The sequence below is a fragment of the Burkholderia lata genome, assembly GCF_902499335.1.
GTDB classification, from domain to species: domain Bacteria; phylum Pseudomonadota; class Gammaproteobacteria; order Burkholderiales; family Burkholderiaceae; genus Burkholderia; species Burkholderia lata_B.
The window spans coordinates 288,358-346,028 of the sequence record NZ_CABVQK010000008.1; the positions used below are offsets into that span (position 1 = coordinate 288,358).

At 67.6% G+C, this 57,671-nt stretch carries 48 protein-coding genes (1 of these 48 running past the window's edge); 15 read left to right on the forward strand and 33 right to left on the reverse strand.

Annotated elements, in window-relative coordinates; genetic code table 11:
* Together glnH and BCO18175_RS21445 are read right to left on the reverse strand one after the other, a co-directional pair.
* A protein-coding gene (glnH, locus tag BCO18175_RS21440; protein ID WP_174983799.1) for a glutamine ABC transporter substrate-binding protein GlnH crosses the window boundary here: on the reverse strand, positions 1-69 show its 5' end (the start). The gene continues 684 nt to the left of window position 1, outside the view; the window shows 69 of its 753 coding nt (coding positions 1-69); it begins with the start codon at positions 67-69; the stop codon falls past the left edge of the window.
* 563 nt (positions 70-632) lie between these two features.
* Positions 633-4,172: an ABC transporter ATP-binding protein/permease gene (locus BCO18175_RS21445; RefSeq protein WP_174983801.1), complete on the reverse strand. Its 3,540-nt coding sequence runs from the start codon at positions 4,170-4,172 to the stop codon at positions 633-635.
* 119 nt (positions 4,173-4,291) lie between these two features.
* Here BCO18175_RS21445 and BCO18175_RS21450 point away from each other — a divergent pair, with 119 nt between their 5' ends.
* Positions 4,292-5,254 carry a LysR family transcriptional regulator gene (locus BCO18175_RS21450; protein WP_174983803.1) on the forward strand — a complete coding sequence of 321 codons (963 nt, stop codon included), beginning with the start codon at positions 4,292-4,294 and terminating at the stop codon, positions 5,252-5,254.
* A gap of 27 nt (positions 5,255-5,281) precedes the next feature.
* Here the strand turns inward: BCO18175_RS21450 and BCO18175_RS21455 are convergent, their stop codons facing one another.
* Entirely contained in the window at positions 5,282-5,653 is a 372-nt protein-coding gene (locus tag BCO18175_RS21455) for an MAPEG family protein (protein WP_011355561.1), read from the reverse strand.
* A 301-nt stretch (positions 5,654-5,954) separates the two neighbouring features.
* On the opposite strand from BCO18175_RS21455, the gene alr reads away from it, so the two are divergent.
* The gene (gene alr / locus BCO18175_RS21460) at positions 5,955-7,076 is read left to right on the forward strand and encodes an alanine racemase (RefSeq protein ID WP_174983805.1); all 1,122 of its coding nucleotides are present in this window, start codon (positions 5,955-5,957) and stop codon (positions 7,074-7,076) included.
* 134 nt (positions 7,077-7,210) lie between these two features.
* On the opposite strand, the gene BCO18175_RS21465 is transcribed toward alr, so the two are convergent.
* From BCO18175_RS21465 to BCO18175_RS21480, 4 genes are all read right to left on the reverse strand, one after another.
* Positions 7,211-8,005, reverse strand: a complete 795-nt coding sequence (locus tag BCO18175_RS21465; protein WP_174983807.1) for an enoyl-CoA hydratase — start codon at positions 8,003-8,005, stop codon at positions 7,211-7,213.
* Between the two features lie 144 nt (positions 8,006-8,149).
* Positions 8,150-8,602 (reverse strand): DUF3592 domain-containing protein, encoded by a 453-nt coding sequence (locus tag BCO18175_RS21470; RefSeq protein WP_174969310.1) that lies wholly within the window; start codon positions 8,600-8,602, stop codon positions 8,150-8,152.
* Between the two features lie 10 nt (positions 8,603-8,612).
* Positions 8,613-9,197, reverse strand: coding sequence for a hypothetical protein (locus BCO18175_RS21475; protein WP_174910812.1), 585 nt, complete (start codon positions 9,195-9,197; stop codon positions 8,613-8,615).
* A 140-nt stretch (positions 9,198-9,337) separates the two neighbouring features.
* Positions 9,338-10,243, reverse strand: coding sequence for a LysR family transcriptional regulator (locus BCO18175_RS21480; protein ID WP_174969308.1), 906 nt, complete (start codon positions 10,241-10,243; stop codon positions 9,338-9,340).
* Between the two features lie 90 nt (positions 10,244-10,333).
* Between BCO18175_RS21480 and BCO18175_RS21485 the strand changes: the two genes are divergently transcribed.
* A complete protein-coding gene (locus BCO18175_RS21485) occupies positions 10,334-10,864 on the forward strand; it encodes a DMT family transporter (RefSeq protein WP_174983809.1) in 531 nt (176 codons plus the stop codon).
* Positions 10,865-10,904: 40 nt separating this feature from the next.
* On the opposite strand, the gene BCO18175_RS21490 is transcribed toward BCO18175_RS21485, so the two are convergent.
* From BCO18175_RS21490 to BCO18175_RS21550, 13 genes are all read right to left on the reverse strand, one after another.
* On the reverse strand, positions 10,905-11,270 hold the full coding sequence (locus BCO18175_RS21490; RefSeq protein ID WP_174910821.1) for a response regulator: 366 nt from the start codon (positions 11,268-11,270) through the stop codon (positions 10,905-10,907).
* Between the two features lie 40 nt (positions 11,271-11,310).
* Complete coding sequence (locus tag BCO18175_RS21495) at positions 11,311-12,270, reverse strand: chemotaxis protein CheX (RefSeq protein ID WP_174983811.1); 960 nt, start codon at positions 12,268-12,270, stop codon at positions 11,311-11,313.
* A 42-nt stretch (positions 12,271-12,312) separates the two neighbouring features.
* A complete protein-coding gene (locus BCO18175_RS21500; protein ID WP_174983813.1) occupies positions 12,313-12,894 on the reverse strand; it encodes a hypothetical protein in 582 nt (193 codons plus the stop codon).
* Entirely contained in the window at positions 12,891-13,619 is a 729-nt protein-coding gene (locus BCO18175_RS21505) for a methyl-accepting chemotaxis protein (RefSeq protein ID WP_174984023.1), read from the reverse strand. Before BCO18175_RS21505 ends, BCO18175_RS21500 begins: the two co-directional genes overlap by 4 nt.
* A gap of 22 nt (positions 13,620-13,641) precedes the next feature.
* Positions 13,642-16,023, reverse strand: a complete 2,382-nt coding sequence (locus BCO18175_RS21510; RefSeq protein WP_174983814.1) for an MCP four helix bundle domain-containing protein — start codon at positions 16,021-16,023, stop codon at positions 13,642-13,644.
* Positions 16,024-16,478: 455 nt separating this feature from the next.
* Positions 16,479-18,209 (reverse strand): cation acetate symporter, encoded by a 1,731-nt coding sequence (locus tag BCO18175_RS21515; RefSeq protein ID WP_174983816.1) that lies wholly within the window; start codon positions 18,207-18,209, stop codon positions 16,479-16,481.
* A complete protein-coding gene (locus BCO18175_RS21520; protein ID WP_174910839.1) occupies positions 18,206-18,514 on the reverse strand; it encodes a DUF485 domain-containing protein in 309 nt (102 codons plus the stop codon). Before BCO18175_RS21520 ends, BCO18175_RS21515 begins: the two co-directional genes overlap by 4 nt.
* Before the next feature lie 282 nt (positions 18,515-18,796).
* The gene (locus BCO18175_RS21525; protein WP_174983817.1) at positions 18,797-19,807 is read right to left on the reverse strand and encodes a succinylglutamate desuccinylase/aspartoacylase domain-containing protein; all 1,011 of its coding nucleotides are present in this window, start codon (positions 19,805-19,807) and stop codon (positions 18,797-18,799) included.
* Between the two features lie 31 nt (positions 19,808-19,838).
* Entirely contained in the window at positions 19,839-21,032 is a 1,194-nt protein-coding gene (locus BCO18175_RS21530) for a pyridoxal phosphate-dependent aminotransferase (RefSeq protein WP_174983819.1), read from the reverse strand.
* A 52-nt stretch (positions 21,033-21,084) separates the two neighbouring features.
* Entirely contained in the window at positions 21,085-21,780 is a 696-nt protein-coding gene (locus BCO18175_RS21535; RefSeq protein ID WP_174983821.1) for an ABC transporter permease, read from the reverse strand.
* Between the two features lie 49 nt (positions 21,781-21,829).
* The gene (locus BCO18175_RS21540) at positions 21,830-22,546 is read right to left on the reverse strand and encodes an ABC transporter permease (RefSeq protein ID WP_174969299.1); all 717 of its coding nucleotides are present in this window, start codon (positions 22,544-22,546) and stop codon (positions 21,830-21,832) included.
* A 33-nt stretch (positions 22,547-22,579) separates the two neighbouring features.
* Positions 22,580-23,377, reverse strand: coding sequence for a transporter substrate-binding domain-containing protein (locus BCO18175_RS21545; RefSeq protein ID WP_174983823.1), 798 nt, complete (start codon positions 23,375-23,377; stop codon positions 22,580-22,582).
* Positions 23,378-23,451: 74 nt separating this feature from the next.
* Entirely contained in the window at positions 23,452-24,237 is a 786-nt protein-coding gene (locus BCO18175_RS21550) for an ABC transporter ATP-binding protein (protein ID WP_423752810.1), read from the reverse strand.
* A 259-nt stretch (positions 24,238-24,496) separates the two neighbouring features.
* Here BCO18175_RS21550 and BCO18175_RS21555 point away from each other — a divergent pair, with 259 nt between their 5' ends.
* Positions 24,497-25,153 (forward strand): TetR family transcriptional regulator C-terminal domain-containing protein, encoded by a 657-nt coding sequence (locus tag BCO18175_RS21555; protein WP_226212924.1) that lies wholly within the window; start codon positions 24,497-24,499, stop codon positions 25,151-25,153.
* A 93-nt stretch (positions 25,154-25,246) separates the two neighbouring features.
* On the opposite strand, the gene BCO18175_RS21560 is transcribed toward BCO18175_RS21555, so the two are convergent.
* On the reverse strand, positions 25,247-26,848 hold the full coding sequence (locus tag BCO18175_RS21560; protein ID WP_174983825.1) for a 5-guanidino-2-oxopentanoate decarboxylase: 1,602 nt from the start codon (positions 26,846-26,848) through the stop codon (positions 25,247-25,249).
* 119 nt (positions 26,849-26,967) lie between these two features.
* On the opposite strand from BCO18175_RS21560, the gene BCO18175_RS21565 reads away from it, so the two are divergent.
* Positions 26,968-28,026 carry an RNA-guided endonuclease InsQ/TnpB family protein gene (locus BCO18175_RS21565; protein WP_174983826.1) on the forward strand — a complete coding sequence of 353 codons (1,059 nt, stop codon included), beginning with the start codon at positions 26,968-26,970 and terminating at the stop codon, positions 28,024-28,026.
* A 59-nt stretch (positions 28,027-28,085) separates the two neighbouring features.
* On the opposite strand, the gene BCO18175_RS21570 is transcribed toward BCO18175_RS21565, so the two are convergent.
* From BCO18175_RS21570 to BCO18175_RS21595, 6 genes are all read right to left on the reverse strand, one after another.
* Positions 28,086-28,724: a MarC family protein gene (locus BCO18175_RS21570; RefSeq protein WP_174983827.1), complete on the reverse strand. Its 639-nt coding sequence runs from the start codon at positions 28,722-28,724 to the stop codon at positions 28,086-28,088.
* Positions 28,725-28,789: 65 nt separating this feature from the next.
* The gene (locus tag BCO18175_RS21575; protein WP_174983829.1) at positions 28,790-29,518 is read right to left on the reverse strand and encodes an NAD(P)H-dependent oxidoreductase; all 729 of its coding nucleotides are present in this window, start codon (positions 29,516-29,518) and stop codon (positions 28,790-28,792) included.
* Positions 29,519-29,559: 41 nt separating this feature from the next.
* The gene (locus tag BCO18175_RS21580; protein WP_174983831.1) at positions 29,560-30,354 is read right to left on the reverse strand and encodes an ABC transporter permease; all 795 of its coding nucleotides are present in this window, start codon (positions 30,352-30,354) and stop codon (positions 29,560-29,562) included.
* 19 nt (positions 30,355-30,373) lie between these two features.
* On the reverse strand, positions 30,374-31,249 hold the full coding sequence (locus BCO18175_RS21585; protein ID WP_174910866.1) for an ABC transporter permease: 876 nt from the start codon (positions 31,247-31,249) through the stop codon (positions 30,374-30,376).
* A gap of 25 nt (positions 31,250-31,274) precedes the next feature.
* Positions 31,275-32,384 carry an ABC transporter substrate-binding protein gene (locus tag BCO18175_RS21590; protein ID WP_174983837.1) on the reverse strand — a complete coding sequence of 370 codons (1,110 nt, stop codon included), beginning with the start codon at positions 32,382-32,384 and terminating at the stop codon, positions 31,275-31,277.
* 116 nt (positions 32,385-32,500) lie between these two features.
* Positions 32,501-33,667 carry an ABC transporter ATP-binding protein gene (locus tag BCO18175_RS21595; RefSeq protein WP_174983839.1) on the reverse strand — a complete coding sequence of 389 codons (1,167 nt, stop codon included), beginning with the start codon at positions 33,665-33,667 and terminating at the stop codon, positions 32,501-32,503.
* Positions 33,668-33,812: 145 nt separating this feature from the next.
* Here BCO18175_RS21595 and BCO18175_RS21600 point away from each other — a divergent pair, with 145 nt between their 5' ends.
* From BCO18175_RS21600 to BCO18175_RS21610, 3 genes are read left to right on the forward strand one after another with little or no spacing between them, the layout of a single operon-like run.
* Positions 33,813-34,601, forward strand: a complete 789-nt coding sequence (locus BCO18175_RS21600) for an enoyl-CoA hydratase/isomerase family protein (protein WP_174983841.1) — start codon at positions 33,813-33,815, stop codon at positions 34,599-34,601.
* A 3-nt stretch (positions 34,602-34,604) separates the two neighbouring features.
* Positions 34,605-35,762: an acyl-CoA dehydrogenase family protein gene (locus BCO18175_RS21605; RefSeq protein ID WP_122949358.1), complete on the forward strand. Its 1,158-nt coding sequence runs from the start codon at positions 34,605-34,607 to the stop codon at positions 35,760-35,762.
* A gap of 52 nt (positions 35,763-35,814) precedes the next feature.
* On the forward strand, positions 35,815-37,950 hold the full coding sequence (locus BCO18175_RS21610) for an acetate--CoA ligase family protein (RefSeq protein ID WP_174983843.1): 2,136 nt from the start codon (positions 35,815-35,817) through the stop codon (positions 37,948-37,950).
* A 208-nt stretch (positions 37,951-38,158) separates the two neighbouring features.
* Here BCO18175_RS21610 and BCO18175_RS21615 read toward each other — a convergent pair whose 3' ends face one another.
* Positions 38,159-39,289, reverse strand: coding sequence for a porin (locus BCO18175_RS21615; protein ID WP_174983845.1), 1,131 nt, complete (start codon positions 39,287-39,289; stop codon positions 38,159-38,161).
* A gap of 273 nt (positions 39,290-39,562) precedes the next feature.
* Between BCO18175_RS21615 and BCO18175_RS21620 the strand changes: the two genes are divergently transcribed.
* The 3 genes from BCO18175_RS21620 (at position 39,563) to BCO18175_RS21630 (ending at position 42,511) form a co-directional block, all read left to right on the forward strand.
* Positions 39,563-40,141 (forward strand): thioesterase family protein, encoded by a 579-nt coding sequence (locus tag BCO18175_RS21620; RefSeq protein ID WP_174910888.1) that lies wholly within the window; start codon positions 39,563-39,565, stop codon positions 40,139-40,141.
* A 28-nt stretch (positions 40,142-40,169) separates the two neighbouring features.
* Positions 40,170-41,657, forward strand: coding sequence for an aldehyde dehydrogenase (locus BCO18175_RS21625; RefSeq protein WP_174969286.1), 1,488 nt, complete (start codon positions 40,170-40,172; stop codon positions 41,655-41,657).
* A 170-nt stretch (positions 41,658-41,827) separates the two neighbouring features.
* The gene (locus BCO18175_RS21630) at positions 41,828-42,511 is read left to right on the forward strand and encodes an alpha/beta hydrolase (protein WP_174983847.1); all 684 of its coding nucleotides are present in this window, start codon (positions 41,828-41,830) and stop codon (positions 42,509-42,511) included.
* A gap of 61 nt (positions 42,512-42,572) precedes the next feature.
* Here the strand turns inward: BCO18175_RS21630 and BCO18175_RS21635 are convergent, their stop codons facing one another.
* Together BCO18175_RS21635 and BCO18175_RS21640 are read right to left on the reverse strand one after the other, a co-directional pair.
* Entirely contained in the window at positions 42,573-44,084 is a 1,512-nt protein-coding gene (locus BCO18175_RS21635; protein WP_174910897.1) for an amino acid permease, read from the reverse strand.
* 107 nt (positions 44,085-44,191) lie between these two features.
* Complete coding sequence (locus BCO18175_RS21640) at positions 44,192-45,598, reverse strand: aspartate ammonia-lyase (protein WP_174969282.1); 1,407 nt, start codon at positions 45,596-45,598, stop codon at positions 44,192-44,194.
* Between the two features lie 141 nt (positions 45,599-45,739).
* Here BCO18175_RS21640 and BCO18175_RS21645 point away from each other — a divergent pair, with 141 nt between their 5' ends.
* Entirely contained in the window at positions 45,740-46,714 is a 975-nt protein-coding gene (locus BCO18175_RS21645; protein ID WP_174983849.1) for a LysR family transcriptional regulator, read from the forward strand.
* 101 nt (positions 46,715-46,815) lie between these two features.
* Here BCO18175_RS21645 and BCO18175_RS21650 read toward each other — a convergent pair whose 3' ends face one another.
* Positions 46,816-47,880 carry an asparaginase gene (locus tag BCO18175_RS21650; RefSeq protein WP_174983851.1) on the reverse strand — a complete coding sequence of 355 codons (1,065 nt, stop codon included), beginning with the start codon at positions 47,878-47,880 and terminating at the stop codon, positions 46,816-46,818.
* A 323-nt stretch (positions 47,881-48,203) separates the two neighbouring features.
* On the opposite strand from BCO18175_RS21650, the gene BCO18175_RS21655 reads away from it, so the two are divergent.
* A complete protein-coding gene (locus tag BCO18175_RS21655) occupies positions 48,204-50,444 on the forward strand; it encodes a TonB-dependent receptor (RefSeq protein WP_174983853.1) in 2,241 nt (746 codons plus the stop codon).
* A gap of 45 nt (positions 50,445-50,489) precedes the next feature.
* Here BCO18175_RS21655 and phnY read toward each other — a convergent pair whose 3' ends face one another.
* Positions 50,490-51,944, reverse strand: a complete 1,455-nt coding sequence (gene phnY / locus BCO18175_RS21660; RefSeq protein ID WP_174983855.1) for a phosphonoacetaldehyde dehydrogenase — start codon at positions 51,942-51,944, stop codon at positions 50,490-50,492.
* A 44-nt stretch (positions 51,945-51,988) separates the two neighbouring features.
* Positions 51,989-52,330: a GNAT family N-acetyltransferase gene (locus tag BCO18175_RS21665; protein WP_174983857.1), complete on the reverse strand. Its 342-nt coding sequence runs from the start codon at positions 52,328-52,330 to the stop codon at positions 51,989-51,991.
* A 271-nt stretch (positions 52,331-52,601) separates the two neighbouring features.
* Between BCO18175_RS21665 and BCO18175_RS21670 the strand changes: the two genes are divergently transcribed.
* Positions 52,602-54,128, forward strand: coding sequence for a PLP-dependent aminotransferase family protein (locus BCO18175_RS21670; protein WP_174983858.1), 1,527 nt, complete (start codon positions 52,602-52,604; stop codon positions 54,126-54,128).
* Positions 54,129-54,598: 470 nt separating this feature from the next.
* Positions 54,599-57,484, forward strand: a complete 2,886-nt coding sequence (locus tag BCO18175_RS21675) for a GH92 family glycosyl hydrolase (RefSeq protein WP_254608142.1) — start codon at positions 54,599-54,601, stop codon at positions 57,482-57,484.
* The last annotated feature ends 187 nt before the right edge of the window (positions 57,485-57,671 follow it).

Here is a 57,671-nt window from a genome sequence, read left to right on the forward strand (position 1 = left end):
CGCGTGCGCGAGGCTTGCGCCGAGCGCGGCAACGACCGCGACGGCTTTCAGGAAGGAACGGCGACTCATGGTTTCTCTCCGCATGATTGAGCGATGTGACCGGCCAGGCGGCCGGCGGAACGACGACATCAAGCCGCACCGCAACATGCGATGTCGAATTAGACCTTAGTGCAACAAGTGTTGTCAATGGCGATACTACGACAACAAAAAAGTCCGCAACGGGTAAATGCATCGAGACAAACCCGGGGCGCGCGGGGCGGATAAATCGGAGGAAAGGGCGTGCGGCCCGGGGCGCAGCGGCCCGGGCCGGAAGGCGCCGCGGGTACCGATGGCGGCGTCTGAGAGCAGTTGGCGGTGGCTGGTCTGGACGGGGCTGGCTTGCCGTCCCGGGCATCACGCGCGAGAGGAGAATGGCCGCGCAACCGCTCGGCGCCGAACGCTGCCGCCCGCGCGCTTGCCAGCCGGTTTGTCAGCCCGTCTGTCAGCCCGTCTGTCAGCGTGGTTCGTCGGCGCTTCGACGCGCGGCGTCGTGCCGGGGCGGCTGCCCCCGCGATGCCGGCAACCGCCGGCGCGGTTCAACGCATGTTGCGGAATGCGCGCGGCCGGCCGGCCGCGCGCCGATGCAGCATCGCTTACGCTGCCACCCCGCTCGCCTGATGCGACACGAGCCGCGCATACGCGCCCTGCCGCGCGATCAGGTCCGCATGCCGCCCGGCCTCGATCACGCCGCCGTGCTCCATCACGAGGATCAGGTCCGCATTGCGCACGGTCGACAGCCGGTGCGCGATGATGATCGACGTGCGCTGCGTCATCAGGTCTTCCAGCGCCGCGCGGATCTGCTGCTCGCTGATCGTGTCCAGATGGGACGTCGCTTCGTCGAGGATCAGCACCGGCGCATCCTTCAGGAACGCGCGCGCAATCGCGACACGCTGGCGCTGGCCGCCCGACAGCTGCACGCCGCGCTCGCCGACGCGTGTCGCGAGCCCGTCCGGCAGCCGCGCGACGAAGTCGCCGAGCGCCGCATGGTCGATCGCGCGCCGCACGTCCGCGTCGGACGCATCGTTCGCGGCGAGCCGGATGTTCGCTTCGAGCGTGTCGTTGAACAGGTAGGTATCCTGCGCAACCAGCGCGATGTGCTGCCGCAGGTCGTCGAGGCGCAGGTCGCGCAGGTCGACGCCGCCGAGCGTCACGCGGCCCTGCTGCGGATCCCAGAAACGCAGCAGCAGGCTCGCGACCGTCGACTTGCCGGCACCCGACGCACCGACCAGCGCGACCGTGCTGCCGGGCGACACCTCGAAGCTCACGCGGTCGATCGCGGGCACGCTGCGGCCCGGATACGTGAAGGACGTGGCCTCGAAACGCACCGCCGGATCGGCAGGCATCGCGTGCGTGCCGTCCGTCACCGGCACCGGCTCCTTCTCCAGCGCGCGCAAGCGGCGCGTCGACGCGATCGTGTCGGCGAGCTGGCGCGCGACCTGGCCGATTTCGGCCACCGGCATGAAAGCGGCCACTGCCACCAGCACCAGCAGCGGCAACGACTCGCGCGGAAACCAGCCGCGCGCGCACAGCAGCGCGCCGAGCGCCGCGACCACCAACCCGCCGAGCCCGCTCGCGATTTCCAGCGCGGCGCTCTGCGCCGACAGGTCGTCGAGCAGCTTCGCGCGTTGCTTCCGGTACGCATCGACTTCGGCCACGAACGCTGCACGCCGGCGCGCGACGGCCTGGAACGCGGTCAGCTCCGCGAGCCCCTGGATCGTTTCGGTCAGATGTGCGCCGAGCTGGCCGAGCGCTTCGCGCGCGCCGGTGCCAAGCCGGTCGACATCGCGCCGCGCCAGCACCGGTGCGAGCCCGGCCCACAACAGGAACGGCAGCAGCACGAGCGCGAGCGGCCACGCGACCGATGCGAGCAGCACCAGCACGGCGGCCGGCACGAGCACCGCGACGAACGCGGGCGCCAGCGTGTGCGCATAGAAATACTCGACGGTCTCGACGTCCTGCGTCGCGAGCGACACGAGATCGCCGGAACGGCGGCGCAGCAGCCCGGCCGGCGCAAGGCGTTCGAGCGTCGCAAACAGCGCGATGCGCATTTCCGCGAGCAGCCGGTACGCCATGTCGTGCGCGAGCCACGATTCGAGCCAGTGCAGCACGGCCGCCACCGGCGCGATCACGAGCAGCGCGGTGACGAGCGTCGGGCTCACATGGCCGCCCGGTACCGCACCGACCACCAGCGCGCCGATCACGCCGACGCCGATGAACGCGAGCACGCGGCCGATCCCGAACAGCACCGTCAGCACGACCTTGCCCGTCCACGGACGCACGAAGCGCAGCAGCGTCTGCAGGGTTTCCGGCCAGCCGATCTCCGCCGCATCGTCGTTCAGCGGCCGCACCTGCGGGCCCGACGACGCGCGCGCGGTCGCGCCGGCCGTCGCTGCCGTGCCGACCGATTCGGCAACCGCTTCCAGTTGCGGCCCCATCAGCCGGCGATACGGGCCATCGCGCGCGATCAGCGCCGCGTGCGTGCCCTCGTCGACCACCTGCCCCTGGTCGAGCACCAGGATGCGGTCGGCGCCGATCACGCTGGACAGCCGGTGCGCGAGCACGAGCGTGGTCCGCCCGCGCGTGAGCCGGTCGAGCGCCTGCTGGATCAGCGCTTCGTTCTCCGCGTCGACCGACGACAACGCCTCGTCGAGCAGCAGGATCGGCGCATCGCGCAGCAGCGCGCGGGCAATCGCGAGGCGCTGGCGCTGGCCGCCCGACAGCATGAGCCCGCGTTCGCCGATGCGCGTCGCGTAGCCGTCGGGCAGCGCAGAGATGAAATCGTGCGCGTTGGCGGCGCGCGCGGCGGCGATCATGTCCGCGTCGCTCGCGTCGGGGCGGCCGAGCCGCAGGTTGTCGGCCACGCTGCCGTCGAACAGCGTCGCATCCTGCGCGACGACCGCGATCATCTCGCGCACCTGGCCGGCATCGAGCGTGCGCACGTCGTGGCCGCCGATGCGGATCGCGCCGCCCTGCGCATCGTGCTGGCGCAGCAGCAGGCGCACGATGGTCGACTTGCCCGCGCCGCTCGGCCCGACGATCGCCACCGTCTCGCCTTCGCGCACCGAGAAGCTCAGTGCCGCATGCGCGTCCGCACGGCGCCCCGGATACGCGAAGCTGACGGCGTCGAACGCGATCTCCGGCCGCAGACCCGTGACGCGCGACGCATCGGTGGAAGGCGCTTGGCCATCCGCGTCGAGCAGCGCGTGGATCGCATTCGCCGCCGACTGGCCGATCATCCCCTGATGCAAGACGGAACGCAGGTCGCGCAGCGGCCGGAAGATTTCGCTGCCGGCCATCAGCACGATCAGCAGCGCCTCGAGGCTCATGTCGCCGTGCCGCACGCGCCACGCGCCGACCGCGATCGCGGCAGCCGCACCGAGACCGGTGCCGAGATCGGTGAAGAGCCGCGTCAGCAGGCCGAGCGCAAGCACCCAGAACGTGCTGTCGGACAGCGCGCGCGCCTTCGCGGCCAGCTTCGCGCCGAATGCCGTGCTTTGCCCGAACGCCTTCAGCGTCGGCAGCCCTTGCACCGCGTCGAGAAACTCCTCGCCGAACGCCTTGAACGCTGCGGAGCGCGCGAGCGCCGCGCGCTTGTCGGCGCGATGCACGAACTGCGGCAGCGCGAGCGTGACGAGCGCCGCGACCAGCAGGATCGCTGCCGTCGGCACGTCCCACCACGCGAGCACCGCGAAGATCATCACCGGCGCGCAGGCGGCAATCACGAGCTGCGGCAGGTAGGTGCCGAAAAAGGTCTGCAGTTGCTCGACGCCGTCGACGACGGCCAGCATCACGCCGCCCGTGCGTTCGCCGCTGAACCAGGCGGGGCCGAGCGCCGCGATCCGGTCGAACAGCCGCGCACGCAGCGTGGCCTGCACGCGCCCGGCCGTGTGCTGCGCGAGCACCGTGCGGCGATGATCGAGCCACGCGCGCAACAGTACGCAAGCTGCCGTTGCAACGACGGCTTCGCCGATGCTGCGCGCCGGCGCGCCGGAAAAAACCAGCGCCAGCACGCGGCCGAGAAAGACGAAGCGCAGGATCCCGACACCCATCGCGAGCAGCCCGAGCGCGACGGCCGCGGCGACCCGCCAGCGCAGTCCCGCCATCATTGCCCATAGTCGTCGGTCGAAATACATGAAGCCCTCCGGTAGTGTCTGATGATGTTTTTTCTTGACCGGATCGAGGCTACCCGCGCGGCCCGCGCGCGGCAAAAGATGATTTTTCAACGGGTGTTGAGTCAACTACAATACCCCGCATGTCGCACCTCCCTCCCCTCAGCGCATTGCGAGCTTTCGAGGCGGCCGTCCGCCTCGGCGGGTTCGCACGCGCGGCGGTCGAGCTGAACGTGTCGACCAGCGCGATCAGTCACCAGATCCGCGCGCTCGAGGAATCGCTCGGCGCACGGCTGCTCGAACGCAGCACGGGGCTCGGCGGCATCAGCGTCACGCCGGCCGGCGCGCGTTTGCTGCCGGCTGTCAGCGATGCGCTGTCGCGGCTCACCGACGCCTGCGCCGAGATTCGCGGCACCGCACAACGGCTCACCGTCTCTGCCAACGCGCCGTTTTCGGCGATGTGGCTCGCACGCCGCCTCGCGGAATTCTCGTCGCTTCATCCCGATACGCCCTTGCATGCCGTCGTGCTCGACGACGAACCGGATTTCGCGCGCAGCGGCGTCGATCTCGCGATCGTGCATGTGCCCGCGCACCGGCTGCGGGCCGACGACGACGTGCTGGTGCGGGAGACGGTGTTCCCGGTCTGCAGCCCCGAACTGCATCCGTATGCGTCCGTGAACGTGTGCCGCTCCCGGCTGCTGCAGGAAATGCACGAGAACAGCCCCGAGATCGACTGGCGCAACTGGTCCACGGATTTCGGCCTGCCGGACGACTTCGAGACGAAGATCGTCCGCTACAGCAGTTTCAGCCAGGTAATCGGCGCGGCGGTCGGCGGCGCGGGCATCGCGCTCGGCCGCGCGCCGCTGATCGAGCCCGAGCTGCGCAGCGGGCGCCTCGTGCCGTTGCGGCCGGGCCTTGAGCGCGCCGCATCGTGGCGCTTCGTGCTGCGCCGCAATCCGTCGACGCGGCACCGCCTGCTCGATCCATTGATCGCGTTCCTGCGCCGCGAAACAGAAGCTGAAGCGGCGCCGGTCGCGGGCCCGATCGTTGCGCCCGCATCCAACGACAGTCGCCTGCACGGCACGGGCCGCGCGACCGGCAAGTAACGCACCGGCCTCGCCCGCATGCGCCGCTTACGGCGCGGCGAAGAACAGCGCGACCACGCACGCCATCCCGCCAAACCACACGAGCGAACGCAGCGACGCCCAGTTCAGCAGGTACATCAGCATATAGACGATGCGAATCGCGACGAACGCCATCGCAAGCTGGTCGACGCGATGCACGTTCGCACCGTTGTGCCACGCCACCACCAGCGCGGCCGTGAACAGCGCGAGCGCTTCCCACGCGTTCTGGTGCGCGGCCTGCGCGCGGGCGCGCCATCCTTCGAGCTTCGCCAGGTAGTCGCGCGGCGCGCGGTTGTCGTAGCCCTTGCGGGCCTTCGCGAGAAACGTCATCGGGAACGGCAACAGCGCCACGATGAACAGGCACAGCTGGGACGTCGTCATCAAAAGTCTCCTCCTTTATGATTACATTGATCAATGACAAGATCGCCGAGAGCTTAGCATTGCGCCGGGCTGTTCGCGCACCGGTTTTCTAGACGGGAGACTCGGCTACGCGGCCCGCCGGCAGCCGCGACAAGCCTGGTTCGACACCAAAATTTCCACCAAATCGTCGACAAAAACGTTAATTAAAACTGGTCGAACACCAATAAGATAGCGTTCAACACTGGCCCGGCGCATTGCCGCGCCAGGCTGCCGAACCCGCGCCGCCGCGCGCGCCAAACGACATCCGATCCGAGACATCGCCATGCCCCGTCCCATCGTCGCCCATATCCGTCCTGACGCCGTCCGCCACAACCTCGACTTCATCCGCCGCACCGCCGCGCAATCGCGCGTGTGGGGCGTGGTCAAGGCCGATGCGTACGGCCACGGCATCGAGCGGATCTACCCGGGCCTCGCAGCCGCCGACGGCATCGCGCTGCTCGATCTCGACGAAGCCGTGCGCGTGCGCGAGCTCGGCTGGGACAAGCCCGTGCTGCTGCTCGAAGGGATCTTCGAGCCGGCCGACGTCGAGCTCGCCGATCGTCACCGCCTGACGGTGGCCGTGCACTGCGACGAGCAGCTCGACCTGCTGATCGCGGCAAAGCCGCAGCAGCCGATCGACATCCAGCTCAAGATGAATTCCGGGATGAACCGGCTCGGCTACCGCCCCGCCGCTTTCCGTGCCGCGTGGGAGCGCGCGGCCAGCGCGCCGTCGATCGGCAAGATCACGCTGATGATGCATTTCGCGAACGCCGACGAAGGCGAAGTCGACTGGCAGCTCGACCAGTTCGATGCGACTACCGCGGGGATTCCGGGCGAGCGCTCGACGTCGAACTCGGCAGCCGTGCTGTGGCATCCGCGCGCGCACCGCGACTGGGTGCGGCCCGGCACGATCCTGTATGGCGCATCGCCGACGGGTGCGTCGCGGGATATCGCCGATACGCCGCTGATGGCCGCGATGACGCTGACGAGCAAGATCATCGGCGTGCAGACGCTGTCGCCGGAAGAAACCGTCGGCTACGGCCGCCGCTTCACGGCCGACCGGCCGATGCGGATCGGCGTCGTCGCGTGCGGCTATGCGGACGGCTATCCGCGCCACGCACCGACCGGCACGCCGATCGCGGTGGACGGCGTGATGACGCGCGTCGTCGGCCGCGTGTCGATGGACATGCTGACCGTCGACCTGACGCCGTGCCCGAACGCGGGTATCGGATCGAGTGTCGAGCTGTGGGGCGACCACGTGAAGGTGGATGACGTGGCGGAAGCCAGCGGCACGATCGGCTACGAGCTGATGTGCGCACTCGCGCGCCGCGTTCCGGTCGTGATCGTGCCGCCCGGTGCGTCGAGCGAACAGCCGGCGCTGCGGACCGGGAGCTACGGGCGCTGAGCAGCGTCGATACGGCGGCGCGCCGTTGCGTCGCCGTGCGTGCTGCTTCGGTTGCGGGTCGCCTCGGGCGGCCCGTTTGCTTTTCCGTGTGAGCGAAAGGCGTGGGTGACGGCCCTTCCGCTTCGTTCAACGCACTACGAACGCCACGTGGGCTTGCGCTTCTCGAGGAACGCGTCGATCCCTTCGCCCGCGTCCTCTTCCATCATGTTGCGCGCCATCACGTCGCCCGCATACGCATAGGCTTCGTCGAGCGGCAACTCGCGCTGGCGGTAAAACATCTGCTTGCCATACCGCACCGCGGCCGGGCTCTTCGCGACGATCTCCGCGACCTTGCGGGCGACCGCCGCGTCGAGCGCGTCCTCGGGCACGGCCTCGTTGACGAGCCCCCACGCGGCGGCGGTCGCCGCATCGACGAAACGCCCGGTCACGAGCATGTCGAATGCGCGCTTCGCCGTGACGTTGCGGCTCAACGCAACGGCCGGCGTCGAACAGAACAGCCCGACGTTGATACCCGATACCGCGAAGCGCGCGGTATCGGCCGCGATCGCCAGATCGCACGCGGCGACGAGCTGGCAGCCGGCGGCCGTCGCGATGCCGTGCACACGCGCAATCACCGGCACCGGCAACGCACGCATCGCGAGCATCACGCGGCTGCACTGCGCGAACAGCGTGCGGTAGTAGTCGAGCTCGGGCTTGCTGCGCATCTGCCGCAGGTCGTGGCCCGCGCAGAACGCCTTGCCTTCGGCGGCCAGCACGACGCAGCGCACGTGCGGATCGGCAGCAAGCGTATCGAACGCGTCTTGCAGGCTCGCAAGCATCGCCTCGGACAATGCATTGAACTGCTGCGGGCGGTTCAGCCGCAGCGTGACGACGCCGTCGTGCGTGTCGCGCAACAGGATCGGCTCGGCAGTCTCTTGATCGGATTCCATGATGTTCCGCTCGATGGGGTTCGGCAGGATTCGATGCGGCGCGAACGCGCGGCGATGATGCGCGCACGGTCACGGCACCGTGGTGATGAAATGCTCCTCCACATTCGGTGCGACGTCCAGTCGTGGCGCAGCAGGCTCACACGGTCACGCACGCCTGCGCCCGCTGCGCCACGCGCGCACACCCGAGCGCAGTTGACCGGCGCCGCCCAGGAAAAAGACGACGCCCATCCCGCCGTAGATCAGTACCCCGCCCCAGATCGCACCGAACGTATTCATCCGCGCAGTCATATGGGGGGCGTCGGGTGCGTAGCGCACCTCGACCGTCTCACCATCCTGCACGCTGACCTCGCCGCCCTGCGGGTATTCGACGTGCTCGCCCGCGAGCGTCGTGAACGCGATCTCCGGATGATGCGGGCCCGCATTCAACTTGATGACGCGCCCCGGCACGACGACCGACGTCCGCAGGAATTCGCGCGTCGACTGCGCATACAGCGCGGCGCCGATCAGCAGGCACGTGCCCACGAGGGTAAAAACGACGCCCTTCGCGATCAGCGTTTCCGTCTGCTGCGCGGCGGTGCGGCCGGATTCGGACACCATCCCGCCCACCTCAAGGACGCGACTGATAGAACGACACGTCGATCTTCGACTGCGTCTTGCAGCGATACATCACGCCGCGCCCCGTTTCGTCGGTCACGCCTTCGTACGGGCCGTTGCAGCCGGTGACCTTGTACTGCGCGAACGGAATGCGCTTGCCGTCCTGCGGCCGGACCAGCACGGGGATGCGCCCCGTCGGGCCGGCGCCGATCGTGCGGACGAGCACCATGCGCGCCGCATCGATCGGTGCGGCTGAACGCACGTAGGCCGTGCGCCCCTGCGCGTCGGTCGTGCCTTCGACTTCGAGTTCCCGGTTGTCCTGGGCCGCACTCGTGTAAAGCGCGAACGCATAGCGCGTGTTCGGCAGCGGCTGCTTCGTCGCGGGATCGTGCAGCACGAAATAGCACCCGTTGGCGCCCGTTCCGGCCGTCACCTGTCCGTCGGCCTGCACGGGATTGCACGTGTACGACGAACCGCTGCTGACGGCGGCCTGTTGTGCCTGCTGCTGCCCGGTGCTCGCACATCCGCCTGCCAGCGCAGCCATCAGCGCCACGCATGCGCCGCGCACAAGCGCTGCCCGATCGATCTTGATTGTCATGGGAAGGTGTTCCGTTCCTGATTGTTCTGGATGCCGGGCGTGCCGCGCTGATCGCGCGGGCACGCCGCCCTCGGCATCGGGCAGGATACGGACATCGCGGCACACTGTAAATTGCGCGCTTGGCCGGCCACGCCGCGCGGCTACCCGCCGCTCGCGACGCGCGCGATCGTCTGCCGCAACCAGATGTGCGCGGCATCGCCGTGCCGGCGCGCGTGCCAGTGCTGCGCGAATTCGAACGAATCGATCGGGAACGGCGGCTCGAACACGCGCAGCCGCGCGTCGTCGCGCACGCGGTCGAGGTTGCGGCGCGCAACAGTCAGCACGAGATCGGTGCCGGCGATCAGGTCGTTCGCAACGCCCCAGAACGGCAGGATCACCGCGATGTGCCGCTCGCGCCGCAACCGCGCGAGCGCGCGATCGACTTCGTTGTCCATCCCGTCGCGCATCGCGACCAGCGCATGCGGCCGCGCGAGCCATGCGTCGAGCGCGAGTTCGCCACGGCGCGGCAGGCGGCTCGCATCGGCCACGCATGCGAACGATTCGACGAACAGCGGTTGCGCGTGCAGGTCGCGCTGCAACGCGGGCAGCACGCCGAGCGCGAGATCGACCTCGCCGTCCATCAGCTGCATCCGCATCGCCTCGCGGGTGGCCTGCGACACGATCAGCTCGATGCCCGGCGCGTCGGCGCGCAGCGTCTTCACGAGCGCCGGCAACACGATCCGCGCGCCGTAGTCGGACATCGCGATGCGAAACACGCGCGTGGCCGCGGACGGATCGAACGCCGGCGGCTCGATCAGCGCACCGAGCCGGCCGAGGACGTCGTTCAGCGGTTCGACCAGTTCGTTCGCGCGTGCCGTCAATTCGAGCCGGCCCGCGCGCCGCACGAGTAACGGATCGCCGAAGATTTCGCGCAGCCGCGCGAGCGCATGGCTCACGGCCGGCTGGCTGCGGTGCAGCCGGACGGCGGTACGCGAGATGTGTTTTTCACTGAGCAGCGCGTGAAGCGTCACGAGCAGGTTCAGGTCGACGCGGGCCAGATTATTCATGAAAGGAATATGACGCATCCGAAGAACGAATTTCCATTCGCCATCTTAATGGATAACAATCATTTCAATATCCTTTCACAGCTGACCAAGATGACGACGTCCCTTTCCTTCGCCACCCTTCCGCTCGCCGTCGCGGCGTTCGTCGCCGGCGCGCTCGTGCCGCTGCAAGGCGGCAGCAATGCCGCGCTCGGGCGCGCGCTCGGCCACCCGCTGTGGGCGAGCGTCGCGTCGCTGACGGTCAGCCTGCTCGCGGTGCTGCCCGTGCTGCTGGCCACCCGTGCGAACGCGCCGCTCGTCGGCGACGCGCTGCAGCGTCCGCTGTGGATGTGGCTCGGCGGCCTCGCGGGCGTGATCTACATCACGCTCGCGCTGATCCTGACGCCGCGGCTCGGCGCGACGACCTTCATCGTCTGCGTCGTGGCCGGGCAAACGCTCGCGTCACTGCTGATCGATCACTACGGGCTGATGGGGCTCGCGCAGCGGCTCGCGACACCCGGCCGCATCGCGGGCGTCGCGCTGATTTTCGCGGGAATGATCGTCGTGCAATGGCAGACGCCCGCGCCACGCGTGCCGGCCGCAACCGGCGGCGCGGCGGCCGCGCAACCCGAACCGCAACGCTGAATGCGCGGGCGGCAGCGGGTACGCTGCCGCCCGATGGGCGTCAGCCTGCGAGCTTCTTCAGCGCGTCGAGCACCGCGTCGCCCTTGAACGGCTTCACGATCCAGCCCTTCACGCCGGCGGCCTTGCCGCGCTCCTTCATCGCCGGGCTGCTCTCGGTCGTCAGCATCACGACGTTGACCGTCGAGTTCGCCAGTTCGCCGCGGATCTTCTCGACCATCGTCAGGCCGTCCATGTTCGGCATGTTCACGTCGCTGATCACGAGGCGCACGCCGGGCGTCGCCTTGAGCTTCGCGAGCCCGTCCTTGCCGTCGACGGCCGTCGCGACGTCGAGCCCGTTATTGCGCAGGAAGCCCGCGACTTCGTCGCGCACCGTGCCCGAATCGTCGACCACCAGAATCTTTGCCATGTCGTATTCCCCTTCCTTTCCTTGTTGCTGACTTCAATATTCAAAACAGTTCGAGTTCACCCGATTCGACCATCGGGCCCACGTCCTGCACCGATTCGCGGAAATCCTCCGGCGACCAGCTCAGGCTGAACACGAAGCGCTGGTCGAGGCAGACGGAGCGCCCCGATGCCGGGTCGGTCATCCGGTACTTGAAGCAGAGTTGCGGGCAATCGCCGCCGAACGAGATGAACTTCTGCTTGTGATTGACGACGAGCGGCACCTGCACCGGATGGCGCGCCAGTGCCTCGGCATCGCCGAGATAGCGGTTCTTGAACGCGCCCCACACGAGATTGGTCAGCTCGCCGAGCACACTGTTCACGTCGCGGAAATCCGGCGCGCGGCCGGGGTCGCGCGTGCCGCCGAGCATGTCGAGCAGCGGCTGCTCGCTCGTCTGCAGCAGCATGTAGCCGCGGCACCATGCGCTTTCGAGCGCGATCAGGCTGAACACTTCGCCGAAGATGATCTGGTCGCGCACGATGCACGGCGTTTCGTGCTCGATCGTCATGCCCGGGAACAGGCTGTCGATGCGCGCCTCGGTGATCTCCGAGATGCCGCGCACGAGCGCGTTCGGGTAGTCGTGGCCGAACAGGTATTCGTCGATCGCGCGCTTGAGTGGCGTCATGTCGTCCGCGACATAGGCCGCGCATGCGACACGCGCGAGCGCCTCCGGCAGCCCGTCGCGCGATGCGAGCGACTCGCGGCGCAGGATGATCGGCAGCTCGGGGCGCAGCGCATCGATCTGCGTCGCGATGATCGCGCTCTCGGCCGGCGAGCCGCCGTAATCCTCGGCCAGCAGGATCGCGCCGAGGTCGATGTTCGAGCGCAGTATCTTCAGCAGCCGGTTGCGCCGCACGGTCAGGCCGATCAGGTTGTGCTCGTCGCAGAAACGCTTGATCGCGTCGGCGTGTGCGCGGCTGTCGTCGAGCACGAGCACCTTGCTGACGGGTTTGTCCAGGGTCATCTCAAGGGTTCCTAATGGTCGATCCGGGTCGGTCGGGTTCAGTCAGAACAGTTCGAGCTCGCCGCCGGTTTCCATCACGGCCGTATCCGGCACATGGAAATCGACCGGCGCGTTCGTGCACACGCACAACGTCGCACCGACCCGCACGTCGCCATCGAGCGTCAGGTCGTAGGCGGCCACGTGATCGGGCGCAAGCGCGGGCAGGTAATCGATGCTCGATCCGCTCAGCAGATAAGGCGTCGACATCCCCAGGTCCGGAAACGGCACGGTCAGCGCCTGGTTGATCGCGCCGCAGCACAGGTTCGCGACTTCCATGAACGCTTCGGGCAGCGGCCGCTGGCTGCTCGTGCCCGCCGTCGCGCCGGCGAAATGGCGGCGCGTCGCTTCGTCGTCGCTGAAGCGCAGCGCGAGCAGCAGGCGGAAATGCAGCGCCGAGATCGTCAGCACCGCGACATGCTCGGGCACTTTCGGCTTCGCGCGCGACTTCGCGTGCGCGTGATCGCGCCCGTCGTGTGCAGGGCCGGCGGACGGACGGATGTCGCACGCGCCGCCGGACGCGAGCCGCGTGCGCGCCGCGTCGAAGAAAATTCGCTCGAAGCCGGCTTTCGCCTGCGCGCTGATCACGCCGCGCCTCCTTCGATCCGCGCATGCAGTTGCCCGGCCAGCGTCTCGACGGTCGCGAGCGCGGCCGTGATCATCTTGCCGCCGGCCTGGATGTCCTGGAACGTCGCGGCCGTCACGAGATCGTTGCGGTTCAGGCTGTCGCGATAGCTGTTCGACAGCTGCTGCGAGCGCGCGGCCAGCCCGCGCACCTCGCTCGCGACGATCGAGAAGCCGCGCCCGGCCGTGCCCGCACGCGCGGCCTCGATCGACGCGTTCAGCGACACGATCGACACGTGCGCGACGATCGCCGACAGCTCCTGGTTCTTCGTGCGCATGTCCTGGTTCTGCGTGGTCAGCGAGATCATCTGCTCGTGCCAGCGCTCGAAGGTGCCGGCGAGCCCGCGCAGGCGCGCGGCTTCGTCGGCGATCTTCATCGCGTGCTGCGCGAGCGCCGTTCGATCGGCCGACAGCGCCTGCATTGCATCACGCTGCGCGCCGGCGGCGGAGGTCTCGCGCGCCAGCGCATCCTCGAGCTGCGCCTCGCGGTGCGCCCATGCATCGGCCGCCTCCGCATGCGCCGACGTCGCATCGGCGACGCGCGCTTCGGCTACGTCGAGCGCGCCGCGCAACTGCTCCGTATCGCGTTCAAGTGCCGTGACGAGCCGCTTGCGCGTCACGCGAAACACGACCGCCGCCACGATTGCGACGACGGCACCACCCGCCAGTGCGGCGGCCATCTGGATCATCCACGCCTGCCCGATCACGTCGTCACTCCGCCGCGCCGATATCCGCGCTGCGCGCACGCTCGTGCACGACGCCCTGGGCAGCACCGTCCGCCGCGAAGCGGGCCGGCAACGACACGATCGTCTCGAACGCGCGATACGGCGCGCCGACGCGATCGTCGGTGAAGCGCAGCGCGATGTCGCCGCCGTCGCGCTTCAGGAAGTTGCGCACCGCGTCCATGCCGACGCCGCGCCCCGACACTTCGGTCACGGCACTCGCAGTCGAGAAGCCCGGCCGGAAGATCAGCTCGGCCACCTCATCGTCGGACAGCGCCGCGTCGTGGTCGGCATCGATCCAGCCGCGCTCGCGCGCAATGCCGCGAATCCGGTCGAGCGCGAGGCCGCGGCCGTCGTCACTCAGCACGAACCACAGCTCGCCGCCGCCCACGCCGACCGCGATGTCGATCGTGCCGGATGCCGCCTTGCCGGCCGAGCGCCGCTCGTCGGACGATTCGATCCCGTGGTCCATCGAATTGCGCAGCAGGTGCATGAACACGTTCTTCAGCGTCGCGGCGATTTCGCTGCGCACGCGGTGGCCGTGGCTGTCGATATGCACGACCGGCGCCGGCTTGCCGAGTTCGGCCGCAAGCGACGGCAGCGACTCGATCACGCCGCCGAGCGCATCGCCGATGCCTTGCGTGCCAAGCTGGCTCAGCATGCGGCGCACGGCGTCGCGTGCCGCGTGCCAGTCGGCCGCGTTCGCCGGATCGGCGCCGTCGAGCACGCGCAGGCTCTCGCTGATGCGCGCGCGTTCGACCATCAGGAAGTCGGCGCCCTGCACCGCTTCGCCGCTGCGGCCGAGCGTGACCGCGTTGATCGTCGCGTAGTGCTCGACCGCGTCGCGCACACGCGCCAGGTCGTCCATCAGCGCGTCGCGGTTCCACTCGGGGCCGCCGTCCGCGCGACGCAGCGAGTCGTACGCCTGCTCCGCTTCGTGGACGATGTTCGTCAGGTGCTGCAGGCTGTACGTGCGCGCATTGCCCTTGATCGTGTGCATGTTGCGGAACAGCGCCGCGACGATCGAGTGATCGGCGCGCTCGTGCTGGCGGATCATCCGCTCGTTCTCGCTGAGGAAGCCCTTCGCGCTGTGCACGAAGTCGTGGAACTTGTCCTGGCTGATCGACAAAATCTCGCCGATCATCTCGAGGCGGCGCTGCTGCTCGCCCGCCTGCGCGGTCAGCTCGCGAATCTCGGTCACGTCGCGCACGCACAGCATCAGGCGCACGACCGTGTCGGTCTCGTCGGTGATCGCCGACCAGCTCAGGTCGAGCCACTTGTCGCGGCCGTCCGGCATCCGCTTCGCGACTTCGTTCACCAGAAGGTGCTCGTTGAACTCGAAGTTCATGCTGTCTTCGCCGAGGCACGCGTGCACGGCCGCATCGACCTGCGAGCGAGCGTCGGACCCGATGTTCGAGTCGTCGAACACGAGCGCCATCAGGTCGCGGCCCGCGATGTCGTTCGTCTCGAAGATGGTTTCGAGGTACGCCGAATACTCCGCATGCACGACGCCGCCTTCGACGACGGTCAGGATCCCCTGCTGCATGTTCTGCAGCATCGCCTGGATGTCGGCCGTCTTCTGCTTGAGCTGCGCCGAGTTCTCCTGGATCTTCTCGATCATCCCGTTGAACGCGACGATCGAATGGCCGATTTCGTCCATCCGGCCCACCGGCACGCGGCGCGTGAAATCCTGGCTCGTCGCGATCTCGCTCATCGCCGTCTGCATCCCGATCAGCGGGCGCGTGATCTGGCGATACAGCAGCAGGCCGAGCGCGGTCAGCAGCACGATCACCGTACCGGCGACGCCCGCGATCGCGGTTGCCGTCGTCGAGAGCATCCCGTTCAGCGCGCTGATCGCGTCGTCCTTCTGGCGGTTCTTCTCGACGCGCAGCGTGTCGACGATGCTTTCGAGTTCGTCGCGATACTGCGCGACGTTCGCGAACAGGTACGCCTGCGCCATCTCGGGCTTGCCGTCGGCCTTCATCTTGACGGTGTCGTCGATCGCCGCGAAATAGTTCGTGGCGCTGTCCTTCGCCTGCGAGACGAGCCCGACCTGCGCCTGGCCGACCGCCGACTTCGCCTGCACGTCGAGTGCGGCGCGCAGCGCGGCCTGCTTCGCCTTCAGCTCGTCGCGCGCCTGGGCGGCGGTATTCGCGTCGGGCGCGTAGACGAGCGTCATCGTCGCGATCTGGATGTTCTTCACATCGGCGACGAGATCCGCCGACGCGAGCGCGCTCGGCACGATTCCCTGGGTGACCTGACGTACCTCGGACGCGCTCTTGCGTGTCTGGTACACGGCATAGATGCCGATCGCGGACAGCGCGAAGAACGTCAGGACGACTAGCAGCGTAATGCGATGACGGATGGTCATGAGTACAGCTCCCCGCAGCGATCCGGATTCGACCGCCGTTTGGTCTATTGAAAGAATGTGAGCGCCGAATTATCGGGGATGGCGCATGACGATCCGATGACCGAAAATCAATCGTTCATTGATAAAAATGCAATGAATAATTGCGACGAAAGAACCCTAAAGTATTGCCGGAATCTGCCGTTAACCTTCTGCCTCATGGCTTCGAACGGCGACCCTGCGCGGCCGGAAAATTCGGGATCCGGATATTTGTTTTTTAATTATTTGATCCGGGAATTAACCGAAATCGGGCTTTCGTAAAACGTTTGCGGATTATCCGCGAATTCGGTCGAATTCGCGATTTTTTATTGCAGTCGAGTGATTCGACGGACGGATGAAAACGATACCGCCCGCCCTGGGGCCGACGAGCGACGATACATCGCATCGTTGCCCCAGGAGCGGGCGTGACCGGCTACCGGTCAGTGGCTGCTGGCGCGAGTCGCCCCCAGCCCCGTTTCAGAACGCACCTGCTGCGCGGCGAACGCGCCCTTCTCCGCCTTCGCGCGCAGGCTCGTGTCGAGCACCGAGAACAGCCACACACCCACGAAGCCGATCGTCATCGAGAACAACGCGGGCGACGTGTACGGGAACCACGCCGAACCCTTCGGATAACCGAGCGTTGCCTCCCACACCGACGGCGACACGATGGTCAGCCCCACCGACGAGACCAGCCCCAGGAACCCGCCGATGACCGCGCCGCGCGTGGTGCAGCCCTTCCACATCATCGACAGGAACAGCACCGGGAAATTGGCCGAGGCCGCCACGGCAAATGCCAGCGACACCATGAACGCGACGTTCTGCTTCTCGAACGCGATGCCCAGCAGTACGGCGATCACGCCGAGCACCAGCGTCGTGATGCGCGACACCTTCAGCTCGTCGGCACTGTTCGCCTTGCCGTTCTTGAAGACGGTCGCGTAGAGGTCGTGCGACACCGCGGACGCGCCAGACAGCGTGAGCCCGGCGACCACCGCCAGAATCGTCGCGAAGGCCACGGCCGAGATGAAGCCGTAGAACACGTCGCCGCCTACCGTCTTGGCCACCAGCACCGCGGCCATGTTGGCCGTGCCCGCACCGCCCTTGATCACGCCCTTGGCCACGTCGGCCAGTTCCGGATTGGTCAGCACCAGCGTGATCGCACCGAAACCGATGATGAAGATCAGCACGTAGAAATAGCCGATCCACGTGGTTGCCCAGAACACGGACTTACGCGCTTCCTTCGCATCCGGCACCGTGAAGAAGCGCATCAGGATGTGCGGCAGGCCGGCGGTGCCGAACATCAGCGCCATGCCGAACGAGATGGCCGAGATCGGATCCTTGATGAACCCGCCCGGCGACATCACCGACAGCCCGATCCGCGTGGCGTCGTCCGGCGACTTGCCGGCATTCGCGGCGATCGCGGTCTTGACTTCCACGGCATGGGCGAACAGCGCCTCCGGGCTGAAGCCGTACTGCGCGAGCACCATGATCGCCATGAACGTCACGCCCGCAAGCAGCATGCACGCCTTGATGATCTGCACCCAGGTGGTGGCAGTCATGCCGCCGAACAGCACGTAGACCATCATCAGCGCGCCGACGATGACGACGGCCATCCAGTAGTCGAGACCGAACAGCAGCTTGATGAGCTGCCCCGCGCCGACCATCTGCGCGATCAGGTAGAACGCCACCACCACCAGCGTGCCGACCGCGGCGAAACTGCGGATCGGCCCCTGTTCGAAGCGATAGCCCGCGACGTCGGCGAAGGTGAACTTGCCGAGGTTGCGCAGCCGTTCGGCCATCAGGAACGTGATGACCGGCCAGCCGACCAGAAAGCCGATCGAGTAGATCAGGCCGTCGTAACCCGACGTCATCACCGCGGCGGAAATGCCGAGGAAGGATGCCGCCGACATGTAGTCGCCCGAGATCGCCAGGCCGTTCTGGAACCCGGTAATGCCGCCGCCGGCCGTATAGAAATCCGCGGCGGAACGCGTGCGGGACGCCGCCCACTTGGTGATCCACAGCGTCCCTGCCACGAACAGCGCGAACAGGACGATGGCCGTGGTGTTGGTCGCCTGCTTGGCGGTCTGACCGACGTCGCCGCCGCCCGCGATGGCCACGCCGCACGCGCCCGCTGCCAGCAGCGCGACCAGCGTCATCGAAAGTGTCTTCTTCATTGGGCGACGTCCTGCAGGATGTCCTGCGTCAGTTGATCGTATTCGTTGTTCGCGCGACGCACGTAGATGCCTGTGATGACGACGGTAAATACGATCACCGCCATGCCGACCGGTACGCCGACACTCGTCACGCCGGTGCTGACGGGCTTCGCGAGGAACGACTTGTCGAATGCGATCAGTGCGATGTAGCCGTAGTACACGATCAACATCAGCACGGTCAGGAAGACACCGAGCGTATTGCGCCGTCGCTTGAGTTGCGCATACTTCGGATGCGCTTCGATTTTTTTCACCAACCCATCATGCATCGCCTGTCTCCTGGTTTGCTTTTGAATGAGTGTGGCGATTCTGAAGAGCGAAGCTGACTGCGCGCTTACTCGATCTTTCGAGGGCGGCCTCCCGGGCACTATGGTTTTCCCTAGCGGTACAGCGCGTAACGCCGCTCTCTCACGGGAGACGCTTGATGGGTGTACGCGGCACCGCGCGCCGCGCGACGTCACGTCGACGTCATTTCGGCGCAGCGATGCGGGTTAGTCCGGACGCAATATTTCGATAGTTCTCGATAAGCGGATAGTCGCGCGCAGCGTCGATCACGGATCGAGCGCGCCGCCCGACCATCCCGCCGAAGGCCGCGAACCCGTCAGCTTCAGCGCGACGTCGCCCTGCGCGACCAGCCGCTCGCGATTGCGCGTGACGATGCGTCCGGCCTGCGGCGCGACCAGCACGTGCTCGCTGCCGGGCACGCCCGGATGCGCGACGATCCGCGCGATGCGCTCGCCCGCGTCGACCGTCGCGCCGAGTTCGCGTTCGTACACGAGCACGCCCGACACCGGCGCGACCACCGTCTCCATGTGCGCGATCGGCACGGCCTCGCCATGCCAGTCATGCGTGCCGGCAGGCTCCGCGATCACGCCGCGGCCGCGCAGGAACGCCAGCACGCCGTCGGCATCACGCTCGGCGAGTGCATCGGATACGTCGGATTGCCCGCGCAGCTCGACGGTCGCGACGAGCCGTTCGCGCAGGCCGCCGTTGCGCGCCCAGTGCGCGGCGATCGCGCCTTCGAACGCGCCGTCGTCGTCCTCGTCCCACAGAATCGCGACGTCGACGCCGAGCGCCGCTGCGAGATCGCGGCCGGCCGGCCACATTTCGCGCTGCACGTACAGGTACGGCAGCGCATCGGAATCGGTATGCAGGTCGAGCACGATATCGGCGTTGCACGCGGCGTCGAACAGCGTGCGCTGCCAGGCGGCGAATGTCGTCGCAGGCCGGCGCGCCGCGGCCGATTCATGGAAATGCCGGTTGAAATTGCGCTGCGTCGCATCGTGGAAGCGGCCGAGCAGCCGCCCTTGCCGGAACTGCGCGAGCCCGAGCGGGTTCGCCTGCGGCACCACCGTCACCGTGCCGCGCAGCATGCCGCGATCGTGCGCCGCGTACAGCTGCGGCAGCAAGCGGTGCAGCACGAGCATGCCGGCGATCTCGTCCGCATGCACGCCGGCCTGCAGGTGCACGCGCGGCCCGTCGCCGCCCGACAGCCGCCATGCGCGGATCGCGAGCGGCTGCCCGCCGTCGCCGGGCACCTGCCATGTCTGCGTCTCGATCATCGTCCGTCCTCCTTCCGGTTCGACTCGCCCATCACGACGCTGCGCGCGAATCCGCGCCGAGGCCCGCGACGAACGCCGCAATGCGCTCGCAGGCGTCGGCCAGCTTCGCATCGTCAACGACGAAGCCGAAGCGCACGAAGCCGGATGCGGTATCGCCGAACGCGCTCGCATCGAGCAGCGCAACCTGCTTCGAGCGGAACAATCCCCACGTGAATGCGTGCGCGTCGAGCCCCGTGCCGCGCACGTCGACCATCATGAACATTCCGGCTTCCGGCAGCAGGCAACGCAGCCCCGGCACGTCGCGCAGGCGCGCGTAGGCCAGGTCGCGGCGGCGCCGGTACAGCTCGCGCATGTCCGCGACGATCGCTGCCTTGTTTTCGAGCGCGGTGACGGCCGCCTGCTGGATGAAGCCCGGCAGCCCGTACAGCATGCACAGCGCGAGCCGCTCCGCGTGCTCGATCAGCTCGGTCGGGCCGATCGCCCAGCCGACCCGCCAGCCGGGCATCGCATGCGATTTCGACAGGCTGCCGATCGTCACCGTGCGTTCGGCCATCCCCGGCAGCGACGCGATGCTGACCAGGTCGCGCTCGAACGTCAGCTCCGCATAGACCTCGTCGGACACGACCCACAGATCGCGCTCGCAGGCGAGCCGCGCGATCCGTTCGAGATCGGCGCGCGGCAGCACGACGCCGGTCGGGTTGCACGGCGTCGCGAAGAAGATCGCCTTCGTGCGCGGCGTCACGGCCGCTTCGAGCGCGTCGAAGTCGAGATGAAAGCCGCGCGACGCATCGACCGGCACCGGCACGAGCGTCGCGCCCGACGCGCGCACGCTCGCCTCGTACGTCAGGTACATCGGCTCCGGCACGATCACCTCGTCGCCCGCCTCGCACAGGCACATCGCCATCGCGAACAGCGCGTTCTGCGCGCCGGCCGTCACGATCACGTGCTCGGCACCGACCGCCTGCCCGGACGCCTTCGCATGCTCGCGCGCAATCGCCGTACGCAGTTCGGCGCGGCCCCGCACTTCGCTGTAGTGGGTGTCACCGCCGCGCAGCGCGGCTACCGCCCGCTCGACGATGATCTCCGGCGTCGAAAAGTCGGGATCGCCGACGCTCAGGATGATCGCCGGCTCGCCCGCCGCGACGGCCGCCTGCGCCGCGTAATGAATGTCCCACGCAGTCGTGCGCTTGCCCTGCAGGCGATCGACCAGCTTCGAATAGTTCATGCGTTCTCCGTCGCGCGGCGCCCGAGCGGCGGCCGCATCTTCAAGGGTTCGTTCAACGCGGCATGCGTACCGGCACACGCCGCTCGAGCCGACCGAACGCGCGTTCGATCACGAACGCGAGCACGACATAGATCACGGCGATCGCCAGCAGCGGCTCGTAGGTCCGCAGCGTCTGCGCGCGGATGTAGTTCGCGGCGCCGAGCACGTCCATCACCGCGACCGTCGACGCGAGCGCGGTCGATTTCAGCAGCATCACCGTCTCGCCCGCGAGCGTCGGCAGCAGGATCTGGATCGCGCGCGGCAGCCACACGCGCCGCGCGATCATCGACGGGCGCATTCCCATCGCGCGCGCCGCCTCGATCTCGCCCTTCGGTACGCCGCGCAGGCCCGCGCGCAGCACCTCGCCGACATACGCGCCGACGCTGATCACCAGCGCGAACGCGACATACCAGAAGCCGTCGCGCAGGAACGGCCACAGCACGCTGTCGCGCAGCGCGGGCCAGCCGGCGAACAGCGAGCCGAGGCCATAGTAGATCAGGTAGATCTGCACGAGCAGCGGCGTGCCGCGTATCACTTCGGTGAAGGCCTTGCTGACGCGCGCGACGACCGGGTTGCCCGACAGCCGCGCGAACGCGACGACGATCGCGAGCGCGAAGCCGAACACGGCCGAGATGACGAGCAGCTTGACGGTGGTCAGCACGCCGAGCAGCAGCAGCGATCCGTAGGAAGACAGTACGCTCAGATCCATGACGTTGATCCGGTTCGGTCAGAAAATGCGTGAGAAGACCCGGCGCGGCTCACGATGCCGGCATCCACCGGCCGAAACGCCGCTCGATCTCGCGAAACAGCATGCCGGACAGCGACGTGATCGCGAAGTACACGGCCGCGACCATCAGGTAGTAGTGCATGTACTCGCGCGTCGACCCGGCCGCCTGCTTCGCGGTGTAGAGCAGCTCGCTGTAGCCGACCACACTGATCAGCGCACTGTCTTTCACGAGGATCAGCCACAGGTTCGTGAAGCCGGCCAGCGCATACGGCGCCATCGCCGGCAGCGTCACGCGGCGGAACACGAGTGCCGGCGGTGCGCCGAACGCGCGCGCGGCCTCGATCTGCCCGTACGGGATCGCGAGGATCGCACCGCGGATGATCTCGGCCGCATACGCGCCCTGCACGATGCCGAGCACGATCACCGCCGCCGCGAAGCCGTTGACCGCGACCGGCCCGGCACCGATCGCCGTCATCAGCAGGTTGATCGCGTCGGTGCCCGCGTAATAGAGCAGCAGGATCAGCAGCAGCTCGGGCACCGCGCGGCACAGCGTCGTGTAGCCCTGCGCGAGCCGCTCCAGCGCGCGCACGCCGGACAGCTTCGCGGCCGCACCCAGCAGCCCGAGCACGATGCCGACGACGAACGCGCCGAGCGAAATCTCGAGCGTCACGCCCGCGCCCTGCAGGAGCGCGACGCCCCAGCCGTCCGGGTCCATGCCCAGGTAGCTCACCCATCCCCAACCGTCCATGCCGCCTCCTCGTCCGTGCGCGTATCCGTGCGATCAGTGCGGCCAGAGGTCGATCGGGAAATACTTCTTCGCGATCTGCGCGTACTTGCCCGACGCATGCAGCTGCTCGAGCGCCTGGTCCATCTGCTGCTTGAGCGGTGCATCGGCCTTGCGCATCCCCGCGCCCACACCGTAGCCGAAGATCGCCGGGTCCATCTTCACGCTGCCGGGGCCCTTCAGCTCGAACGTGGCGCCGTCCTTCGACTTCAGGAAATCGAGGATGCCGAGCTGGTCGAGATACATCGTGTCGATGCGGCCGGCGACGAGGTCGGCGTTGCAGTCGTCCTGCGTGTTGTACAGGCGCACCGTCGCGTTCTTGCCGTAGGCCATCTTGATGAACTCGGCGTTCGCGGTCGAACCCTGCACGCCGATCACCTTGCCCTTCAGCCCGTCCGGCGTCAGCGTGAGCTTCTGGTTCTTCGCGCCGACGAAGGTGCCCGGCGTCTCGTAGTACGGCCGCGAGAACGAGATCACCTTCTGGCGCTCCGGCGTGATCGACATCGAGTTGAAGATCACGTCGATCTTGTCGCTGAGCAGCGCCGGGATGATGCCGTCCCACGCGACTTCCTTGATCTCGCACTTCGCCTTCATCTGCTCGCACAGCGCGCGGATCAGGTCGGCCTCGAAGCCGCTCCACTGGCCCGTCGGGCTCTTCATCAGGAACGGCGGATACGGCTCGGCGGCGACCCCGAAGCGCAGCACGCCCGACGACGCGTACGCGGAACCGAACGGCGCGAGCGCCGCGAGGACGAGACTCAACAGGCACAGCAGACTGCGTACGACACGTTTCATGGTCGGACTCCTTGCGGGAAAGATAGGGATCGGGGCAGCCGGCCGCGCGGGCACGCGCGGGTCGCCCCCGCGGTTCAGTGGCGTTGCCGGTGTGCGTTGACGAACTGGCGGCAGCGTTCGCTCTGCGGCGCGTCGAAGATCTCGGCCGGCGTGCCGCTCTCCTCGACGCGCCCCTCGTGCAGGAACAGCACCTTGTTCGACACGTCGCGCGCGAACGCCATCTCGTGCGTGACGAGAATCATCGTGCGGCCTTCGCACGCGAGATCGCGAATCACCTTCAGCACTTCGCCGACGCGTTCGGGATCGAGCGCGGAGGTCGGCTCGTCGAACAGCATCACCCTGGGCCGCATCGCCAGCGCGCGCGCAATCGCAACGCGCTGCTGCTGGCCGCCGGACAGGAACGCGGGATAGACGTTGCGCTTGTCGGCGAGGCCGACACGTTCGAGCAGCTGCTCGGCGCGCGCGATCGCTTCGGCGCGCGGTTCGCGCAGCACGTGCACGGGCATCTCGATCACGTTCTCGAGCACCGTGCGGTGCGCCCACAGGTTGAAGCTCTGGAACACCATGCCGAGCCGCGTGCGGATGCGCTCGACCTGGCGCGGATCGGTCGGCACCGTGCGGCCCTTGCGGTCGACCTTCAGGCCGATCTCCTCGCCATCGACCACGATGCGTCCGCGGGTCGGCGTCTCCAGCAGGTTGACGCAGCGAAGCAGCGTGCTCTTGCCCGAGCCGCTCGCGCCGATCAGCGAGATCACTTCGCCTTCGCGCGCGCTCAGCGACACGCCCTTCAACACCTCCAGCTCGCCGAACCGCTTGTGCAGGTCCATCACCTGCACGCGTTCCTCGACGGCCGCCTTCACGCTCTCCACCCGCGCCAACATGCTGTCTCCTGTGTCGAATTCTCACGCCCGTCCCGTGCGGGATCGCGGCGTCTTGTTGAATGGCCGACCAACCTCATGCGGAGTCGAGTATAGGCGCTGTTGAACGGTGGTTCAACAGATTTCAATAATCCGGGAGCAAGGGTTTTCGCGGGTTCCGCGCCGCTTTCGATGGTGTAATTGAACAAGCGTCCGACACTCCCCTATAATCGGTGCCATGACGATTCCGTAAGGTCACTCCGTGAAAAAGACTCCTGGCAGCGCACCGGTTCAGACCCGCGGCCGCGGTATCCGCGAAACGCCCGCGGTGCGGCAGCAATCGATCATCGACGCGACGATGCGCTGCATCGCGCGCTACAGCTATTCGGAAACCACGATCGACCGCATCTGCGCGGAAGCGAAGGTATCGCGCGGGCTGATCAACCATCACTTCCAGTCGAAAGACGAGCTGATGGCGCAGACCTACAAGCGGCTCGCGTCCGACCTGCTCGACGTGTCGCGCGCGGCCGCCGCGAACGCGACCGGCCCCGAGGACAAGCTCGACGCGATCATCAAGGTGTGTTTCGCCGCGCCGGTGTTCGCGCCGAAGAACGTGAAGGTATGGCTCGGCTTCTGGAGTGTCGCGCACAGCGACCCGGTGATCCGCAAGGCGCACAAGGAGCTGTATGCCGGCTACCGGCAGGCATTGAAGAAACTGTTCGACCAGATCGCGGAAGTGCGCGGCGGAACCGTCGACAGCGATCTCGCCGCGCTGACGCTCACAGCCGTGATCGACGGGTTCTGGCTCGAACTCGCGCGCGATCCGACGTCGTTTACCGCGGAAGACGCGCTGACGAGCTGCCTGCGCGTCGTCGATACGTTCCTGCCGCCGCCGAAGACGGCCCGCAAGCGCGCGTAGAACGCCGCGCCACGACGGCAGCATGGCTGCCGGATCACCGCCGGCAATCCGGCGGCACCCACGACGGCCTCGCATCGCGAGGCCGTCGCGTTCTCAGCGCGCGCGGATCTCGATCAGATACGGCGCATCGTGCGCCGCTGCTTCACCGAGTGCGCCGGCCAGCGAGCCGCCCTCCTCGATCCGCTGCGCGCCCCATCCATACGCCTGCGCGATCGCGACGAAATCGGGCGTATGCAGATCCACGCCGACCGGCTCGACGCCGCCATCGACCATCGCGCGCTTGATTTCCCCGTATCCGCCGTTGTTCAGCAGCACGACGATCACGCGGGCACGATGCTGCACCGCCGTGCCGAGCTCCGCGAGCGTGTACTGGAATCCGCCGTCGCCGGCGACGCAGACCACCGGTCGCGACGCATCGCCGAGGCTCGCGCCGACGGCGGCCGGCAGCCCGTAGCCGAGCGAGCCGAACCCGACCGACGCGTTGAACCAGCTGCGCGGGCGCGGCGCCGCAAAGCCGACGTTGCCCGCGTAGACGATGCGTGTCGAATCCCCGACGATCGCCGCATCGGGCAGCGTGTCGCGCACGCTGTCGAGCAGCGCGAGATCGCGCCGCATTTCGTCGTTCAGTTCCTGTCGCGCCGCCGCACGGCACATCGCCGCGCGTTCGACACCGCCGCGATCCGCGTGGGCGTGCGCATCGCCGGGCCACACGCGCCGCAGCGCGCGCAGGGTTTCGCCGACGTCGCCCAGCAAAGGCAGCGCGGGCACCGCATTGCGGCACAGTTGCTGTGGATCGATGTCGATCCGCACGAGCGGCGCGGGCATCGAGAAACTGCGCGTCGCGTACAGGTCGTAATCGGTCGGCCCGAGTTCGGTGCCGAGCGCGACGATCAGGTCGCTGTCGCGCATCAGTGCGCGCACCGCGTCGCTCGACGCCGACCACGCGATGCCGAGCGGATGTGCAGGCGGCAGCACGCCGCGGCCGTTGATCGTCATCACGACCGGTGCGTCGAGCGCTTCGGCGAGCCACCGCACGTCGTCGGCCGCGTCGAGCGCGCCGCCGCCCGCGAGGATCAGCGGCGCGCGCGCGGCAGCCGCCTTCGCGCGCAGTGCGTCGATGCCGTCGGCCGACGCGGGGCCGGGCGCGATGCGCGGCGGCGCAGCCGGCACCGGCGGCAACGTGTCGGCCGGCGCCGCGAGCACGTCGAGCGGAATCTGGAGGTGCACCGGGCGCGGCCGGCCGCCCGAGAACACCGCGAACGCGCGCGCGATCGCCTGCGGCAGTGCGTCGGCGCGCGGCACCGTATAGCTGAACGCGGCGACGTTCTCCGCGAACGCGTGCTGGTCCGGCAGTTCGTGCAGATGGCCGTTGCCCGAGCCGATATCGCCGGACGCGTTGACGCTCGAGATCACCAGCATCGGAATCGAATCCGCATACGCCTGCGCCATCGACGTCGCGATGTTCGTCATCCCGGGGCCGGTGATCACGAAGCACACGCCGGGTTTGCCGGTCGCGCGCGCATAGCCGTCCGCCATGAAGCCGAGGCCCTGCTCGTGGCGCGCGCTCACGTGGCGCAGCGCGCTACCGGCCAGGCCGCGATACAGCTCGATCGTATGCACGCCGGGAATGCCGAACACCGTGTCGACGCGGTATGCGGCGAGCAGGTCGACGAGATACATGCCTACAGTTTTCATCAGAATTTGCTCCGAGAGACCCCGCCATTTCCCTCAAGGGGACTTCCTTCGGGGCGAATGGCGGGAAGGAAAGGAGTGCTGTTGACAGGCAGCTTCTTCCACGGGTTAGGATCACCGGCATGATCCTTGTCTACCGCTACCGCGTGAAGTCGCTCAACGGACTGCTCAACAAGCAGAGCCGTGCGGTGAACTACGTCTGGAACTTCTGCAATGACACGCAGAAGCACGCGCTCAAGTGGAGCAAGAAGTGGCCGACGGGTTTCGACTTGAACGTGCTGACGACGGGGAGCAGCAAGGCGCTCGGCATCCACTCCGGCACGATCAACGCAACCTGCGAGCAGTACGCGAAATCTCGCAGCCAGAGCCGACGTCCTTGCTTGCGCTATCGCGGCAGGAAATCGCTTGGTTGGGTGCCGCTGAAGGGCCGTGATCTGAAGCGTGAAGGCGACGCGTTCCGATTTGCCGGCAACACGTTCCGCGTGTTCAACAACCGCCCGCCTCCCGAGGGCAAGATCAAGGACGGAACCAATTTCGCGCAAGATGCGCGCGGCAACTGGTTTCTCAACATCGTGATCGAGATACCCGATGTTCAGGTGCGCCCGATTCGTTCGGGTGTCGGTATTGATCTTGGCCTGAAAGACTTCGCCACACTTTCGACCGGCGAAAAGCTGCCGAACGACCGGTTTGGTCGGCGTGCAGCCGAAAAGCTGGCGAAAGCCCAACGTGCGCGAAAGCACAAGCGGCACATTGCGAAGCTGCACGCGAAGGTGGCGAATGCCCGCGCCGATTTCCAGCACAAGGTTGCGCTCGATCTGGTGCGACGCTTCGATTACCTCGCGGTCGGCAACGTGTCGACTGCCAAGCTCGCCAGAACCAAGATGGCGAAGAGCGTCTACGACGCATCCTGGTCGTCCTTCCGGGACAAGCTCCGTTATAAAGCGATCGCGCACGGGGCCACGTTCGAGGAAGTCGACGAAAGCGGTTCTACCCAGTCCTGTTCGGCGTGCGGGTCGAAAGACAGCACGACGCGGCCGAAAGGTATCGCAGGGCTGCGAATAAGAGAGTGGGTTTGCAGTGAATGTGGTGTCGCACATGATCGTGATATCAACGCTGCCCGAAACATTCTCCGATGCGGACGTGCATCGCCAGCTGTGGGAATCCTCCGCCTTTCGGCCTGAGGAGGACGTCAACGTTCAAGGTAGGTTTCCGGATCGCGTACCGGCCGGCGCGGCCGCCGTCAGTGCGCGAGCCCCGGCAGCAGTTCGCGCACACCCTGCGCGAGCATCTGGAACGCGATCGCGGTCAGCACGATGCCCGACAGCCGCTCGACGAGCGTCCTGCCGATCTCGCCGAGCCGCCGGCACCACGATGCCGAGCACGCATACGTGAGCCCGATCACGCCCGCATGCAGCACGCAGGCCGCGCTTAGCGCGAGCAGGTCGGACGGCGTGTGAAAGCGCGTCGCGGTCGTGATCACGAGCGACATCACCGCGCTGCCGATCGACAGCGGGAAGATCAGCGGCACCGCGATGTAGTTGCGCCACTGCGCATATTCGAGCCGCCGGTCGCCGCCGCTGCGTTCGTCGTTCGCCGTGTCGCGCATCATCGGGATCGACCACAGGCACAGCACGAGGCCGCCCGTCAGCGTCAGCGCGCCAAGCGTGAGGCCGAGCATGCGCAGCAGGAACTGCCCGCCCCATACCGCGCCGACCATCAGCGCCGCGATCCACGCGAACAGCCTGAACGCGATCTGCCGCTGCGTCACGTCGGGAAAATGCCCGGTAACGGCCGCGTACATCGGGATCGCGACCGGCGGACAGAACAGCGTCAGCAGGCCGGTCAGGAACAGCAGCACGTCGCTCGACGTCAAGGTCATCGCTCGATCTCGCATGCGGTCGGAGGGTTGGGAGGCGCATCGGCATGCGTGGCCGGGTGTCGCGGTCAGTCCTGCGCGGCTTCCTGCGGCGCGCGCTCACGCGGCCGCATGTCGCAGTCGAAGTCGTCGAGCGTCGGAAACGCCATCGGTTCGAGCCGATCGAGCTGCGCGAGATGCTCGTCGTAGCGGTCGAGCACGGCCGCGCGCTCGGCATCGCCGATATACGGCACGTGATAACCGACGAACGACGGCAGCACGTCGAAGCCCGCGTAGCCGAGCGTGCCGCGCAGCACGTGGCGCAGCATCAGGTCGATGTCGCCGTGCACGCCGTCCGCGCCGAACATGTAGTCGCGGCCGCCGCACGTACAGGCGAGCAGCGCGCGCTTGCCGCGCATCCCGCCGCGGTCGTAGAAGCGCACGCCGCCGTACACCTTGCCCGACACGAGCACGCGGTCGATCCAGCCCTTCATGATCGCCGGCACCGAGCACCAGAACAGCGGGAAGCTCAGGATCAGCAGGTCGCACGCGGCCAGCTTCTCGAGTTCCGCGGCGATGTCCGGCGCGATCGCATTCGCGGCGACGTTCTCGCGCTGCTCCAGCGCGTAGACGAGATAGTCGGGGTTCTTGCGCACGCCGAAATCGGCCGCGCTCGCAACCGGATTCCACTGCATCGCGTACAGGTCGGACACCGTCACGGTATGCCCCTGCGCTTCGAGCGTGCTCACCGCGCGGTGCAGCATCGACGTCGTGAACGACTGCGGTTCGGGATGGGCGTGAACGATCAGGACTTTCATGGTGCGCGTTTTCTCCGCAACGTAACGTTGAATGGTTGAATTCAGACGGCCCCCGCCGCGCGCTTGCGCAGCAGCGACAGGCCGATCGCGACGCAGGTCGCGACGAGCAGCAGCGTGGACACCGACGCGATCGCGGGATCGACGTTCTCGCGCATCCCGTCCCACATCCGGCGCGGCAGCGTGTACACGCTCCGGCTCGAGATGAACAGCGTGACGACGAGCTCGTCCCACGACAGGATGAACGCGAACACCGCCGCCGACAGCACGCCCGGCCGGATCGACGGCAGGATCACGTAGCGCAGCGTCTGCGCGAGGTTCGCGCCGAGGCTGCGCGACGCCTGTTCGATCCGCAGGCCGACGGTCGCGAGCGACGCGGACACGGCCACCACCACATAAGGCACCGACAGCACGACGTGCGACAGGATCACGGCCGGAAGGCTGTCGAGCATCCCGAGCTCGCCCCACAGCCGGTAGAACGCGAGCGCCGACACGATCGGCGGCACGATCAGCGGAAACAGGATCACGCCGCGCACGAATTCGCCGCGCCGCGACGCGACCTTCCACAGCCCGATCGCGCACAGCGTGCCGAGCGTGACCGAGATCGCCGACGACACCAGCGCGATCAGCCCGCTCTGCAGGAAGCTCGACACCCAGCCGTCGTCGTCGAGCAGCACGCTGTAGTGCCGCAGCGACAGCGCGCCGTCCGGCATCGACAGGTAATCGCTCGGCGTCAGCGATACGGGCACCGACACGAGCAGCGGCAGCATCAGGAACAGGATCGCGGCCCATGCGACGCCGACCACCAGCGCGCGCCCTGCGGTCATTCGGATCTTCATCGTTCGTCCTCCGGTCGGGTCAGCGCGCGCCGAACAGTTCGCGCAGGTCGACGAAACGCGCGAGCAGCGCGAGCGCGGCCAGGATCGACGCCAGCAGCAGCGACGCGAGCGCCGCCCCGCTGCCCCAGTTCACGAGCTGCAGGATCTGCGTGCTGATGTACTCGGCGATCATCACCGTGCGGCCGCCGCCGAGAATCACCGGCGTCACGTAGAAACCGAGCGAGAAGATGAACACGAGGATCGCCGCGCCGACGATGCCCGGCCGCGTCTGCGGGAAATACACCTTGCGGAACGTGACGAATGCGCCCGCGCCGAGCCCCTGCGACGCACGTGCGAGCTGCGGGTCGATGCCCTTCATGTTCGCGTACAGCGGCAGCACCGCATACGGAATCATGAAGTGGATCATCCCGATCACGACGCCGATCTCGTTGCGCATCAGCGGCAGCGGCGCGTCGATCAGGCCAACGCGCATCAGCAGCGTGTTCACGAGCCCCTGCTCGCCGAGCAGGAACAGCCACGAGAACGCACGCACCAGCACCGACGCCCAGAACGGCACGAGCAACCCGAACATCAGCGCCATCCGCTGGCGCGGGCCGACGTGAGCCATCGCATACGCGATCGCGTAGCCGAGCGCGACCGAAAAGACGGTCGTGACCGCGCACACGCGCAGCGTCGTCCACAGCACGCGGTGCACGCCGTGGTTTTCCAGCAGACGTGCGTAGTTGTGCAGGCCCGGCTCAGGCACCGTGAAGCCGAGCCACAGCACGCGCACGAGCGGATACACGTACAGCACGATCAGCACCGCGAGCAGCGGCACGACGAGCAGCCAGTAGCGATCGGCCTTCGCGCGGCCGAGCGGGACGCTGCCCGTGACGGGGGTAGACAGGGTATTCATGCGGTCACGCTCACGAGGCGGCGGCTCAGGACGACATCAGGTCGGTGTACTGCGCGAGCGTCGTTTCGTAATGCTGCGCCCACCATTCCGGATTCACCTTGCACTGCTTCGCCCAGTTCTCGGGCGTGCCGGGATTGTCGGCGCGCAGCGCCTGCGGCACCGCGGCCGTCGCGGCCGGCGTCACCGGCCCGTTGCCGAGCAGCGACAGCAGGCGCACCTGCGGCTCGACGCCCTGCACGAACTTGATGAACTGCCACACGGCGTCGCCCGACGGGTTGTTCTTCGGCACGCCCCACACGTCGCACGACGCGAGCCCCTGCTCCCACGTATAGCGGAACCGGCCGCTACTTTCGCGCTGGATCACGTTCGCACGCGTATGCCAGATGCACGCCATGCTGACTTCGCCGTTGCGCAGCAGCTGCAGGCTGTCCGCGCCCGAATCCCACAGCAGCACGTTCGAGCGCAGCTCCTTGAGTTTCTTCAGCGCGCGCGGCACGTCGATCGGATAGACCTTGTCCTTGTCGACGCCGTCAGCCATCAGCGCGGCTTCCAGCGCGCCGCCCATCCACTTCCACAGCCCGCGCTTGCCCGGAAACTTGCCGACATTCCAGAAATCGGCCCAGTTCTTCGGCGGATTCGCGCCGAACTTGCGCGCGTCGTAGACCAGCACGTAGCTCAGCAGGTACGACGGCACGCCGAAGTCCGATGCGAGCCCCGGCAGCGCATTGCGACCGACGACCGAATAGTCGATCGGCCGCAGGAAACCCTGCTTGCCGAGCTTGATCGCCGCGAAGCCGTCGAGGTCCATCACGTCCCAGATCACGTTCCTGTTCTCGACCATCGCCTTGATCTTGCCGTCCTCCGGCGACGAGTCGTAGCCCATCCTGATCCCGCTCGCCTTCGTGAACGGGTCCATGTACGCGGAGCGGAACGCCGAACGCGCTTCGCCGCCCCACGCGCTGAGCACGATTTCCTTCGGATTCGCGGCCTGCGCGCCCTTCGCGCCGAGCGACAGCAGCGTCGGCGCGATGCCGGCGGCCGCGCACAGCCGGAGGAAATCGCGGCGCCGCTGCGACGTCGCGGGTTGAAGGTCGCGTGCTTGGTCGAGCAGGTCCTGCAGATGGCGGTTCGTCATGGTGTCTCCTCCAGGGCTGGGCAGCGCCCGCACGCATCTCGTCGTTTCCGGGCACCGGTGAATCGATCGGCGACGACGGCCTGCGCCGCGTCGCGCGGGATGCAGCGTTCGCGGCGTCAGTCGGCCGCGATCCGGCAGGTCGCGTCACACTCCCACTGCACGAACACGTCCATGCCGGTGCGCGGCGACGCGAGCCCGCGCCACGCGGGCACGTCCGCCGTCATGCGGCCGAGCGCCGACGTCTCGATCTCGAAGCGGTACGACGAACCGAAATAGCTCCAGTGACGGATGCGGCCGGCCACTTCGTTGTGCGCGCCGCCGCACGACGTCGCCGACACGGCGACCTTCTCGGGGCGCAGCGCGAACAGCAGCGTGTCGTCGGCCCGTGCGCCGCACGCGGGCGCGACGAACCGCGCATCGCCGACGCGGTAATGCGTCGTCGCCGCATCGCCGCCGAGCGCGACGCCTTCGATGAAGTTGCTCTTGCCGAGGAAATCGGCGACGAAGCGGTTGGCCGGCTGCTCGTACAGCCCGTCGGGCGTGCCGATCTGCTCGAGCCGGCCGTCGCGCATGATCGCGATCCGGTCCGACATCGACAGCGCCTCCTCCTGGTCGTGCGTGACGAACAGGAACGTCGCGCCGAGCCGTTCGTGCAACGCCTTCAGCTCGACCTGCACCTCGCCGCGCAGCTTGCGGTCGAGCGCGCCGAGCGGTTCGTCGAGCAGTACCAGATCGGGATCGAACACCAGCGCGCGCGCAATCGCGACGCGTTGCTGCTGGCCGCCCGACAACTGGCGCGGCAGCCGGCCTGCGAGATGGCCGAGCCGCACGAGATCGAGCGCGGCCCTCACACGCTTCACCGCGTCGGGCCCCTTCTGCTTGCGCACCATCAGCGGATACGCGACGTTCTGCTCGACCGTCATGTGCGGAAACAGCGCATAGCCCTGGAACACCATCCCGAAGTTGCGCTTCTCCGGCGGCAACGCGACGATGCTGCGGCCGCCCACGCGCAGGTCGCCGGTGGTCGGATGCTCGAAGCCCGCGACGATCGTCAGCAGGGTCGTCTTGCCGGAACCCGACGGCCCGAGGATCGTCAGGAATTCGCCGCGCGGAATCTCGATCGACGTTTCCCGCAGCGCATGCACGCTGCCGTAGCGCTTCGACACGCGATCGATCTGCAGGCCCGCGCCGTTCACGATGCGCGCGGCCGATGCCGTGCGCGCCGCCTCCGCTCCGGGCCGCCCCTCCTCCACACCTGCCGACGTCTCCATCACCACGCTCATCGTGTGTCTCCTGGTCGACTCACAATTGGGTTGAACGTTCATTTAACAGAACTTATACTATGCCGAAATGCGGTCCGCAAGTAGCGGCGACCCTTGCCGGCTCTGACACACCCCGACACACAACAACCAGGAGACAGTGATCAGCATGAGCATCGAGGACATCCGAATCGAACGGCACGACGGCGTCGTGACCCTTCGACTGAACCGCCCGGCGAAGCGCAATTCGCTCGCGCGGCCGCATCTCGACTTTCTTCGCGAGACGCTCGACGCACTCGCGAACGATCCGGCGGTGCGCTGCGTCGTGCTGACCGGCACCGGCAGCGCGTTCTGCGCAGGCGCGGACGTCGACGAATGGGCCGAGGCCGAGCGCAACGGCGAACTCGACACCTACGGGTGGACCGAGCGCGCGCACCGTTTCGTGCAGGCGCTCGCCGCGTTTCCGCGCCCCACCGTCGCGGCGCTGAACGGCTCGACGGTCGGCGCGGGCACCGACATCGGCTTCGCGTGCGACTTCCGGATCGCGAGCACGGCCGCGACGCTACGCTGCGGGTATACGGGCATGGGCTACAGCCCCGACATGGGCGGAAGCTGGTTCCTGCCGCGCCTCGCGCGGCCCGACGTCGCCCGCCGCTTCATCTTCCTGAACGAACGCTGGAGCGCGCAGGATGCGCTCGCGGCCGGACTGGTTTCCGAAGTCGTCGACGCCGATGCGTTCGCGGAGCACGTCGCCGCGTTCGCCGCGCGGCTCGCACAAGGGCCGAGCGTCGCGTTCGGCCATACCAAAGCGCTGCTCGCGCAGTCGCTCACGCATACCCTCGCCGAGCAGCTGCGCGGCGAGCTGGCAGCCGGCGTCGCTTGCGGTCACAGCGAGGACGGCCAGGAAGCGCTTCGCGCGTCGGTCGAAGGTCGCGCACCCCATTTTGTCGGGAGATGATTGATGGATTTTTCGCTGACCCAAGAGCAGGAAATGCTGGTGACGTCGCTGCGTCAGTTCGTCGAAAAGGAACTGCAGCCCCATGAATTCGCGGTCGATCGCGCGGACGACGTGCCGCCCGAGCTCGCCGATTCGATCCGCCGCAAGTCGCTCGAGCTCGGCTTCTACGCGTTCAACATGCCGGAAAGCGCCGGCGGGCCCGGTCTCGACTACGTGACGCAGGCGCTCGTCGAGCGCGAGCTCGGCCGCACGAGCTGGGCGCTGCACGTGTTCGTCGCGCGGCCGAGCAAGATCCTGATGGCGTGCAAGGGCGACCAGATCGAGCGCTACCTGAAACCGGCCGTGCGCGGCGAGCGCGTCGACTGCTTCGCGCTGACCGAGCCGGGCGCCGGCTCCGATGCGATGGGCATCCGCACGCGCGCGGTGCGCGACGGCGACGACTACGTGATCAACGGCAGCAAGCACTTCATCAGCCACGCGGATACGGCCGACTTCGTGATCCTGTTCGCCGTCACCGGCGAGGAGGAAGTGCGCGGCCAGAAGCGCAAGCGCGTGACCTGCTTCCTGATCGACAAGGACACGCCGGGCATGACCGTGCGCCGCGGCCCGCACTGCACGAGCCTGCGCGGCTATCACCAGTCGGAGATCTTCCTGAGCGACTGCCGGGTGAGCGCCGCGCAGATCCTCGGCGAAGAGCATCGCGGCTTCGAGCTCGCGAACGACTGGCTCACCGCCGGCCGCGTGATGGTCGCCGCGAACAACATCGGCCGCGCGCAGCGCGCGTTCGAGATGGCCGCCGAATGGGCCGCGACGCGCCATCAGTTCGGCAAGCGCATCGGCGATTTCCAGGGCACGTCGTTCAAGCTCGCCGACATGCAGACCGAGATCCGCGCGGCGGAACTCGTCACGCTCTATACCGCGCAGAAGCTCGACCTGGGCACGATGACCGACGGCGACGCCGCGCTCGCGAAACTGCTGGCCACCGAAACGCTCGGCCGCGTGACCGATCACGCGGTGCAGATCTACGGCGGCATGGGGCTGATGGACGAACTGCCGATCGAGCGCTTCTGGCGCGATGCGCGCATCGAGCGCATCTGGGAAGGCACGTCCGAGATCCAGCGCCACATCCTGTCCAAGGAAATCCTCCGACGCTACAGCTGACGCGAATCGTCGCGCCGGCCCGCAAGCCGGCGCGCGTTCAGAAAGGACCAACATGACCTCTTCCCCTGAAGTCAGGGATCGTCGTGCCGCCGCCGCGGCCAACCTGCGCCGGCTGCTCGAGCCGGCCAGCATCGCGTTCGTCGGTGGACGCGGCATCGCGGGCGCCGTGCGGCGCTGTCGCGACTACGGCTATGCCGGCGACATCTGGCTCGTCAATCCGAACCATGCCGAGATCGACGGCGTGCGCTGCCATGCGAGCGTCGCCGACCTGCCCGCCGCGCCCGATGCGGTGTTCGTCGCGGTCCCCGCGCGGCAGGCGATCGACGTCGTGCGCGCGCTCGCCGAACGCGGTGCCGGCGGCGCGATCGTGTACGCGTCGGGTTTCTCCGAAACGGGCGCCGACGGCGCCGCATTGCAGCAGGCACTCGTCGATGCGGCCGGCGACATGGCCGTGCTCGGGCCCAACTGCTACGGGCTGATCAACGGCCTGAACGGCAGCGCGCTGTGGCCGGTCGCGCACGGCGCGCCGCGCGTCGAATCGGGCGTCGCGGTGATCACGCAAAGCGGCAACCTCGCGTACAACCTGTCGATGAGCGCACGCTCGGTGCCGTTCGCGTACCTGGCGAGCGTCGGCAACCAGGCGTCGGTCGACATCGCGCGCCTCGTCGACGCGTTCGTCGACGATCCGCGCATCCGCGCGATCGGCGTGCATCTCGAAGGGCTGAAGGACGTGCGCGCCTTCAGCGAGGCCGCCGCCCGCGCGCTCGCACGCGGCGTGCCGATCGTCGCACTGAAGAGCGGGACGTCGGCGCTCGGCGCGCAGCTCGCGATCAGCCACACGAGCTCGCTCGCGGGCTCGGACGCGCTGTACGACGCACTGTTCCGGCGGCTCGGCGTGATCCGCGTGAAGGACCCGGTCGGCCTCGTCGAAACGCTGAAGCTGCTCGCGATCGCCGGTGTGCCCGAGCGCCGCACGCTCGCCGCGCTGGCGACGTCCGGCGGCGATGCGGGGCTCGTCGCGGATCTCGGCGAAGCGCGCGGCATCGCGTTCCCGCCGGTCGGCGACGCCGGGCGCGACGCGCTCGGCAACGTGCTGCCCGCGTACGCGACGATCGCGAACCCGCTCGATTTCACGACGACGCCGTGGGGCGACCCGGACAAGATGCGCGCGTGCTGCGACGCGCTGCTCGCCGACCGCCCCGGCGCGGCCGCGATGATTCTCGACTATCCGCAGGAAGCGACCGGCGAGCGACCGCTGTGCGACATCGCCGCGAACGCGTTCGCGGCATCCGCGCGCCAGCACGGCGTGGTCGGCGCGGTGATCTCGGTGTTTCCGGACCTCACGCCGCCCGATCACGCGGCACGCATGGCCGCGGCCGGCATCGCGCCGCTGCAGGGGCTCGCCGACGGGATCGACGCGATCGGCGCGGCGATGACCTACGGCGACACGCGCCGCCGCGTGCTCGACGCCGATGCGCTGAACGCACTGCCGGTGCTGCGGGCCGGCAACGGCGGCGGCAGTGACGACGCCACGACGCTGCACGACGAATGGGCGAGCAAGCGGATGCTGGCCGCGCACGGGCTCGACGTGCCGTCGGCGGAATGCATCGCGCCCGCCGATGCGCCGGCCGCCGCGCAACGGCTCGGGTTTCCGGTCTGCGTGAAAGTGGTCAGCGATCGCCTGCCGCACAAGACCGAGGCCGGCGCGGTCGCGCTGAAGCTCGCGTCGCCCGAAGCCGTTGCCGCCGCGGTCGAGCGGATGACCGAACAGGTCGCGCACTACGCGCCGGACGTGCCCGTCGAGCGCATCCTCGTCGAGAAGATGGCCGACGCGCCGCTGCTCGAACTGATCGTCGGCGTGAAGCGCGAGCCGAATTTCGGTCTCGCGCTCGTGCTCGGCACCGGCGGCGTGCTGGTCGAACTGATCCGCGACACCGCGACGCTCCTGTTGCCGGTGCGCGAAAGCGACGTGCGCGACGCGCTGCTCGGGTTGAAGCTCGGCCCGCTGCTGACCGGCTATCGCGGACGGCCGAAGGCCGATCTCGATGCGGTGGTGGCAAACGTGATGGCGATCGCACGCTTCGCGCAGGCGCACGCCGACACGCTCGTCGAACTCGACGTCAATCCGCTGCTGGTGATGGAACGCGGCGCGGTGGCCGTCGATGCGCTGGTGAGGCTCGACGCCTGAAACCCGCCGGCCCGCTCGTGCGTCGCGCGAACGGGCCGGCGGCAACCGTGCGCGACTGTGGGGGCGGTGCTTCGCCACAGTTCGCTCAATGATGCTCACGCAATCGTCACCGGGCGCCTCGCGCAGCGCGGCGACGACGTCACCGTTCGACGCAGGCCCGGGCCGGGTCGACGGGGCCGGCCCTGCCCGGCCCATACAGGAGAAACGATCAGAAGTTGTGCCGCATGCCGATGCGCGCGGCGGCCTGCGTGCGGCTCGTCGACGGCGTGAAGCTGTAGCCGATCACCGCATCGACGCCGTTCGACGCGCGCATCCAGTCGACGGCCGCATACACGTCGGTGCGCTTGGACAGCGCGTAATGCGTGCCGAGCGCGACTTCGTGCCAGTGATGGCCCTCGAACGTCGTGTACTGGTAGCCCGCGACGAGCGACAGCGGCGCGGTCGCCTGGTACAGGCCACCCGCCTCGTACACGCGCATCGTCGACGATTGCCCGTAGCCCTTGAACGTCGTGTTGCTGAAATCCGCGTTGAGCGTCAGCTTGCCGAGCGTGTACGACGCGCCGATCCCGAAGATCGACTGCGAGTCGATCGAGAACGGCGTCGAATCGTGCAGGTCGGTGACGGCGCCCGTGGCCGGATCGACGGTCGCAACCGTCTGTCCGAGCATCGTTCTCACGCCCATCTGCGCATACGGATCGAGCGCCGCGAGCCGGCGCGGCGAATTGAGCCGCGTATAGTTGCCGCCCGCCGAGAAATCGCCGTGCGTGTAGCTCGCGCCCAGGCTCCACGCACTGCCGTCGTGGAAGCTGCCCGCGTCGTTACTGAACGAATACATGCCGCCGACCACGAGCCCGTGAAACGCGTTGCTGACGAACTTCACCGCGTTCTGCAGCCGGTCGCCGCTCTGGCGGTCGAAATCGCCGAGGTGCACGCCGTAGCCGCTGCCGAATGCGCTGACGTTGTAGTTCGCGGTGAAATCGAATGCGAAGTCGTACTGGTTGCCGAACGTCAGCGTGCCCCAGTCGTTGCCGAGCCCCACGTACGCCTGCCGCCCGAACATCGCGCCGCCCTGGTTCAGCTTGCCGGTGCCGAGCCGGAAACCGTTCTCGAGCTTGAACACGGCCTTGTCGCCGCCGCCGAGATCCTCGGTGCCCATCAAGCCGACGCGGTTGCCGTACGACACGCCGTCGTCGAACAGGTACGCATGCCCGCCGCCCGTATTGTTCACGTAGGTGATGCCGCCGTCGATGATCCCGTACAGCGATACGCTGCTCTGGGCGTGTGCATAGCCGTGGACCATCACCGACATCATGCCGGCCAGCAGGAAGCGCTTCTTCATTTTCGGTGTCTCCGGTTTCCGCGCGAGGCGGATCGATTTTTCGTTGTGCGTATCGTGCAGATGCGCCGCCCGCCCTGCTTCGCTTCGGCATCGCGGCGCTGGCGAGTATAGGTTTCGTTGAATGAATGTTCAATCTATTACGACATTGGTCAGCACCGGTGTTTACACGCATCGGCGATATCTTTATTGAAAAAACGTTCAACCCGTAATAACATCGACCGGCAGCCCCCGCGGACGACGTGCGGGCCCGTTCCGAACCTCGGAGTGCACTGGATGACGACCACCCTCAGCCCCGCCGCCGAGCCGCGCCTGCGCTCGGCCTACGAAGGACAGAAGTCGCGCCCGTACGACCCGGCCGCGCCGATCGCGACACCGCTCGAACTGCATCGCTGCACCGTGCAGCCCGAGTGGGTCGACTACAACGGCCACATGAGCGAATCGTGCTATCTGCTCGTGTTCGGCGACAGCAGCGACGCGTTCTTCCGCTACTTCGGCATCGACGACGACTATCGCGAGGCCGGTTGCTCGATCTACTCGGCGGAAACGCACATCCGCCACCTGCGTGAAGCGATGCTCGGCGAACCGCTCAGGCTCACGGTGCGGCTGCTCGACCTGGACGACCGGCGGCTGCACGTGTTCCATTCGATGCATCATGCGACGACGGGTGCGCAACTCGCGACCGGCGAGCAACTGCTGACCCACGTCGACATGCACGCGAAGCGCTCCGCGCCGTTCCCTGCCGCGATGCGCCGGCATCTCGACGCGATTCACGCCGAACATGCGCGCGCGCCGCACGAGCCGCATGCGGGCCGCGCGATCGCGATCCGCCGCCCCACGCCCGCTTCACGCTGATCTCGCCGACCCACGACGGAGTGTTCCCATGCAGACGAACGACGCCTGGCGCACGCGCGCCGGCCAGCTCGACATCGATTCCCGCGCATTCGTGGACGGCACGTTCCGCGACGCGCACGACGGCGCCACCTTCGCGTGCACGAGCCCGATCGACGGCCGCACGCTCGCGCAAGTCGCGCATTGCCGGCAGGCCGACGCCGACCTCGCGGTCGCGGCCGCGCGGCGCGCGTTCGAAAACGGTGCGTGGCGCGACGCGTCGCCGCGCGAACGCAAGCGCGTGCTGCTGCGCTGGGCCGCGCTGATCCGCGAGCACGCGGACGATCTCGCGCTGCTCGAAACGCTCGACACCGGCAAGCCGATCGGCGACACGACCACGATCGACATCCCGTCCACCGCATACTGCGCCGAGTGGTTCGCCGAAGCGATCGACAAGACGGGCGGCGAAGTCGCGCCGGCCGACGCGCATCTCGTCGGGCTCGTCACGCGCGAGCCGATCGGCGTGGTCGCGGCGGTCGTGCCGTGGAATTTCCCCGCGATGATCGCGATGTGGAAGTGCGCGCCGGCGCTCGCGGCCGGCAACAGCGTCGTGCTGAAGCCGTCGGAGAAATCGCCGCTCAGTGCGCTGCGGCTCGCCGCGCTGGCCGCGCAGGCCGGGCTGCCGGCCGGTGTGTTGAACGTGCTGCCGGGCTTCGGCGATGCGGGCGAAGCGCTCGCACGGCATCCGGACGTCGACTGCATCGCGTTTACCGGCTCGACCGCGGTCGGCCACAAGGTCGCGCGCTGCGCGGCCGATTCGAACCTGAAGCGCGTGTGGCTCGAGCTCGGCGGCAAGTCGCCGCAGATCGTGCTGCCCGACTGTCCGGACCTCGAACGCGCAGCGCGCACCGTCGCGCATGCGGTGTTCTACAACACCGGGCAGATGTGTACCGCAGGCTCCCGTTTGCTCGTCCATCGTGCGATCCGTGACGAACTCGTCGCGCGCGTGCTCGCGATCGCGCCCGAGTACGCGCCCGGCGATCCGCTGTCGCCCGCCACGCGCATGGGCAGCCTGATCGATGCCGCGCAGGTCGAGCGCGTGCTCGGCTACGTCGACGCGGGCCGCGACGAAGCGACGTTGCTCGCGGGCGGCAAGCGCGCGCGCACCGGGAGCGGCGGCCAGTACGTTGAACCGACCGTATTCGACTGTCCGCGTGCCGACGCACGGATCGTGCGCGAGGAAATTTTCGGGCCGGTGCTGGCGGTCACGGCGTTCGACGATCTCGATACGGCCATCGCGCACGCGAACGACACGCGCTACGGGCTCGCGGCATCGGTGTGGACGGCCAACCTGACGACCGCGCACGAAACCGCGCGCCGGCTGCGGGCCGGCACGGTGTGGGTGAACGGCTACGAGGAAACCGACGACATGAACTTCCCGTTCGGCGGCTTCAAGGAATCGGGCAACGGGCGCGACAACTCGCTGCACGCGCTGGAGAAATATACGGAGTTGAAGTCGACGGTGATTCGGTTGCGGTGACGCGAAACGGGCGGCGCCTGCCACCCGTTTCGTCATGCATCAGATTTGTCTGAACAATCGCGCGCACGCCAATTCATTCCCAACAGGAAACAATCAATCGCCATCCGGCGATTCACCTCCCCGCCCGCACGCTCTAGACTGTCGCATCGCTCCCTTCCCGGACCCACGCAATGACCGACGTCCTGCCGCTGACCACCGATCCCGAGTCGGGCCTCCAGTACCAGCTCCGCCCGGCCGCCGGCCTCCCCGTTGCCCGCCTGTTGCTGCTGCATGGCGTCGGCGGCAACGAAACCAACCTGCTGAACCTGGCCAACCTCATCGATCCGCGCATCGAGATCGCGTTCCTGCGCGGCCCGCTCACGTTCGGGCCCAACCAATACGCATGGTTTCCGGTGCGCTTCGGCCCGAACGGCCCCGAAATCGACGCGGCCCGCGCGGACGCAAGCCGCATCCAGCTGATCACGCTGCTGCGTGCATTCCACGCCCGCGATGGCGCGGGCGCCGCATTGCCGACCGTGATCGCCGGCTTCAGCCAGGGCGGCATCATGAGCGCGGGTGTCGGCCTCACGTCGCCGCAGGATGTCGCCGCATTCGCCGTGCTGTGCGGGCGCATCCTGCCTGAAATCGATCCGCTGATCGCGCCGCGCGACGCACTTCGCCCGCTCCATGCACTGATCGTGCACGGCCGCTTCGACGACAAGCTGCCCGTCGCGTGGGCCGACACCGCCGACGCGAAGCTCACCGCGCTCGGCGTCGCGCACGATACGCGGCTGTACGCGGCCGGCCACGAACTGACCGCGGAGATGGCCGGCGATTTCAGCCGATGGGTCGGCGAACGCGCCGGATTGAACTAACTGTAACGGGGCACCGGGGCGCCGGCCGCGAACGACCCGGCGCACCCGGCGTGTACCGTCCTCAGGCACCCCGAGCCGGATCGGCGACGGCACGTGTGCCCGCGGACGCCAGCGCATCCGCCGCCTGCTCTCGCGCGGCACCGCGCTTCGCCAGCTTCCAGCCGACCACCAGCGCGAGCACGACGAGCGGAATCGTCGCGATGGTCCATGTGCCGCCCGGATAGTCGAACGCCATCAGCACCAGCACGCCGACGAGGAAGGCCAGCGTGAGCCACGACGTGAACGGCGCGCCGGGCATCCGGAACGACACGGCCTTCAGCTCGCCGCGATCGACCGCGCGGCGGAACAGGATCTGGCACATGACGATGAAGCCCCACGTGGTGATGATCCCGAGTGACGCCATGTTCAGCACGATCTCGAACGCCTGGGCCGGCACGATGTAGTTCAGCGGCACGCCGATCGCATTGATCGCGACCGTGATCAGGATCCCGCCATACGGCACGCCGCGTGCGTTCATCCGCGACACGAAGCGCGGCGCCGATCCGCCCATCGCGAGCGAGCGCAGCACACGCCCGGTCGAATAGAGGCCGGAGTTCAGGCTCGACAGCGCGGCGGTCAGCACCACGACGTTCATCACGGTGCCGACGTACGGCACCCCAAGCTTGCTGAAGAACGTCACGAACGGGCTTTCGTGCGCGCTGTACGCCGTCCACGGCAGCAGCATCGTCAACAGCACGACCGAGCCGACGTAGAACAGCGCGATGCGCCACATCACGCTGTTGATGGCTTTCGGCAAGACCTTGCGCGCATCGGCGGTCTCGCCCGCCGCGACGCCGACGAGCTCGATGCTCGCGTACGCGAACACGACGCCCTGCACGATCAGCACGGCCGGCAGGATGCCGTGCGGGAAGATCCCGCCGTGATCCGCGACCAGGTGAAGCCCCGGCATCTGGCCCGCAACCGGATGGCCGCTCGCGAGAAACACGGCGCCGACTGCGAGGAACACCGCGAGCGTGCCCACCTTGACGAGCGAGAACCAGAACTCCATCTCGCCGAACACCTTCACGCCGATCATGTTCATCACCGACACGATCCCGAGCGCGCCGAGCGCGAACACCCACTGCGGCACGTCCGTGAACACGGCCCAGTACTTCATGTAGATCGCGACCGCGGTGATGTCGACGATGCCGGTGGTCGCCCAGTTCAGGTAGTACATCCAGCCCGCGACGAACGACGCGCGCTCGCCCATGAACTCCCGTGCGTACGACACGAAGCTGCCGCTGGTCGGCCGGTGCATCACGAGCTCGCCGAGCGCGCGCATGATCAGGAACGCGAACACGCCGCAGACGAGATACACGAGCGCGAGCGCCGGCCCCGCGTGCTGCAGGCGCCCGCCCGCGCCGAGAAAGAGGCCGGTGCCGATCGCGCCGCCCATCGCGATCATCTGCACGTGCCGCGGCTTCAACTGCTTCGCATAGCCGGCTTCGTGCGACGCGAACATCGCATCGGGGTCGGCATGACGGGAATCCGCGCCGCCGGCCGGATCGGCCGGGCGCTCGCTGCTATGGTTCATCGTGAGTCTCCGTTGTTTCTTGATGTGTCGCGCCCCGCGCGGGGGGCGCTTCTGGATCTACCGCGCGCGGGCCACCGGCGGCATCTGCCGGTGCCGCGCCGCCGGCGTCAAAGCACGCGCGGCCGGATCAGCGCTTCGGGCTGCAGCGCTTCCTCGACCTGCGCATCGGTCATCCACTCGCGCTCCAGCACGACCTCGCGGATCGATTTGCCGGTCGCGTGCGCTTCGGCGGCCACGGCCGTCGCGCGCTTGTAGCCGATGTACGGGTTCAGCGCGGTCGCGAGCGCGACCGAGCGCTCCATCGTTTCGCGCAGCCGCTCGGGATTCGCGGTGATCCCGCTCACACAACGCTGCGCGAGCGTCGTGCACGCGGCAGTCAGGTGGCTGAAGCTGCGGAACAGCGCGCTGGCGATCACCGGCTCGAACGCGTTGAGCTGAAGCTGCCCGGCCTCGGCGGCGAAGGTCACGGTCAGGTCGTTGCCGAACACTTCGAATGCAACCTGGTTGACGACTTCCGGGATCACCGGATTCACCTTGCCGGGCATGATCGACGAGCCGGCCTGCACCGGCGGCAGGTTGATCTCGCCGAACCCCGCGCGCGGGCCGCTCGACAGCAGCCGCAGGTCGTTGCAGATCTTCGACAGCTTCACGGCGATCCGCTTGAGCACGCCCGACACCTGCACGAACGCGCCGCAATCCTGGGTCGCTTCGATCAGGTTCGGCGCGGTGCTCAGGTCGAGCCCGGTAATGCGTCGCAACGCGGCCAGCGCCTTCTCCGCGTACTGCGGATGCGCGGTGATCCCCGTGCCGATCGCGGTCGCGCCGAGGTTGATCTCGCGAATCAGCCAGCCGGCTTCCTGCAGGCGCGCGATGTCTTCCGTCAGCATCACCGCGTAGGTCGAGAACTCCTGGCCGAGCGTCATCGGCACCGCATCCTGCAACTGCGTGCGGCCGAGCTTCAGCAAGCCGGCGAACGCGTCGGCCCGCTCCGCGAACGCATCGCGCAGGCGCGCCATCGCTTCGAGCAGGTGTTCGACCGCGAAGCAGGTCGCGACCCGGATCGCGGTCGGATAGACGTCGTTGGTGCTCTGCGCGAGGTTCACGTGCTCGTTCGGGTGCAGGTATTCGTACTGCCCGCGCGCATGGCCCATGATTTCGAGCGCGCGGTTGCAGATCACCTCGTTCGCGTTCATGTTGGTCGACGTGCCTGCGCCGCCCTGGATGATGTCGACGACGAACTGGTCGTGCAGGCGCCCTTCGCGGATCTCGACGCACGCGGCGGCGATCGCATCGCGGTACGGCTGCGGCAGCAGCCCGAGCTCGCAGTTCGCGTCGGCCGCGGCCTCCTTCACGGCGGCGAGCGCCATCACGAGGTACGGCAGCGACGCAATGGTCCGGCCCGAAATGTCGAAATTCTCCTTCGCGCGCAGCGTATGGACGCCGTAGTAGGCCTCGTTCGGAATACTTCGTTTACCTAAAAGATCCGCTTCGACGCGGAAGCCGTTTTCTGTCATCGTGCCCTCCTGAGTGTCTCGTGCCGCTCGTCGTTCGCCGCTTCCCGACGCGACGGGTTCGCATTCTATGCCTTTGCAAAAATAAGCTCGCTTCTGTATTATCGAAAGCGGTTTTGCGTGGGACGCAACAGCGAGAATCGAATGAAGAAGGGTGCGAGAGAAACCGGCATCGATCACATGGGCGCAATGCGTGCGTTCGTGAAAGTGGTCGAAACGGGGAGTTTTTCGGCGGTCGCGAAGGAGATGCACGTGTCGACGTCCACCGTCGCGCGCAAGGTCACGGCGATCGAGGAGGCACTTGGCGTCGCGCTGCTGCACCGCTCCACGCACAGCGTGACGCTCACCGAAGCCGGCCATATCTACCTGGAACGCGCGGTCACGCTGATCGCCGATCTCGACGACACATTGCGCGTCGTCGCCGAACTGAATGCGCAGCCGAGCGGCCCGCTCAAGCTCACCGCGCCGGTGGCCTTCGGCCGCCGCCATCTCGCGCCGCTGGTCGCACCGTTTCTCGCGCGCTACCCGACGATCCAGCTCGACGTGCGGCTCACCGACAACCACAACGACCTCGTGGCCGGCGGCTTCGACCTCGACATTCACGAAGGCGAGAACTACCTGGACAACCTCGTCGTTCACCGCCTGTCGCGCAACGACAGCATCCTGTGCGCGACGCCCGGCTATCTCGACCGCTGCGGGCGCCCGTCCACGCCGGACGACCTCAAGCAACACAACTGCCTGCGCTACATGCATCCGGAAGGCGATCCGCGCTGGGATCTCGTGAACGGCGACGCGCATCACAGCCTGCTGCCGGCCGGCAACCTCGTCACCGATCATTCGGAGCTGCTGCTCGAAGCAACCTGCGCGGGGCTCGGCATCGCCGAGTTCGAGATCTGGCTGGTGCGCGACCTGCTCGCGAGCGGCCGGCTCGAAGCCGTGCTGCCGCGCTACCGGCTGCAGAACCGGCTGACGGGCGAATACATCTACATCGCGTATCTGGCGAACCGGCGCAGTTCGGCGAAGCTGCGCGTACTGAAGGACTTTCTCGCGGAACACCTCGCGCAGATCGGCGAGCTGTCGGAGCTGGAACTGGCGAAGATTCGCGGCGCGAGCGCGTAGCGCCCGCGCCCGCCTTCACGCTCGCGCCGGCCGGCAGGCATGCGCGAGCCGCTGCGTACGGCCCGGGTCACGGGCCGGCGGCGTCAACGCTTGCGCGCCGTTCAGCCCGGCTGCAATTCGAACGGGAACGTGGCGTGCCCGATCTCGATGCCCTGCGTGTTGAGCATCGGCGGCCGATGGAAGCCGGCCAGTTGCGCGCGCTGCGCGGCCGTGCCGATCTGCAGCCGCTCGAGGAGTTCGCTGACGACCATGTAGAGCACGTCGAGATTGCCGTCCTCGATCTTCACCGAAATGCCGAGCGCGCCATCGGCGCCCAGCTCCCGCGTGCGCGCCGACGCACGCACGCCGACTCCGTAGCACGCATCGGCGCCGAGCTTGCCGACCACCTGCCCGTCGAATGCGTTCATCAGCACCGTGCAATAGCGCCCTTCGCCGGCAACCAGCTCCGGGTAGGCGGTCATCGCACGATGAATGCGCGCCAGCGCGCGGACGCGATCGGTGATTGCGCCACCGCCCGCCTCCACCGTATCCGCACCGTCGGCCAGCGATGCGTAGAGACGCGCGAGCCGATCCAGCGAAAATGCCGGCGTCGGCAGGTTGCAGCCGTCGATCGCCCAGCCCACTTCGTCGTCGCGCAGCCCGCACGCATCGGCCACCACGTGCTTCACGCGCACCTGCATCGGATGCTCGGCCAGATGGTAATCGGCGATCGCGGCGCCGATCGCCCGCGCGCCGGCCAGCATCCCGACATGTTTGCCCGAACAGTTGCTGCACACGCCGGTCGGCGTGTAGTCGCGCTTGATCCACGCGCGGTACACCGCGTCGGACAACGGCGGATGGCCGCCGCAACGCAGGTCCGATTCGTGTGCGGCGACCTTGGCGAGCATCGCGCGCGTGCGCTCGATGTGCCGGTCTTCGCTGCTGTGCGACGCGCACATCAGCGCGATGTCCGCATCGTCGAAGCCGAAGCGTTCGGGCGCGCCCGTCTCGATCACCGACAGCGCCTGGGCCGGCTTGGCCGCCGAGCGCGCAAGCGTCATCCGGAACGGATCGCCGAACCGGGCCAGCAGCCGGCCGCGTGCATCGACCACCGCCACATGGGCGACGTGCGTGTTCTCGATCGCATCGCCTCGGTACGTGACGACTGCTGCGCGTTGGGTGTCCATCGTGTGTTGTCTCCATGCTCGGGGCCTGCTTGCCGGGGCCCGTCCAACCGGTACGGCAGTGTATCGAGTCGTCGCCGCCACGCGCCGGCCGGGCGATGGAAAGCCGTGTTGCACACCGCGCAAAGGCAATCCCGCCCCCACGAAAGCCTGACCGAATTAGTACAAAAACCATTCAATCGTTTACAGAATTGGTACCAATCCGTACAATTGCGACCGCAAACGCGAATCATACGCATTTACATTGACGTTTTCCGATGCGCCGGGCTGCCCGGCCGCCATCGAGAAGACGCACCCGCTCACCGAACCTTCTGCTGCCTCTCGATATGCCCGCCCAGTTCAAGACGAGGCCTCGCGCCCTCGTGTCGGCGCTGACCTGCTCCGTTTTCCTGACGCCGCTGCTCGCTTCCGCCGAAACCGCTCCTGCTTCCGCTCCCGCCTCCGGCCAGCCGGCCTCTTCCGCCGACATGCAGGCGACGCTGCCGACGATCAACGTCAAGTCGACCGCGCCGTCGGACATGCAGGTGAAGCGCTCGCCGTCGTACAAGTTCACCGCGCCGCTGCTCGACACGCCGCGCTCGGTCACGGTGATCCCCGAGCAACTGATCAAGGAAAAGAACGTCACGTCGTTCGCGGACGCGCTGCGCTCGGTACCGGGCATCACGTTCCTCGGCGGCGATGCGGCCGCGAACCCGTCAGCCGATCGCCCGGTGATCCGCGGCTTCGAATCGCGCAACTCGATCTTCGTCGACGGGATGCGCGACTCGGGGCTGCAGAACCGCGAAACGTTCGCGGTCGAGCAGATCAGCGTGATCAAGGGCCCCGATTCGGTCTACGCAGGCCGCGGCTCGGTGGGCGGCAGCATCGACATCGTCACGAAAACGCCGAAGAACGACAACTTCATCAACAGCAGCATCGGCTTCGGCACCGACGGCTACAAGCGCGCAACCGTCGACGCGAACCACAAGATCAACGACACGACGGCCGTGCGCCTGAACGTGATGGGTCACGACGCGAACCAGGCGGGCCGCAACGACGTGTACAACAAGCGCTGGGGCGTCGCGCCGTCGATCGTGTTCGGGCTGAATACGCCGACCACGGTCACGGTCAGCTACTACCACATGAACTCGTACGACATGCCGGACTTCAGCGTGCCGTTCCGCGCGTCGGGCGGCACGCCGGTGCCGACCGATCGCGGACAGTTCTTCGGGCTGAACACGCGCGACTACCGCTACGGGCAGACCGACACCGCCGAAGTGCGCGTCGAGCACAAGCTCAACGACGACTGGAAGCTGAAGAACACGACAATGTTCGGCCGCTCGACGCTCGATTACGTCGCGACGAACCCGCAAATCCTCGCGTCGAACCCGAACATGCTCAGCCTGCAGGCAAAGAGCGGCAAGTACGCGCTCAACGGCTTCTCGAACCAGACCGAAGTGACCGGCAGCGCGAGCCTGTTCGGCATGAAGCACACGATGACGGCCGGCGTGGAGTTCAGCCATGAACAGGCGCGCTACGAGGGTTACCTCGTGTCGGACTCGGCCGGCAACAACATCCGCTCGGGCGGCCCGTGCTCGGTGGCCGGCAACTGCACGCCCCTCGCGGGCGGCTGGAACCCGAACATGCCGTGGACCGGCAGCATCGTGCTGAACGGCGACAAGGGCTTCCCCGGTGCGACGACGAACACGCGCACCGACACGGTTTCCGCGTACATCTTCGATACCGTGAAGCTGTCCGAGCGCTGGCAGTTCAACACGGGGCTGCGCTTCGACCGCTACGACACGACCGGCAAGCAGGCCGGCGTCGCCGACCTGTCGAACACGTCGAACCTGTTCAGCTACCAGTTCGGCCTCGTGTTCAAGCCGGTGAGCAACGTGAGCCTGTATGCGTCGTACGGTACGTCGTCGAACCCGCCGGGCTCGAACGGCGGCCTCGGCGGCGGCACCGACCAGATCACCGCGACGAACCAGGATCTCGCGCCGGAGCGCTCGCGCAACATCGAGATCGGCGCGAAGTGGGACGTGCTGCAGGACCAGCTGTCGCTGACGTCGGCGCTGTTCCAGACCGAGAAGACCAACGCCCGCGTGAGCGACGGCCTCGGTCACACGGTCAACGCGGGCAAGCAGCGCGTGCGCGGCGTCGAATTCGGCTTCGCGGGCAACCTGAGCCCGAAGTGGCACGTGTTCGGCGGCTACTCGTACCTGAACGCGATCACGACCGACGCGGGCCCCGGCAGCCCGGGCGCATCGGGCCTGCCGATGGTGATGGTGCCGAAGCACAACTTCACGCTGTGGACGAGCTACGACGTGATGCCGAAGCTCACGCTCGGCGCCGGTGCGACGGTGATGAGCCAGACCTATGCGTCGGTATCCGCGACGACCAAGAAGTGGACGCCCGGCTACGCGCGCTTCGACGCGGCCGCGACGTGGCGCGTGAACAAGACGATGGACGTGCAGCTCAACGTGCAGAATCTGTTCGACAAGAAGTATTACTCGAGCGCGTATCCGATCTACGCGACGTGGGCGCCGGGCCGTTCGGCGATGGTCACGCTCAACTTCTATCAGTAACGCCGATGGCGGCGGGAGGGCTCAATATGCCCTTCCCCGCCGCGCTCACCATGGCAGCGAGTACGTCTTCACGTTCGTGAAGCTCTTCATCGCTTCCTGCACGCCTTCCTTGTACCCGAGCCCCGAATCCTTCACACCGCCGAACGGTGTCAGTTCGAGCCGGTAGCCCGGCACTTCGCGCACGTTCACGCTGCCGACTTCCAGCTCGGTGATGAAGCGCGTGATGCTGTCGAAGCGGTTCGTGCAGACCGACGACGACAGCGCATAGTCGGTGCTGTTCGACATCCGGATCGCTTCATCGATGTCGCGGAAGCGCATGATCGGCGACACGGGGCCGAAGGTTTCGTACTTCACGAGCGGCATGTCGGGCGTCACGCGATCGATCACCGTCGGCGAATACAGCGCGCCGTTGCGGACGTTGCCGACCAGGAGCCGCGCCCCCCGCGCGATCGCGTCGTTCACCTGCTGCTCGCAGAACTTCGCGGCCGCCTCGTCGATCACCGTGCCCATGTCCACCGACGGATCCGCCGGATTGCCGTACGACCATGCGCGCGTCTTCTCGACCACCAGCTCCGTGAAGCGATCGACCACCGACTCGTGCACGAGCATCCGCTTGATCGCCGTGCAACGCTGCCCCGAGTTCTTGTATGAACCCGACACCGCAAGCGTGCTCGCTTCGTCGAGATCGGCGTCTTCCATCACGATGATCGGATCGTTGCCGCCGAGTTCGAGCACCGCGCGCCGATAGCCCATCCGCGACGCGATCGACTTGCCGATCGATACACCGCCGGTGAACGTGATGAGGTCGATCGCCGGGTTCGTGATCAGCTCGTCGGCAATTTCCTTCGGGTCGCCGGTAATCACCTGCAGCATCTGCGGCGGCAGGCCGGCTTCGTACAGGATGTCCGCGAACAGGTAACACGACAGCGGCACCTTCTCCGACGGCTTCACGACGATCCGGTTGTTGGTCGCGACCGACGGCACGATCTTGTGCGCGACCTGGTTCATCGGGTGGTTGAACGGCGTGATCGCCGAAATCACGCCGAGCAGCGGATCGCGCTGCGTGTACACACGGCGCTGCTTGCCGTGCGGGGTCAGGTCGCACGAGAAAATCTGCCCGTCGTCCTTCAGCACTTCACCGGCGCCGAACATCAGCACGTCGGCCACGCGGCCCGCTTCGTATGTCGAATCCTTGAGGCACAGCCCGGACTCGGCCGTGATCAGCCCCGCGATCTCCGCCGTACGCGAGCGCACGATATCGGCCGCGCGTCTCAGGATCGCCGCACGATCGTGGCGCGTGAGCACAGGCCGGTAAACACGCGCGACCGCGAACGCGCGCCGCACGTCGTCCAGCGTCGCCTTCGGCACGGTGCCGACCAGCGAGCCGTCGTACGGGTTGCGCACGTCGATGACGGCGTCGCGCCACACGCGCTGCCCGTCGATGCGCAACGCTTCGTGGCGCACGTCGGATGCGGGAATCGGCTTCAGGACCGTGCTCATGTCGTCTCCGTCTTTGTGCAGCGTGATCATGGTCACGCTTTCGGTTACCGCACCACCACCAGCCCTTCGTATTCGAGGCAGCGGCACAGCGTCGCCCATGCCGGCGTATCGGGCCATTCACGTGCGCGGGCGTCGATGCGGATCGGTCGCCCGAATTCGCGCGACACGCACGCCAGCAGCGTGTGCGCGATGCCGCTGCGCCGATACGCGGGTTCGACGTACAGCCGCGTGAGCGACGGCGATCGCACCGCACCACGACTGTCGTCGTCGATGCCGAGTTCTCCGATCGCCTCGTCGTCGCGATACGCGACCGCCGTCGCACGCGCGTCGTCGAACTCGATGCGGATCACGCGCTCGCAGCGATCCCTGAACACGACCACCTGCATGGCGTTCCTCTCCTTTGCATCACGCTGCCAGCGAACGCGATGCGCGCACGCCTCCCTGCGCCCGCGAACCGGGGACTTATCCGGATCGTCCAGGGGCGACGGTTTGAGTATCGTCTTGCCACGTCGGCGCGCAGTAGTGCCAGACGACACATTTCATTGAGTCCACATCCGCGGCGCAACGCGCGTATTCTCGCGACACCGCGCCCCTCGCGGGCCGCGCGCGCACCACGCGCACCGCCTCGCGTTTTCCGTACCGATCACAGGAGGAAGCATGCCGAGTCGTACCCCGACCGCCTTATGGGCCCAGCAGTTCCGGCGGTCGTCGGCGTCGAGCCTGCAGGACCAGATCCGGCGGATGCTCGTGGCCGCGATCCTCGACGGCCAGCTCGCGCCTGATGCCGCGCTGCCGTCGAGCCGCGAGCTCGCCGACCAGCTCGGCGTCGCGCGCAACACCGTCGTGCTCGCGTACCAGATGCTCGTCGAAGAGGGTTACCTGATCTCGCGCGAACGCAGCGGGCACTTCGTGAACCCGAAGATGCTCGAGGGCCTGCCCGGCTTCGCGGCCGCCAAGCCCGCCGCGCAGCCCGGCGGCAGCGACGAAACGCCCGGCCGCCCCGCATGGGACAAGCGCATCGCGCATCCGCCGTCGAGGCAGCGCAACATCGTGAAACCCGCGAACTGGCAGCACTACGAATTTCCGTTCATCTACGGGCAATTCGACCAGTCGCTGTTTCCGACCAACGACTGGCGCGAATGCTGCCTGAAGGCGCTGTCGGTGATGGAGATCCGCAACTGGGCGCCCGACCTGATCGAGCGCGACGACGAATCGCTGATCCAGCAGATCCGCACGCGCGTGCTGCCGCGGCGCGGCGTGTTCGCGATGCCCGACGAGATCGTCGTCACGAACGGCTGCCAGCAGGCGCTGTACCTGATCGCCGATCTGCTGTGCGGCAAGCACACGACGGTCGGCTTCGAGAACCCCGGCTATCCGGACGCACGCAACATCTTCGAGAACCGCAACGCGCGGCTGCTGCCGCTGCCCGTCGACGGCCACGGGATCGCACCCGACGCGCTCGGCGACACGCTCTCGCGCTGCGACTACGTGTACGTGACCCCGAGCCACCAGTGCCCGACCACCGCGACGATGCCGGTCGAACGCCGCCGCGCGCTGCTCGATTGCGCGCAGCAGCATGACTTCGTGATCATCGAGGACGACTACGAGAGCGAGAACACGTTCTCCGGCACGCCGCATCCGGCACTGAAGAGCCTCGACACGGCCGACCGCGTGATCTACGTCGGCAGCCTGTCGAAGACGTTCGCGCCGGGGCTGCGGCTCGGCTACGTGGTCGGCCCGCGCGAGCTGATCCGCGAGCTGCGCGCACTGCGGCGGCTGATGGTGCGCCACCCGGTTGCGTACATCCAGCGCGCGTTCGCGACCTTTCTCGCGCTCGGCCATCACGACGCGTTGCTGCGCCGGCTCGCGCATGCGTACAGCGAGCGCTCGCAGGCGCTGATGGCCGCGCTCGACGCGCATTTACCGGAAGCGCGCTATGTGCCGGTGACGGGCGGCGCGTCGTGCTGGGTCGAGGGCCCGCCGTGGCTCGATGCGACGCGCCTCGCAACCGATGCGCAGGAAGCCGGCATCCTGATCGAGCCGGGCAGCGTGTTCTTCATGAACGATGAAGGTGACGCGCGACGCTGCTTCCGGATGGGGTTCTCCGCGATTCCGCTCGAGCGGATCGAGCCGGGTGTGCGGGCGCTCGCACAATGCGTGCGCACTCAACGTCCGGGGGCCTGACCGGAGGCAAACAGGTGTCTTGCGCCGGCGCTGCGCAGTCACGCGGAAGCGCGAACATCGCGTGCGCGGCGGCCGGGAAAACCGTTTCGACGATCGGCCGGGTTCACCCTGCGGCGTGACTCACGGCCGCATGCGTGCAGACCGTCTTGCCGGGTATCGGTGAACGGCACGCGTGAACGCAGGATGCATCGATTCGACCGGCAGGTCATCGTCCGCTGCATCATCGGATACCTCGCGCTTGCACACCGCTACAGTGCGACTTCAATACACAATCGTCGGGATTTTTTTCGTTTCGATTCGTTTAGTAAATCCAATAAAAACATTACAACTCTCCAAATCCGATTGACAACGGATTCGTCCAAATCCTAGTGTTACGACGCTGAAAGACGGCAACAAGCGACGACGAGCCGACGGTTCGATCGATTGGATTGCCAACGAAAAAAGTGCGTGGACAACTGGAGGGGGCGATCATGATTCGATTCACGACGCTCGCGGCAATCCTGGCCGCGGCGTACGCGTTGAGCGGGTGCGGAGGCGGCGACGGTAGCGACGGAGCGGCGGCGTCGGTATTGGCGGCACGCCCGTCGGACACCGTGGCCGATACGACCAATCTCGATGACAACCGCAACCTGTCGTTGACACAGTACGTCGATCCGCTGATCGGCACGCTCGCGAGCAATTCGCCGAACCCGGTACCGGCGGGACAGGCCGGCAGCGTCGAACCGGCCGCCGGCCTGCCGTCGGGCATGGTGCAGTGGGCGCCCGACACCAACACCACGCCGGCGCCGAACAGCAGCCAGGAGCCGAACTCGCCCGCCGGCTACTACTACGACATCCACTCGATCCAGGGTTTCAGCATGACGCACATGCCGGGCGCCGGCTGCAGCGGCAACAACGGCGAATTCCCGGTCATGCCGACCACCGACCCGGCGCAGCTCGTACCAACCTTCAGTCATGCGAACGAAACGGCCAGGCCGGGCTACTATTCCGTGCTGCTCGACTCGCAGATCAAGGTGGAGCTGACCGCCACCCTGCGCACCGGCTTCGGCCAGTTCGCGTACCCGGCCGGCAAGCCTGCCCTGCTGGTACTCGACGCGACCCGCACCAACACCAAGACCTCGACCACCGGCGCCATTACGCAGATTTCCGACAGCGCGATCTCGGGCAGCACGGTCGGCGGCGGCTTCTGCGGCAACTCGGTGCCGGTACCCGTCTACTTCTACGCCGCCTTCGACCAGGCCTTCACGTCGGCCTCGATTTCGCACGGCGTGGTCCAGCTTGGCTTCCGCTCGGGCCAGACGGTCAGGATGAAGATCGGCATCTCCTACGTCAGCGTCGCGAACGCGAAAGCCAACCTCGACGCGGAAAATCGCGGCTGGGACTTCGCGGGCGTACGAACGCAGGCCGACCGCATCTGGAACGACCGCCTCAACGGCATCCGCGTGGCGGGCGGCACGCTCGACGCGAAGAAAAAATTCTATACGGCGCTCTATCACGCGCTGTGGGCACCGAGCATCTTCAGCGACGTGAACGGCCAGTACATCGGCTTCGACAATACCGTGCATCAGGTCGCCAAGGGCCAGCTCGCGCAGTATTCGTCGTTCTCGGGCTGGGACATCTACCGCTCGCTGATCCAGCTGAAGTCGATCCTCAACCCGTCCGAAACCAGCGACATGATCCAGTCGCTGATCAACGACGCGGATCAGTGCGGCGCGATTCCGCACTGGGTCAACGACAATGTCGAGGACGGCGTGATGCCGGGCGACGCCGGTTCGCTGATCGTCTCGAACGCCTATGCGTTCGGCGCGCGGCGCTTCGATACGCGGTCCGCCCTGCAGCACATGGTGAAGATGGCGAACATCCCCGGCACGGCCTGCAACAACGTGACCACCAACGGCGGTCGCGCGAGCTACCTGCAGACCGGCTACATCACCGGCGGCGAGTGGGGGCAGGCTTCGTCCACGCTCGAATACACGGGCAGCGATTTCGCGATCTCGCGCTTCGCCGGGGCACTCGGCGATACCGCCACGCAGCGCATGCTGCTGAGCCGCTCGGCGTACTGGCAGAACCTGCTCAACGGCGCACTGACGCCGCCGCTGATCGCGGCGCGCCAGTCGAACGGCGCGTGGATTCCCGAGACGCCAAGCAGTGGCGACAACTATGTGGAAGGCAATGCCGAACAGTACACGTGGATGGTGCCGTACGACGGCGCCGGCCTGTTCGCGCAACTCGGCGGCAATGCGGCGGTGACGTCGCGGCTCGACCAGTTCTTCACGGTGCTCAATGCCGGCCTGAGCCTGCCCAATTTCTACATGGGCAACGAGCCGACCTTCGAGGTGCCCTGGCTCTATAACTGGGCCGCGCAGCCGTCGGGCACGCAGCGCGTGGTGCAGCAGATTCTCGGCAGCGCGTTCGGCACCGGCCCCGACGGCCTGCCGGGCAACGACGACCTCGGCGCCGTGTCGGGCTGGTATGTCTGGGGCGCGCTGGGCCTGTATCCGCAGATCCCCGGCGTGGCGGGCCTGGCGATCGGCAGCCCGCAGTTCCCGCAGATCGACGTACGGCTCGGCAACGGCCGCACGTGGCGGATTCGCGCCGAGGGCGCGCCCGCGTCCACCTATGTGCAGTCGCTGTCGATCAACGGTCGCGCCCACGATGTACCGTGGGTCGCCTACGACGACATCGCGAACGGCGCGACGCTGCACTTCGCAATGGGCAGCGCGCCGTCGCAATGGGGCAGCCGGAAGCAGCCGCCTTCGTTCGGCGTGCCGGTGGCGATCAACGCGGCCGACAGCTACAACAATCGCGGCTTCAGCGCGGACGGCGCGACCAATGCCGACGGCCAGGGCGCGGACTTCGACGGCAGCCTGTTCAGCTACTCGCTGAATGCGCTGACAGCAGCGGGCGTGCAGCCCGGCAAGCCGTTCGCGGTGGCCGGCGCCAGCGTGGCGGTGGCGGGCGGGCCGCTTTCGCTCGACAACACCGTGACCGTCGGCCAGACCGTGATGCTGCCGCCGGGATCGGCCGGCACCGGCGTGGTGGTGCTCGGCTCGTCCAACAATGGCCCGAGCAGCGGCACGGCGCAGCTGAATTTCGCGGACGGCTCGAGTCAGGCTGTCACGCTGGCGTTCGACGACTGGACCCTGAACGGCGGCAGCGCGCACGCCAACGCGGCGATCGCCGTCACGATGGCTTACCGCAACTCGGGCAGCGGCCAGCAGGACAACGTCAAGACCTACATCTTCGCGCAGAAGATTCCCGTGCCGCCCGGCAAGGTCGTGACGAGCATCGTGCTGCCGCGCCAGGTGAGTGCCGGCAAGATGCATGTGTTCGGCATCGGCATGGCGGCGTCCTGACGGCCGCGTGACCGACGGGGATACATCGGGCGTTCCGATGTATCCCCTCGCCGGCCGGCACCGCTTCCGCGCGGCCCCCGGAGCGAGAACACCTTCTCCGGCACTGGAGAGCCCTGATACGGCAAACCGTGTGATCTACGTCGGCAGCCTGTCGAAGACGTTCGCGCCGCGCGTGCGGACGTTTGGC

What these genes read in the sequence shown, in the direction of transcription:
- BCO18175_RS21445 (WP_174983801.1), bottom strand. Translation starts at nt 4,172, where the DNA reads ATGTATTTCGACCGACGACTATGGGCAATGATGGCGGGACTGCGCTGG.
- BCO18175_RS21450 (WP_174983803.1), top strand. Translation starts at nt 4,292, where the DNA reads ATGTCGCACCTCCCTCCCCTCAGCGCATTGCGAGCTTTCGAGGCGGCC.
- BCO18175_RS21455 (WP_011355561.1), bottom strand. Translation starts at nt 5,653, where the DNA reads ATGACGACGTCCCAGCTGTGCCTGTTCATCGTGGCGCTGTTGCCGTTC.
- alr (WP_174983805.1), top strand. Translation starts at nt 5,955, where the DNA reads ATGCCCCGTCCCATCGTCGCCCATATCCGTCCTGACGCCGTCCGCCAC.
- BCO18175_RS21465 (WP_174983807.1), bottom strand. Translation starts at nt 8,005, where the DNA reads ATGGAATCCGATCAAGAGACTGCCGAGCCGATCCTGTTGCGCGACACG.
- BCO18175_RS21470 (WP_174969310.1), bottom strand. Translation starts at nt 8,602, where the DNA reads ATGGTGTCCGAATCCGGCCGCACCGCCGCGCAGCAGACGGAAACGCTG.
- BCO18175_RS21475 (WP_174910812.1), bottom strand. Translation starts at nt 9,197, where the DNA reads ATGACAATCAAGATCGATCGGGCAGCGCTTGTGCGCGGCGCATGCGTG.
- BCO18175_RS21480 (WP_174969308.1), bottom strand. Translation starts at nt 10,243, where the DNA reads ATGAATAATCTGGCCCGCGTCGACCTGAACCTGCTCGTGACGCTTCAC.
- BCO18175_RS21485 (WP_174983809.1), top strand. Translation starts at nt 10,334, where the DNA reads ATGACGACGTCCCTTTCCTTCGCCACCCTTCCGCTCGCCGTCGCGGCG.
- BCO18175_RS21490 (WP_174910821.1), bottom strand. Translation starts at nt 11,270, where the DNA reads ATGGCAAAGATTCTGGTGGTCGACGATTCGGGCACGGTGCGCGACGAA.
- BCO18175_RS21495 (WP_174983811.1), bottom strand. Translation starts at nt 12,270, where the DNA reads ATGACCCTGGACAAACCCGTCAGCAAGGTGCTCGTGCTCGACGACAGC.
- BCO18175_RS21505 (WP_174984023.1), bottom strand. Translation starts at nt 13,619, where the DNA reads ATGATCCAGATGGCCGCCGCACTGGCGGGTGGTGCCGTCGTCGCAATC.
- BCO18175_RS21510 (WP_174983814.1), bottom strand. Translation starts at nt 16,023, where the DNA reads ATGACCATCCGTCATCGCATTACGCTGCTAGTCGTCCTGACGTTCTTC.
- BCO18175_RS21515 (WP_174983816.1), bottom strand. Translation starts at nt 18,209, where the DNA reads ATGAAGAAGACACTTTCGATGACGCTGGTCGCGCTGCTGGCAGCGGGC.
- BCO18175_RS21520 (WP_174910839.1), bottom strand. Translation starts at nt 18,514, where the DNA reads ATGCATGATGGGTTGGTGAAAAAAATCGAAGCGCATCCGAAGTATGCG.
- BCO18175_RS21525 (WP_174983817.1), bottom strand. Translation starts at nt 19,807, where the DNA reads ATGATCGAGACGCAGACATGGCAGGTGCCCGGCGACGGCGGGCAGCCG.
- BCO18175_RS21530 (WP_174983819.1), bottom strand. Translation starts at nt 21,032, where the DNA reads ATGAACTATTCGAAGCTGGTCGATCGCCTGCAGGGCAAGCGCACGACT.
- BCO18175_RS21535 (WP_174983821.1), bottom strand. Translation starts at nt 21,780, where the DNA reads ATGGATCTGAGCGTACTGTCTTCCTACGGATCGCTGCTGCTGCTCGGC.
- BCO18175_RS21540 (WP_174969299.1), bottom strand. Translation starts at nt 22,546, where the DNA reads ATGGACGGTTGGGGATGGGTGAGCTACCTGGGCATGGACCCGGACGGC.
- BCO18175_RS21545 (WP_174983823.1), bottom strand. Translation starts at nt 23,377, where the DNA reads ATGAAACGTGTCGTACGCAGTCTGCTGTGCCTGTTGAGTCTCGTCCTC.
- BCO18175_RS21560 (WP_174983825.1), bottom strand. Translation starts at nt 26,848, where the DNA reads ATGAAAACTGTAGGCATGTATCTCGTCGACCTGCTCGCCGCATACCGC.
- BCO18175_RS21565 (WP_174983826.1), top strand. Translation starts at nt 26,968, where the DNA reads ATGATCCTTGTCTACCGCTACCGCGTGAAGTCGCTCAACGGACTGCTC.
- BCO18175_RS21570 (WP_174983827.1), bottom strand. Translation starts at nt 28,724, where the DNA reads ATGACCTTGACGTCGAGCGACGTGCTGCTGTTCCTGACCGGCCTGCTG.
- BCO18175_RS21575 (WP_174983829.1), bottom strand. Translation starts at nt 29,518, where the DNA reads ATGAAAGTCCTGATCGTTCACGCCCATCCCGAACCGCAGTCGTTCACG.
- BCO18175_RS21580 (WP_174983831.1), bottom strand. Translation starts at nt 30,354, where the DNA reads ATGAAGATCCGAATGACCGCAGGGCGCGCGCTGGTGGTCGGCGTCGCA.
- BCO18175_RS21585 (WP_174910866.1), bottom strand. Translation starts at nt 31,249, where the DNA reads ATGAATACCCTGTCTACCCCCGTCACGGGCAGCGTCCCGCTCGGCCGC.
- BCO18175_RS21590 (WP_174983837.1), bottom strand. Translation starts at nt 32,384, where the DNA reads ATGACGAACCGCCATCTGCAGGACCTGCTCGACCAAGCACGCGACCTT.
- BCO18175_RS21595 (WP_174983839.1), bottom strand. Translation starts at nt 33,667, where the DNA reads ATGAGCGTGGTGATGGAGACGTCGGCAGGTGTGGAGGAGGGGCGGCCC.
- BCO18175_RS21600 (WP_174983841.1), top strand. Translation starts at nt 33,813, where the DNA reads ATGAGCATCGAGGACATCCGAATCGAACGGCACGACGGCGTCGTGACC.
- BCO18175_RS21605 (WP_122949358.1), top strand. Translation starts at nt 34,605, where the DNA reads ATGGATTTTTCGCTGACCCAAGAGCAGGAAATGCTGGTGACGTCGCTG.
- BCO18175_RS21610 (WP_174983843.1), top strand. Translation starts at nt 35,815, where the DNA reads ATGACCTCTTCCCCTGAAGTCAGGGATCGTCGTGCCGCCGCCGCGGCC.
- BCO18175_RS21615 (WP_174983845.1), bottom strand. Translation starts at nt 39,289, where the DNA reads ATGAAGAAGCGCTTCCTGCTGGCCGGCATGATGTCGGTGATGGTCCAC.
- BCO18175_RS21620 (WP_174910888.1), top strand. Translation starts at nt 39,563, where the DNA reads ATGACGACCACCCTCAGCCCCGCCGCCGAGCCGCGCCTGCGCTCGGCC.
- BCO18175_RS21625 (WP_174969286.1), top strand. Translation starts at nt 40,170, where the DNA reads ATGCAGACGAACGACGCCTGGCGCACGCGCGCCGGCCAGCTCGACATC.
- BCO18175_RS21630 (WP_174983847.1), top strand. Translation starts at nt 41,828, where the DNA reads ATGACCGACGTCCTGCCGCTGACCACCGATCCCGAGTCGGGCCTCCAG.
- BCO18175_RS21635 (WP_174910897.1), bottom strand. Translation starts at nt 44,084, where the DNA reads ATGAACCATAGCAGCGAGCGCCCGGCCGATCCGGCCGGCGGCGCGGAT.
- BCO18175_RS21640 (WP_174969282.1), bottom strand. Translation starts at nt 45,598, where the DNA reads ATGACAGAAAACGGCTTCCGCGTCGAAGCGGATCTTTTAGGTAAACGA.
- BCO18175_RS21645 (WP_174983849.1), top strand. Translation starts at nt 45,740, where the DNA reads ATGAAGAAGGGTGCGAGAGAAACCGGCATCGATCACATGGGCGCAATG.
- BCO18175_RS21650 (WP_174983851.1), bottom strand. Translation starts at nt 47,880, where the DNA reads ATGGACACCCAACGCGCAGCAGTCGTCACGTACCGAGGCGATGCGATC.
- BCO18175_RS21655 (WP_174983853.1), top strand. Translation starts at nt 48,204, where the DNA reads ATGCCCGCCCAGTTCAAGACGAGGCCTCGCGCCCTCGTGTCGGCGCTG.
- phnY (WP_174983855.1), bottom strand. Translation starts at nt 51,944, where the DNA reads ATGAGCACGGTCCTGAAGCCGATTCCCGCATCCGACGTGCGCCACGAA.
- BCO18175_RS21665 (WP_174983857.1), bottom strand. Translation starts at nt 52,330, where the DNA reads ATGCAGGTGGTCGTGTTCAGGGATCGCTGCGAGCGCGTGATCCGCATC.
- BCO18175_RS21670 (WP_174983858.1), top strand. Translation starts at nt 52,602, where the DNA reads ATGCCGAGTCGTACCCCGACCGCCTTATGGGCCCAGCAGTTCCGGCGG.
- BCO18175_RS21675 (WP_254608142.1), top strand. Translation starts at nt 54,599, where the DNA reads ATGATTCGATTCACGACGCTCGCGGCAATCCTGGCCGCGGCGTACGCG.